This is a genomic window from Corallococcus sp. CA047B (assembly GCF_003612065.1).
Lineage (GTDB): Bacteria > Myxococcota > Myxococcia > Myxococcales > Myxococcaceae > Corallococcus > Corallococcus praedator.
In genome coordinates this window covers 1-57,671 of sequence record NZ_RAWD01000011.1, presented here as the reverse complement: position 1 = coordinate 57,671, position 57,671 = coordinate 1, and the positions used below count along the sequence as shown (strand labels likewise).

Below are 57,671 nucleotides of genomic sequence, written 5' to 3'. Positions count from 1 at the left end.
AGCGCTCGCGGACCGTCGCCAGCAGGACGACCCGGTAGCGCCCTGGACGTGAAGTGCCCCTCAGGTTTCTGTGCATCCCTCGGGTTTCCGAGCACGTGACACCGCACTCCAGAGCAACCCTTCCCTGTGACGGAGTGCTGGCATCGCTGTTGCTGTAGCGCCCGGCACCTCTTTCCAGAAAGGCCGCCCATGAACACCCTCCGACTGCGCCACCTCTTCTCACGGGTCCTGCGCACCTCCTCGCTCGCCATACCGCTGGTGCTGGCGGGCTGCGGATCCTCCGCGGACCTGGAGGGCTACTCACGGATCACCTGCGACAACGGTGTCCCCGTGCTCAGCGACCTGAAGATTTCGCCCCCACCGGACTACGTCGAGCTTCGCTCCATCTACAGCACCTCCGACCCCACGAACGCCCAAACCCGCACCACCTCCGGCCAGCCCTGCGCGACGGCCACCGACGTCCCCGCCTGCCAGAGCGCCCTGGCGAACGCGACGACCACCGAGAGCTTCGTCGATACCTGCCAGGGCTTCTGCCCCACTGTCATGACCTATACCTTCCTGGTCACCGCACGCGGCGATGAGGTGAAGACGCACCCGACGCCGGAGGCCCTCAAGTCCCTGCTGGGCACGGTGGACACCGAACAGGAAGCCGTGCTCCTCGCCCATGCCTCGGGCCACGCCATGAGCTGCTCGACGCTCGAGCAGGGCGCGGTGAAGAAGAACGCGAACGGCACCTTCAATGTCGTCACCTACGAGGGCTTCTCCTGCGGGAAGGACTCGCAGTTGGAGCAGGTCGTGCTGGAGGTGTCCGCCGCCGGGGAGCTCCGCGAGGTCGAGCGCCATGTCCTGGAGAAGGGCAGCGACAGCTGCAACATCGGCCGGCGCCCCGCGGGGCTCCAGGACGCGTCCCCCTGAGAGGGCACGGACGCGCTGGGGCACTACTTCGCGGAGGCCGCGCACCTGGAGGCCGCCTCCGTCCACGCCTTCCTGAGACTGCGCGATGAGCTGGCCCTACACGGCGCCGACGCAAGCCTCCAGGACGCGGCCCGCCGCAGCGCCGTGGATGAAGTGATGCACACCGACGTGACGGGCCGCATCGCCCGTCGCTTCGGTGCCACGCCCCAGCGTCCCGTCGTCACCGCGCTGCCCCTGCGCCCGCTCCTCGACGTGGCCCTGGACAATGCCGTGGAGGGTTGCGTGAGGGAGACGTACGGCGCGCTGGTGGCCCACTACCAGGCCCTGCACGCGCAGGACACCGAGGTGCGCGACGCCATGGTCCGCATCGCCGAGGACGAGACGCGCCACGCGGGCCTCTCCTGGGACATCGACCAATGGGCACGATCGCGCCTCTCCTCCCAGGAGCGGGACACGCTGCGCGAGGCCCAACGCCAGGCGGTGGCCCTGCTGCGCGCGGAGGTCGCCGTGCCACTCGACCTGGGCTCGTCACCGCCGCGGGCCTTCCCACGCCTGAAGTCGCCCTTGGCCTCCTGGACACGTTGGAGCAGGAGCACTGGGCCTGAACAAACCCTCCTTCCCTGGAGCACCTCCCATGAACGCACTCCGATGGCGCTGCGTCTTCTCACCGTTGCTGATGTCCCTGCCGCTGGCGCTGGCCGGCTGTGGCCCTGAATTCGCGGACGTGGAGGGTTACACGGAGATCGCGTGCACCAGGGACCGTCCCCACATCGATGACCTGCGGATCTCCCCGGTGCCGGACGCCTTCCTGCTGTACTCCATCGGCCTGAAGAAGAATTCAACGGAGCCGCCCTCCGTCTTTCTCTCCGCCACCAGGGGCGAACCCTGCGCGACCGCCACCGACGTCGCCACCTGTCAGGCCGCGGTGGAGGAGGCACGAGCCACCTCGGGGTTCCACCGGTCCTGCTACCACGGTGACTGTTCTGAATACTTCGCCCTCACCACGCGCGGGGACGAGGTGAAGCTCTACACGACGGTGGAGTCCCTCCGGGAGCTGCTGGGCACCGTCGACACCGAACAGGAGGCCGTGTTCCTGGCCTACGCGGCCGACTACGCCTTCCTCTGCGACAAGGTGGATCAAGGCGGCGTGAAGGCCAATCCGGACGGCTCGTTCAACGTCATCGGCTACAAGTACTCCGACTGCGGTGAAGGCCCGGCCATCGTGCAGTACGTGACCCAGGTGTCCGCCACTGGCGAGGTCCGCGAGTTGGAACACCACGTCATGCGGCACTACAAGTCCGACTGCTCCCTGGACATGTCCAATCCGTAGGCTCGCGCATGCTTCCCCATGCCCCTCCATGCCTCATGACCGCGAAGACGCAGAAGCGATTGAAGCCTCCGGGGTCGGCTCGAAGCCGCGCCCGTGCTTCCGCAAGGACCTGAAACCCGCGCGCAAGCGATGACGCAAGCCGACGCCGCACGTCGGGCCCGCACTCGTACGCCACCGGACTTTCCTGGTTTCCACCTTGTGAGCCCACACGTGCGTTTGCGAGAATCGCGGGTGTGAACGCCCGCGCTCGCGTCTTCTCCGCCGTCCTGTTGGCCTCGTTCGTCTGGGCCTGTGCCTCCTCGCCTTCGTCCCCGTCCCCGGACGCGCCGACGCCGGAAGCAGGCTCTCCCGCCCGCCTGTGGCAGCGCGGCGCGGCGACGGGCGACCTGGCGCGCTTCACCCGCGACGGCACCCGCGTCGCCGCGGACGGCGCGCTGGAGCTGGACGCCACCGCGAAGCAAGGCAGCGACCCGTTCCCCGCGGGCGGCTGGCTGGATGGCGGCAGCTTCTACAACGGCGGCACCTTCCGCTTCGGCACCGCCACCTCCGAAGTCCAGTCCGTCCCCGGCGGCTTCGACAGCGTGGTGCCGTCCTTCGACGCGCAGACGCCTCCGGGCACATGGGTGAAGCTCACCGTCGCCGCGCGCATCGAGGGCACCTGGACCAAGGACTATGAGCTGGGTGTCTGGGCCTTCGACGCGGACACCGTCGCGCGCCACAGCGTGGACGGTCAGGGGGACGCGGACGGCAACGTGCTCACCGACACGCTCAACCTGAAGCGCCGCGCGGACGCCCTGCGCGTCACCGTGTTCCTCTTCTCTGAACGCCCGGACGCAAGCCCGCGCCTGCGCTCGCTCGCCGCCGCCGTCACCGACACGCGCCGCAAGCCCGAGGACGCCACCGCGGACCGCACCGCGTGGGGCACCGTGCTGGACGTGCCGGGCTACTCGCAGATGATCTACCCCGACGGCGGCGAGGTCTGGTGCTCCCCCACGTCCACCACCATGCTGCTGGGCTACTGGAGCCGGAAGCTGGGCCGCGCGGACCTGGAGCACCCCGTGCCCACCGCCGCCGCCCACACCTATGACTGGGTCTACAAGGGCACCGGCAACTGGAGCTTCAACACCGCCTACGCCGCCGGCATGTCCCAGGGCGCGCTGCACGGACTCGTCGCCCGCTTCGACTCGTTCGCCCCCGTGGAGCGCCTCATCGCCGCCGGCATCCCCGTGAGCATCAGCATCGCGTACGAACCCGGGGAGCTTTCCGGAGGCGCCTCCCGCCGCACCGACGGCCACCTCATCGTCGTGAAGGGCTTCACCGCCGACGGTGACGTCGTCGTCAATGATCCTGCTTTCTCCTCCAACGAAACCACCAGCGCGACGTACCGGCGCGCCGAACTGTGGCGTGCCTGGCAGCACTCCCGGGGGGCCGCGTACGTGCTCTGGCCCGCCGGCACCGCCCTGCCCCCGCAGGGGATGGAACCGCTGCCCTAGCCTGCGTCCAGAGGCGGACAGGAGGACGACGCATCGCGGCGCGCACTGTCCACTGGCCGGGGCGACAAGCCTCCCGTCCCTTGACGTAGGGCCGTTCGTGGCAGTCCCGGCACAACCTTTAACCTTCAGTCCGCAGAATTTAGGCTTGATTTCAACGCGCGGAATGTAAATACCTGCGCGCGTGATTTTGATGTCCCTTCGCCGGGAAGCCGGCAGTGGGACGCAGCCTGGAGGCACGGACATGGAGCAGAAGCCGCTGCGGGACTTCCTTGAGATTCCCTACGACGAGCTGGAGGAGCTCAACCTCCGGGTGAAGGAACAGCGCATCCAGCGCGTGTCGCCGGAGAAGATGCGCGACGAGCGCATCAAGTACCTGACCGACGAGAAGCGCATCAAGGCCATCACCGTGTGCTTCACCGACCTGGAAGGTCGGCTGCACATGCTGGACTACGACAAGAAGTTCCTGCTCAAGAGCGCGGACAACCTCACCTTCGACGGCTCCTCCATCCGCGGCTTCTCCGCGCAGGCGGAGAGCGACCTGCGCCTGAACATCGACTGGGGCGCGTTCTACTGGCTGCCCTCGGACATCTTCGGGCCCGGCAAGGTGCTGGCGTTCAGCGAAGTGCTGGAGCGCGACGGCACGCCGTACCACTCGGACATGCGCGGGCAGCTCAAGCGCGCCACCGACGCGCTGTTCCAGAAGGACGGCACCGTGTTCCACGCGGCGCCGGAGATCGAAGGCTTCCTCTTCAAGAGCCGTGACGCCGAGCGCCACTACCACGAGGAAGGCAAGTTCGAGTTCATCTCCATCGGCGGCTACTACCACGCGCTGCCGGGCGACGCGCTGCGAACCTTCATCGACAAGGCCGCCGAAGCGCAGCGCGCCATGGGCTTCCAGAACGAGAAGGACCACCCGGAGGTCGCGCCCAGCCAGTTCGAGATGAACTTCTCGTACAGCGAGGCCATCATCGCCGCGGATCAGATCCAGCTCTACAAGCTGCTCTGCCGTCAGGTGGCCGCGCAGTTGGGCCTCACCGCCAGCTTCCTGCCCAAGCCCGTCACCGGCGTGAACGGCAACGGCATGCACATCAACATGTCGCTGTCGAAGAACAACAAGAACCTGTTCCACGACAAGGCGGGCCAGGACGGGCTGTCGCAGATGGGGTGGGAGTTCATCGACCGCATCCTCACCAACGCGAACGACATCTGCCTCGTGCTCAACTCCAGCGTGAATTCGTACCGCCGGTTGGATCCGCACTACGAGGCGCCCAACCAGATCAAGGCCTCCGCGAACAACCGCGGCGCCATGGTGCGCATCCCGTTCGGCAACGAGCGCAGCGCGCGCGTCGAGTGCCGTTCGGTGGCGCCGGATGCCAACCCGTACATGGTGCTCTACACGCTGATGAAGACCGGCCTGGAGGGCCCGCAGCCGCAGGAGGACGCGGAGACCAAGCGCAGCCGCACGCGCTTCCTGCCGGACAACATCTACGACGCGATCCGCTTCTTCAAGGGCAGCCAGTTCATCGCCCAGACGCTGGGTGAGCAGGTGCAGGGCAAGTACGCGGAGCTGAAGGTCGGCTCCGCGGACCGCTGCCCCAAGCAGCTGGGCACCCGCGTGAAGGAAGCGGAGATCCAGTTCCATCACGAGGTGACGAACCAGTACCTCTGGAACCTCTTCTAGAGGCTTCTAGAGTTCCCGGTAGCGCGCCTGGAGGAACAGGTAGGCGGCGTAGGCCACCAGGCCCGCCGCCACCACCCCCAGGAGCACGTCGCCCGCGGGTTGGCGGGCGACGACGGCCAGGGCCTCTCCCAGGCCCTTGGCCTCTCCCGGGTTCGCGTCCACGGCGGAGCGGACCAGGAAGATGCCGATGACGGAGAACACCACGCCGCGCGCGGCGATGCCGAAGCGCGACACCCGCTCCACCCAGTGACGCTGCTGGGCCGCGAGCCCGGTGAGTGTGAGCTTCTCCAGGAACCTCCCCTTCCACGCCTTGTGGAACTGCTTCACCGCGAAGCCGATGATGCCCAGGCCCACGAGCGCCACCAGGACGCGGCCGAAGGGCTGCTCCATCAGCGTCGCCGTCCAGCCCTGCGTCCCCCTGCTCCGGCCCTGTGAAGCGCCCACCACGGTCTTCAGCGCGAAGACGGCCAGCGACGCGTAGATGGCGCCGCTGAGGAAGTACATGGCGCGCGTGGCGATGCCCTTGGCGTCGGAGCCCTTGTCCTCGGTGTCCGCGAACGCCTGGGCGAAGCGCCAGACGACGAAGCCCAGCAGGCCCACCACCAGCACGGACAGCAGCACGATGCCGAAGGGCCCGTGCGCCACGGTGCTCACCGCGCCATGGCTGTCCGTGGTGCGGCCGCCCTCGCCCGCCGCGAGCTTCAGCGCGAGCACCCCGATGATGGCGTAGACGGCGCCCTTCGCCGCGTAGCCCATCCGCCCCAGCTTCTTCGCCCAGGGGTGGCTCGCGGCCTCCTTCGCCCCACGCGACAGCCGCTCCATCCCCGGCCCGCGCATCACGTCCATCGTCGCCATGCAAACGCTCCTCCCGTCCCTGCGTCGGGACCGAGGAGAGGGTGCGCATCCGAAGGCCCGTTCGGGCGGAAGGCCCGTGCGTCCCGTCCGGGCCCCAACCGGGCCACGGGGGGCACGGCTGGCTGCCTGCTGTCATGGGGGGGCGGGCGAAGGCGGGCCCCGAAGGCCGCGCCACCGCTCAACGCAGGGTTCGCACGGCCTGCACCACGCGCGGCCACTCCTTGGAGCGCGGGTCGATGAGCTCGAAGTGGCCCGCGCCCTTCAGCGGCACGAGGTGCACCGGGTCCTTCTGCTGGACGCCCCGGGCGTGGAAGCCCTCGCTGATCTCCAGGGGCACGGTGTCGTCCTCCGTGCCGTGCAGCAGCACCTGCGGCAGCTTCAGGGGCTGGAGGGCAGCGGGGGACGCGACGGCGTAGCGCTCGGGGATCTGCTCCGGCGCGCCGCCCATGAAGGTCTTCACGATGCCGTTGCCCAGGTTCAGCGCGGCCCCCTTCGCCAGGTCCAGCACGCCCGCCAGGGACACCACGCCCTTCAGCTTGAGGGGGGCGTCGCGGTAGAGCGGCTGACGCGCGGTGAGCCGGTGACGGGCGGCCAGCCACATCGCCAGATGACCGCCGGCCGAGTGGCCCATGGCCACCACGCGCGTCAGGTCCAGGCCCAGCGACGGCGCGGCGTCCACCAGATGATCCGCCGCGGAGGCGACGTCCTCCAGCGTGCCGGGGAAGCCTCCGCCGTCGTGGCCCACACGCCGGTACTCCACGCTCCACGTCGCGAAGCCGCGCTTCGCCAGGTCCGCGCAAAGGTGGCCCGCGTGCTCCAGGCCGTACTCCGCGCGCCAGAAGCCACCGTGGACGAAGAGCACCACCGGGTGGGGGCCCTTGCCCTTGGGTTTGCGCAGCTCGGTGAACTGCTGGGGTGCCTCGCCGTACGCGATGCGTGCGTCGGGCGGCGGCTGCGGCGTTTCGAGGACCCACATGGAACTCATGGGCCCATCTTGGGAACGGGCGGCCCGCCGCCGCAAGCCGTGGCGCGCCAGGAGTACGTCCCCGCGAAGGATGCGCCGCGACCGGCCCCTCCGGTACGCTGTGCGTTCCACGGGGGCATCTTCGCGTGCATGAGCCGAACGAAGCGGAGCTGAAACTCGCCCTGGCCGAGGGCCTGCTCTCACGCGAGGAAGTGGACGCCCTGCGCGAGGAGGCGGCGCGGCGCGGTGTCGCACCGCTCCAGGTCCTCGTGGAGCGCGGACGGCTCTCCGTCGATTCGCTCGTGTCACTGCGCCGGGAACTCGTCACGGATGCGGCCTCGGAAGAGGACGCATCGCCCTCCGGTGCCACGGCGACGAAGCACCCTGCCTCGACCGAGCCGCGCGGGGACAGGGCCGACAGCGACCGGGAACAGCCCCACCGGGTCGCGGGGTCTCCCGGCGACGCGGGCCCCCGCCCCGTGATGTCCGACGACACGCTTCCTCCGGGAGGGGCTCCGTCCAGGAGCGTGGACGGCCCCGCCTTCCCGGTGCCGTTCTGGGAGCGCTACCGTCCCGTGCGCTTCCTCGGGCAGGGCGGCATGGGGCGCGTGTTCCTGGCGCACGACGTGCGGCTGCACCGTGACGTGGCGCTGAAGTTCGTGCGCGACGAGGACCCGGAGCTGTCGCGCCGCTTCGTCGCCGAGGCACGCGCGCAGGCCCGCGTGGACCACGAACGCGTCTGCCGCGTGTACGAGGTCGGTGAGGTCCAGGGCCGCGCGTACATCGCCATGCAGTACGTCGCGGGTGAGCCGCTGCATGCCCTGTCCGGTCTGCTGTCCGTGGAGCAGAAGGCCCGGGTGCTGCGCGACGCCGCGCTGGGCGTGCACGCGGCCCATCAGGCGGGGCTCGTCCACCGGGACCTCAAGCCCTCCAACATCCTGGTGGAGCGCGCGGAGGACGGCGCCCTGCGCCCCTACGTCATGGACTTCGGCCTGGCACGCGACTGGAGCGGGAGCGAAGGCTTCACCGCCACCGGCACGGTGCTGGGCACGCCCCAATACATGGCGCCCGAGCAGGCCCGGGGCGAAGTCACCCGCCTGGACCGGCGCGCGGACCTCTACAGCCTGGGCGCCACGCTGTACCACCTGCTCACCGGCCAACCGCCTGTCCCCGGTGCCAATGGATTGGAGGTGTTCAGCCGCATCGCCACCCATGAACCCCGCCCGCCGCGCGAGCTGGCCCCCGAGGTTCCTGCGGACCTGGAGGCCATCGTCCTCAAGTGTCTGGAGAAGGACCGCGCCCGCCGCTACGACACCGCGCGAGCGCTGGCGGACGACCTGGAGCGGTTCCTCGACGGTGAACGGGTCCTCGCGCGCACCGGCCCCGCGTACCGCGTGCGCAAGTGGGTGGCCCGGCACCGGCGAGCGGTCGCTGTGGCCAGCCTCGTCGGACTCGCGGCGGCGGGCGCGGTGGGCCAGGGCGTGATGGCCCGTCGGGAAGTCTCGCGTCGCGAAGCCCTGACCCGGCGCTTCACCGAGGGCGTGGAGCGCATCGAGGCCCAGGCCCGCTACTCCGGGCAGGCGCCGCTGCACGACACGCGGCCGGACCGCGAGGCCATGCGCTCGCGCATGCGCGACATCGAAGCGTCCATGCGCGAAGCCGGCACCGTGGCGGAGGGGCCGGGCCACTACGCGCTGGGACGAGGGTTCCTCGCGTTGGGTGACGAAGCCGCCGCGCTCCAGCACCTGGAGTCAGCCTGGGCGGTGGGGAACCACGAGCCCCGCGTGGCGTATGCGCTCGCACGGGTGCTGGGGCATCGGTATCAACGCGAGCGGCTGGAGGCGGATCGGATCCCGGACGCGCCTCAACGCGAGGCGAAGCAGAAGGAAGCACAGTCCCGCTCACGCGACCCGGCGCTCGCGTTCCTGAAGCAGGGCCAGGGCGCGGAGGTGACCGCGCCCGAATACGCCGACGCGCTCCGGGCCTTCTACGAGGACCGCTTCGATGAAGCCCTGAGGTCACTGGACGCACTGGGTACGCGCCTGCCGTGGTTCCACGAAGCCGCGCTGCTCCGGGGCGACATCCTGCTCGCCCGCGCCGTGCGCCACGCCCTGGCGAGCGAACGCGACGCGGCCCGGAGCGACCTGGAGACCGGGCGCCAGGCCTACGCGAGCGCGGCCGACATCGGACGCAGCGTGTCCGCCGTGCACCGCGCGCGAGCGGAGCTGGAACAGGAGGCCCTGCTCCTCGAAATCTCCGGGAAGGGCGACGTGCAGCCCGCGTACACGCAAGGGATGGAGGCCGTATCGCGTGCCTTGGTGGCGGCGCCGGATGAAGCGGACACATGGGTGCTCGAAGCGCACCTCCACCGCCGGCTTGCGCAGGTGCGCGTCAGCAGCGGGGGCGAGGTGGAACCGCTGCTCATCCGCACGCTCGACGCGGCGAAGCAGGCGCTGAAGCTCGCGCCCGACAAGGTGGAAGCGCGCCATGCGCTGGCGATGGGCTGGTGGCAGTGGGCCCGCTACCGGCAGGGACGGGGCGAGGATCCGCGCGAACAGCTCCAGGCCGCGGTGGCCGCGTTCGACGCCATCCCCGAGTCCGCGCGCGATTACGACTTCCACCTGGACCTGGGCCTCGTCTTCAAGGTGTGGGCGGACTCCGAGGACGGACGCGGCGGAGACTCACTGCCCTTCCGGGGCAAAGCCATCGAGGCCTTCCGGGAAGCGCGCAAGCGGGACGCTCAACGATTGGAGGCGTGGATCAACCTGGGCACCGCGTACGTGAACCGCGCGAACCATCCCCGGGCCCTGGAGCCGGACAAAGACCTGGAGGAAGCCCGGGCGTCGCTGGAGCACGCGAGCCAACTGGACCCCGGCCACGTCGTGACGTGGTTCTATCTGGCGGACGTCCACCGCACGCTCGCGCTGCGCGTGCGCGACCACGGAGGCGACGCGGGCCCCGGACTCGCAAGGGCGCTGGAGTGCTACCGGAAGGGCGTCGCCATCAACCCGCGCCTGCCTCCGCTCCTCAACGGAGTGGGTACCGTGCTGCTCGACCAGGCGCGCGAGGCGTGGGACCGGGGCGACGCGCCGGAGCCCCTGTTGGACGAAGCGGAGCGGGCCTTCACGCAAGCCATCACCACGGCCCCCACCGTGGGCTTCGCGCACAACAACCTGGGCGAGGTCCGCGCCTGGCGTGCCACCTGGCAGTTGGCGCGAGGAGAAGACCCCACCGCGAGCGCGAAGGAAGCACAGGCCGCGCTCCAGCAGGCGACCGCCCTGCTGCCAGACATCGCGCAGCCGTGGGCCAACCTGGGGCAGGTGCACCAGACGCTGGCCGCGTTCGCGCTGAGGCGCGGCAGGGACCCACGGCCCGACACCGCACGTGCCACGGAGGCGCTGACGAAAGCGCTGGGGCTCAACGCGAAGCTCGCGCAGGCGTGGCGCTGGCAGGGAGAAGTCCAGGCCGTGGACGCGCGCTGGAAGGCCTTGAAGGGCCCTGCATCCGACGCGGACTTCAAGCTCGCGGCGGACTCCTTCCAGCAGGCCCTGCGGCTGGAGCCCGAGAACCTGGAGCAGCGCCTGGCCTTCGGTGCCTTCCTCGGTGAATGGGCCACGGCGCGGGAGGCGCATGAACAGGACGCGAAGGAGCAACTCCAGCGGGGCCTGTCGCTCACCGAAGCAGTGCTCACCGCGCGCCCCCATTGGAAGGACGCGAACACCCTGCGCGAGGACCTGCGCCGCGTCCTCGCGCGCCTTCCGCCCGATTAGTCCTCGCCGCGCCCCGTCACTTCCAGGGTGCCGTTGATGGTCTCGGTGATGCCCTGGGGCTCCGTGCACTTCGAGCAGTCGCTCATCGGGCACGACCACAGCTTGTGGTTCCCCTGTGGATCCTTGCCGCGCAGCGTCCACGAGGCGCTCTGGCAGGCAGGCACCAGCAACGGGTTCTGCGAGCCCTCCTTGAAGAGCGACTCGCCCGCCACGCCGATGCACCGGTCCTGCTGCACCTGGGACACGAAGGTCACGGTCTGCCCGGCCTGCACCTGCACCGTCGTGGTGCTGAAGTGGACCTTGCCCTCCGCGTTGGCCGTGATGAACACGTCCCCGGGGTTTCCCGGAGGGGGCGTCGGGCAGGGCTGCACCGGCGTGCTGTCACCCACCGCGGCCGAAGCAGCGTCGGTGGAACGGGGGGCTGTGGCACAGGCCAGCAGCCCGGTGACGCACAGGGGAAAGAGGACTCGGATTCGCATGGCGTGGTTCTCCAGGGCTTGCGCCGGCAGTGGTCCTCCGCGGGGAGGCAGGTCGGCATGATGCGCTACGAATCGAACGAGCGGCAGTCGCCCGCGCGGTGTGGGGCTGGTACCGCCCCTGTGCCAGAGTTCCTCCCATGGCCGACGAAGCCCGTGACTACCTGCTCCGCCAGTTCGAAACAGCCTGGGCGCTCACCCAGTACCATCTGGATGGACTGACGACCGAGGAGTGCCTGTGGCGCCCTGCCCGCAAGGGCTTGCACGTGCAGCCGCTTCCGGACGGAACGTGGCGCGCGGATTGGCCCGAGCACGAGGGCTATGACCTCGGGCCGTCCAGCCTCGCGTGGCTGACGTGGCACCTCGGCTTCTGGTGGTCCATGGTGCTCGACCACTCCTTCGGCGGCGGGACCCTCTCCCGAGAGAGCGTGATGTGGCCCGGCAATGCCGACGCCGTCCGCGAGTGGATTGGCCAGCTCAAGGGCCAATGGCAGGACGTCCTCGAACGGACCACGGACGAAGACCTGCGCTCGCCGCGACGAACACGCTGGCCCTTCCAGGACCGTCCGTTCGGTGACGTCGTCGCCTGGGCCAATGTCGAGCTCACCAAGAGCGCCGCCGAACTTGGCTACGCACGCTTTCTCTACGCCGTCAGCGACCGCTGATCTGGATCAGTGCCCCTCATCCGCGCCGCGGTGCCAGTAGGCCGCCGCCTTGAGCCAGTCACCCGGATGGCGGCGCTCCTCGACGAAGTGGGTCCGCACCTCGCGGACGAGCGAAGCCTCACCGGCGATCCACACGAAGCCATCCCCCGGTGGAGGCGAGAATCCGGCGAGTGCGCGAAGCAGGTGCTGTCCATCCTGAGCGCTCGGCTCCCCGCGCACGACCCATTCCCGCCGCCACGCGGCCCGGGTCTCGAAGTGCTGCACTTCATCCGCACGCGCCACGGCCACCAGGGTCGACACGGGCACGCCAGGGCGCAGCGTCTCCACCCGCCGACCGATGGCTGGCAGCGCGCTCTCATCACCGACCAGCAGGTACCAGTCGAAGTCGTCGGGCATGAGGGATGAGCCCTTCGGCCCCCCTATCTCCAGCGTCTGACCGACCTGCGCCGACGCGGCCCATTCCGTCGCGGGCCCGGCACCGTGCAGGGCGAAGTCGAGGGTCAGGGTCCCGGCCACGGGGTCGAAGGCGCGCGGCGTGAAGTCACGCATCACCGGCGGCCCCGCTTCATCACCCTGCCGAGAAAAGAACACCTTGATGTGGCCGTCTGGCGACGGGCTTTGGAAGCCCGCGAGTTCGGGCGACGTGAAACGGATCCGCCGCATCCGGGGGGTCAGGGCCTCCACGCCGCTGACGGTGAGCTTGCGCCGCCGCAGCTCGTGGCGCACGCGAACCATCTGATGCGGCGCGCCTCGCGCCTCCGCGTCCTGAAGGGTCGGGTGGTTCATGAGCGCAGCCTTTCAATCTTCTGCGCGGCCTCGTCGATGAGCGCGGCCACGTCGTGGAGGGTCTTCGTGTCCGTGCTGGCCGACAAGGTGTCGAACAGCACGGCCTTCAGGTTGTGCATGGCGCGCCGGACCGGGGCCGCGTCGGTCCGCTCGCGAACCTCCGCGGCGGCGCCGAGCCGCTGAAGCAAGCCGGCAACGGCGCTCGCGTTCTCCTGGAGCAGCGCCTGACCTTGCGCGGTGATGGAGAAGAGCTTGCGCTGACTGTCGGTGTCCGGCTCACCGACCAGGCCCATGTCCTTGAGCAGGGTGAGGGTCGGGTAGATGACCCCAGGACTGGGGACGTACGCGCCACGACTCAACCCTTCGATGGCGCGAATCAGGTCGTAACCGTGGCGGGGCTCCTGGGAGATGAGGTGGAGCAGGACGAGCCGCAGCTCGCCGCCCTCGAACATCCGGTGCCGACCGCCATGGCCATGAGGCCCCCGGTGGTCCTCCCGCTCTGAGTGCCAGTGCCCTCCCCCCTCTTCCCGCCCTCTTCCGGGTCTGCCTCGCATGGTGCGTCCTCTCTGCTCCTCAAGAGCCATCTTGGATAGGTCTTAGATATATCTTAGATACGTCGGGAGCAAGGCCTTCGCGGGGACCCGGTCGGTCGCCCCCCAGGGGTTCGCTTTCAGGTCATCCACCAGCGCCGTCGCTCGACATGCCCCCAAGGACGCCCTTGGCAGCGGCAGGGGGGCTGTCTCACCTTCCCCCGGCAGTGGCTGGCTTCGAGGCGCGGAGGAGGGTCGATGGGACAAGCGAGGCATGGGGCCTTGCGCGTGGCCATGGGCCTGGTGCTCGCACTGGGAGCGACCGCGCCAGCCTGCCTGCCCCAGAGTTCGTGGACGACCTCCGTTCCCGAGTGCACGGGGACCGCGGGCGCCTCAATCGAAGGAGCCCCCGCCGTCCAGGGTGAGGATCCGCGGAGCTACGTCGAAGAGGATGGGCTGCCGGTGCTCCACCTCTACGTGGCGGACTCGCTGCCAGATGACGACGGCTACCAGGCGGCGCGCATCTTCTATCGCGGGCGCTGCTACGTCGCCCGGGCCAGATATCGCGGGGCGACGTCCAAGGCCTTCCCCAAGCGCAGCTTCACGCTCGACTTCCGCGATGGAGAGACCTTTGACGAACCCTTGCTCGCGGGCGGCTTCTCGGGCCGGCGCAAGCTGGTGTTGATCAGCCCCTTCAATGACAATTCATACATCCGCACCCGGCTCGGCTTCACCCTGTGGAGCCGCATGTCTTCCGAACACCTCCAGGTGAAGACCTTCAGCGCGGTCGTCTATCTGGACGGGCGCTATCACGGACTCTTCACGGTGGCGGACCACGTCGACCGTCACTCGCTCGCGGCGCAGGGGATGGATGCCAGGGGAGAGCTCTTCAAGGCCGTGGGCCCAGGCGCCAACTTTTCCCGGCAGGATGCGTTCAACAGACCCAAGAGTCCGCTGCATCAGGGCCATGAGAAAAAGGAGGGCGAGCCCGAGATGGGAGACGGGGCCTACGCCAGCATCGAGCAGTTCACCGCCTTCGTGGCGGATACCCCTCCGGAGCGCTTCCGCGCGGAGCGAGGCGCCTGGATGCGAGTGGAGGACTACGAGGACTGGTGGATGCTGGCCCACCTGGCGGACCTGTCCGACTCCGTGAAGAAGAACGCCTACCACTTCCGTGCGCAAGGAGCGGCGGAGCGATGGCGGTACATCCCCTGGGACCTGGATGCCAGCTTCGGACAGAACTGGGACACCACGAGACGGGCCCCGTGGCCGATGGCCACCTTCCCGGAGCAGAACCTCATCTGGACCCGGATGATGGAGGATCCAGCCATCCGCCAGCCCCTCCGCGAGCGATTCCACACGCTGCTCCACACCTCGCTTCAGCGGGACGTCGTCCAAGGGCTCATCGACACCTATGCCGCCGAGGTCGGCCGCGCGGCCCTGAAGGATGAAGCCCACTGGGGCGAGGCCTATCGCCACTTCCCGCGCTGGAACCAGCGCACGGACATCAACAGCTTCGAGGACGAGGTGAAATACATCCACGACTGGGTGGATGCCCATTGGGATGCCCTGGAAGAGGAGCTCCGCTGACAGCGCGTCCAGTCGCCAGGGCGCCCCGGCAGGGAGCCTAGAACTTCTGGCCCGCCCGCGCGTTGAATGGGGCCATGACCTTCCACGTCCCGCGTGCCCTGCACGTGCTCCTGACCCTGGGGTTCGCCACCCCCCTCGTGCTGCTGTCGCCCCGCGTCCTCGCGGCCCGGGCCACCACACGCTCCCTGGGCGGCGCGGACCGGTACGTGACCCACGTCACCACCGACAAGCCGCTCTACCGCCCCGGGGAGCAGGTGCTGGCGCGGGGCCTGATGCTGGAGGCCCTGAGCCGCAAGCCGTACGCGGGCTCGCTCCAGGCGCAGTTGGAGGTGCGGGGCCCCCGGGGGGATGTCGTCACCACCACCACCCTGTCCACGGCGGACGCCGTCTGGGGCTACGCCTGGCCCATTCCCGCCGGACAGGCCGGCGGCGAGTACACCCTGCGCGTCACCTACCCGTGGACGGGCGCCGCCCCCGCGGAGCGGAAGTTCGACGTGCGCGCCTACCGGGCGCCCCGGCTCAAGTCACAGATTGAGTTCCTCCGGGACGGCTACGGGCCGGGTGACACCGTCACCGCCACGCTGGACGTGAAGCGCGCGGAGGGCGGCGTGCCCGAGGGCGCGAAGGTGATGGCCACCGCGCTCGTTGACGGCGCCACCGCGGCGCAGGTGCCGTGCACGGTGGACGGCAAGGGGCGCTGCACGGTGCGCTTCCCGCTGCCCGCGGCGATGGAGCGCGGCGAGGGCACGCTGGCCTTCACCATCGAGGACGGCGGCGTGGTGGAGTCGGCGGCGAAGACCATTCCCATCCTCCTCCAGACGCTGGACCTGTCGCTGTACCCGGAGGGAGGCGAGCTGGTGGCGGGGCTCACCTCGCGCGTCTACTTCGAGGCGCGCACGCCCGCGCGCAAGCCGGCGGACCTGATGGGCCGGGTGGTGGAGCTGGGCTCCGGCAAGGTGGTCGCCCGCGTGCGCTCGGAGCACGAGGGCCGTGGCCGCTTCGAGCTGACCCCGCAGGAGGGGGTGCGGTATGCGCTGCGCATCGACGCGCCGTCGGGCATCCAGAAGACCTTCCCGCTGCCGGAGGTGAAGCCGAGGGGCGCCGTCATCCGCGTGCGCGAGGACGTGGTGCCCGCCGGCAAGCTGGTGCAGCTCGCCGTGGGACTGACCGGCGTGGGCCGCGCGACGGTGACGCTGAGCCAGCGCGAGGTGCGCGTCGCCTCGGTGGTGCTTGGGGACTCGAAGGGCGGGCCGGTGACGCTGGATCCAGGCGAGGCGGATGGCGTGCTCGTCGCCACCGTGTGGGACCACGACGGGCGGCCCGTCGCGGAACGGCTGGTGTTCCGCCAGCCCTCCAAAGAGGTAAATGTGGAGCTGAAGGCGGACCGCACGCGCTACGTGCCCGGCGGCCCGGTGCAGCTCACGGCCCGGACGACGCGCGACGGCAAGCCTGTCTCCGCGCTGGTGATGCTCACCGTCACGGATGACGCGGTGCTGGAGCTCCAGGAGAAGCGCGACCAGGCGCCGCAGCTCCCGGTCATGGTGCTGCTGGAGCCCGAGGTGAAGGAGCTGGCCGATGCGCAGCTCTACCTCGACGCGAAGAATCCGAAGTCGAAGCTGGCGGTGGACCTGCTGCTGGGGACGCAGGGCTGGCGGCGCTTCGCGCTGACCGACACGCAGGGCTTCCTCGCCCGGCATGGTGACGCGGCGATGCGCGTGCTCGCGGTGCGCTGGCCGCAGGAGCCCGTCCAGAGGCCCCGGCCGTCCACCCGCGGGGGCGGTCAGGTCGCTACCGGCGCTGTCATGAAGGGCGCGCTCCCGCAGCCGAGGATGGAGCGGGAAGCCATGGACGAGGACGATGGAGTCGCCGGCGAGGGGGCCGCCCTGGGAGGTGCGATCCCCAGCGTGGCCCAGGCCGCCCCGGCTCCGGCGCCACCTCCTCAGGAGCCCATGGCCCCGGCGGCCATGGCCCCGGTGGTCGCGGCCCAGGACCGCTTGCTCGAGGTGGAGGAGGAGGCGCCGATGATGGACAAGGCCCGGCGCGCGAAGCGGGACATGAACTTCGTTGAGCGGCGTGTCCTCAGGGGACAGGCGGTCTACTTCCGCGAGTTCGCGCACACGGTGCGCCCGAACCGCAAGGCGGGAGACCGGGTCGACTTCGCGGAGACGCTCTACTGGAACGCCGGGGTGCGCACGGATGCCCGCACCGGCGAGGTGCGGGTGTCCTTCGCGATGAGCGACTCGGTCACGACGTTCAAGGCGTTCGCGGGAGCGGTGGGCGCGGACGGCGCGCTCGGCTCGGCGGTGGCGGAGCTGGAGTCGGTGCAGCCGTTCTACGCGGAGCCCAAGCTGCCCCTGGAGGTGACGTCGGGAGACGTGGTGCGGCTGCCGGTGGCGATGGTGAACGGGACGGAGGCGCGGCTTTCGGGCGCGGGGGTGAAGGTGGAGCTGAAGGGGGACGTGAAGGTGACGGGCAGCGGCACGCAGGACCTGGCCTCACAGGCGCGGGCCCGGCAGTTGTTCTCGCTGGAGATTGGCCAGGAGGCGAAGCCGGTGGACGTGAAGCTCACGGCGAGCGCTGGCGAGTACACGGACGTCGTCACCCGCACGCTGTCCATCAAGCCCCGGGGCTTCCCGGGCCGCGTGTCCTTCGGCGGGCTGCTGTCGGCGAAGGGGCCGGCGTCGCACCGGGTGGTGCTCCCCGAAAGCGTGGTGCCCGGCAGCGTGCGGACGTCCATCGCCGTGTACCCGGGCCCGTTGGCCAACATGACCGAGTCGCTGGCCCGCCTCATCCAGGAGCCCTCCGGCTGCTTCGAGCAGACCAGCTCCACGACGTACCCGATGACGATGGCGCAGCAGTACTTCCAGACGCACACCGGCGTGAACCCCGAGCTGGTGGCGAGCGCGAAGGAGAAGCTGGAGCGGGGCTACCAGCGGCTGGTGGGCTACGAGACGTCCGAGAAGGGCTACGAGTGGTTCGGGCAGAACCCGGGCCATGAGGCGCTGACCGCGTTCGGCCTGCTGCACTTCACGGACATGCGCCAGGTGCGCGAGGTGGACACCGCGATGCTGGAGCGCACGCGCGAGTGGCTCCTCCAGCAGCGGGACGGACAGGGCGGCTTCAATCGCAAGCGCCGCGCGCTGCACGTGTGGGTGGAGGACGCGGACACGTCGAACGCATACATCCTCTGGACGCTGCTGGAGAGCGCGGGACAGCCGGCCTCGCAGGCGAAGCAGTTGTCCAGCGAGGTCGCCTCGGTGAAGGCCGCGGCGGCGAAGAGCACCAACAGCTACGTGGTGGCGCTGGCGGCCAATGTGATGGCGCTCGCCGGTGACACCTCCGAGGCCCGGGCGCTGATGGGCCGGCTCGCGTCCCTGCAGGCCAAGGACGGCGTGGTGGGCGGCTCGACGCAGTCCATCGTGGGCAGCTCGGGGGAGACGCTGAACATCGAAACCACCGCGCTGGCGGCGCTGGCGTGGATGCGCGAGCCCTCCCACGTGGGGAACGTGGAGCGGGCGATGAAGTTCCTCGCGGAGTCCAGCGACGGTGGCCGCTACGGGGCGACGCAGAGCACGGTGCTCGCGCTGCGCGCCATCATCGCCTACGACAAGGCGAGAGCGTCGAAGCTCACCCCGGGCCTGGTGCGCGTCTACGTGGAGGGCCGCCCGGTGGGCGAGCCGGTGCGCTTCGACGGCTCCACCCAGGAGGCCCTCAAGCTGCCCGACGTGAGCGCGCTGCTCGGAGCGGGCGAGCGCCGCGTGGAGCTGCGGATGGAGGGCGGCGCGGAGCTGCCATACTCGGTGGAGGTCACCTACAGCGCGCTCATGCCGGACAGCTCCAAGGAGACGCAGGTGGCGCTGGAGGTCGCGCTGGCGAAGACGGACCTCACCGAGGGCGAACCCACCGAAGCGCGGGTGCGGATCGCCAACCGCACGGGCCAGCGGCTGCCCACGGCGGTCGCCATCTTCGGCGTGCCGGGCGGGCTGGAGGTGCGGCACGACCAGCTCAAGGAGCTGGTGAAGCGGCAGGTGGTGGATGCTTACGAGGTGCTCGGGCGCGACGTCGTCCTCTACTGGCGCGGCATGGAGCCGAACAAGCGCATCGACGTGCCGCTGTCCCTGGTGGCCGCGGTGCCCGGCACGTACACGGGCCCGGCCAGCCGCGCGTACCTGTACTACGCGGACGAGCACAAGACGTGGAGTGAGGGCGTGAAGGTCTCCATCGCTCCGAAGCCGTAACCACCAGGGACGAAGGGGGCCTGTTGGGGACGGACGGGGAGCCTGGGGGAGCAGGCGAAGCCGTGCCCATGGGTTCCCCGCTGTGGTAATCCGCTCTGGCCGCAAGGCGATGACCCACACCTCCAGCCCGGACGACTTCCATGGCAGGCAGCAGCCTGATTGCGCTCCTCGACGACATCGCCACCATCCTGGACGACGTCTCCATCCTGACGAAGGTGGCGGCGAAGAAGACGGCGGGCGTGCTCGGTGACGACCTGGCGCTCAACGCGCAGCAGGTGACGGGCGTGAAGGCGGACCGCGAGCTGCCGGTGGTGTGGGCGGTGGCGAAGGGTTCGCTGGTCAACAAGGCCATCCTGGTGCCGGCGGCGCTGGCCATCAGCGCGCTGGCGCCCTGGCTGGTGACCCCGCTGCTGATGGTGGGCGGCGCCTTCCTCTGCTTCGAGGGCTTCGAGAAGATCGCGCACAAGTTCCTGCACAGCGAGGAAGAGGACAGCGCGCACCGCACCGAGCTGCGCGAGGCGCTGGCGAATCCGAGCGTGGACCTGGTGGCGCTGGAGAAGGACAAGATCAAGGGCGCGGTGCGCACCGACTTCATCCTCTCCGCGGAGATCATCGCCATCACGCTGGGCACCGTGGCGACGGTGGACTTCGCCACCCGCGTCTCGGTGATGGTGGGCATCGCCCTCATCATGACCGTGGGCGTGTACGGGCTCGTGGCGGGCATCGTGAAGCTGGACGACGCGGGGCTGTATCTCAGCCGCCAGTCCGGGAGCTTCCAGCGCGGCCTGGGCGCGGGCATCCTCCGCGCGGCGCCCCTGCTGATGAAGTTCCTCTCCGTGGCGGGGACGGCGGCCATGTTCCTGGTGGGCGGCGGCATCCTCGTGCACGGCATCTCAGGCCTGCACCACGCGGAGGAGTCCCTCACCGCCTGGGCCAAGGGCGTGCCGGGCGTGGGCAGCATCCTGGGCGGGCTCGCCCCCATGCTGCTCAATGCCGCGGTGGGGCTGGGAGCCGGCGCCGTGCTGGTGCTGCTCTTCACCCTGGGCCAGAAGGTGCTGAAGGGTCGGGGCGCGAAGAAGTAGCGCGGGCGCGGCCTGGAACCGGGCCGCGGAAAAAAGGGTTCGGACCGGCAATCGGCAGGGCGTGGAGGCCGTATACCGCCAGTCCCACTCCCTTCCTCCGGTGAAACCATGCGTCGTCCCCTGTCCCGCCTCGCCCTCGTGGCCGTCCTGTTCGGCTCGGGGGGTGCTGCCCTCGCGGCGGAGGGGACGAAGAAGCCCGCCACGCAATGGATGGCCAGCGCTGCCCAGACAGCCCGCGCGGCGCGGGTGGAAGCGGGGTTGGCACCCATCGTCATCGAAGGTGAGAAACCCCAGAGCCTGACCCTCCCGCAGTGGATGGCGCTGTACCGGATCCCCGGGTTGAGCATCGCCGTCTTCGACAAGCACGCCATCGTCTGGGCCAGGAGCTATGGCGTGAAGGAAGCCGGCGGCTCGGAGCCCGTCACCCTGGAGACGCTGTTCCAGGCGGGCTCCATCAGCAAGCCGGTGACGGCCATGGCGGCGCTGCACTTCGTCGAGGCGGGCAAGTGGTCGCTCGACGAGAACATCAACGACCGGCTGCGCTCGTGGAAGCTCCCCGAGAACGACTTCACGAAGGAGCAGAAGGTCACCCTGCGCCGGCTGCTCAGCCACAGCGCGGGGACGACGGTGCATGGCTTCCCCGGGTACGCCGTCGGCGCCCCCGTGCCCACGCTGGTGCAGGTGCTGGAGGGCGTGAAGCCCGCGAACACCTCCCCGGTGCGCGTCGACCTCATTCCCGGCACGAAGACGCGCTACAGCGGCGGCGGCACGTCCATCGTCCAGTTGATGATGGTGGATCAGCTCCAGAAGCCGTTCCCACAAATCATGAGCGAGGCGGTGCTGAAGCCGCTCGGCATGACCCAGAGCTCCTACGAGCAGCCCCTGCCTCCGGACCGTGCCGCCAGGACGGCCACCGGGACGTACTCCGGCGGCAAGAGCGTCGCGGGCCGCTGGCACGTGTACCCGGAGATGGCCGCGGCCGGACTGTGGACCACGCCGTCCGACCTGGCGCGGGTCGCCCTGGAGGTGTCCAAGGCGAAGGCGGGGAAGTCCACGCGCGTGCTGTCCCAGGCGATGACGCAGCAGATGCTGACGAAGCAGTCGGAGACGTTCGGGCTGGGCTTCCAGGTCGGCCCCGGCACCAACGAGTTCCGTCACGGAGGCTCGGACGAAGGGTTCCAGGCGGCGCTGACGTCCTTCAGCGACACGGGCAGCGGCGTGGTCGTCATGGCCAACTCCGACAACGGCTTCCTGCTCTTCGACCGCCTCATCGCCAGCGTGGCGTCCGAGTATGGCTGGACCGCGTTCAAGCCCGAGCCGGAGTCGCCGTCCACCCAGGTGGATGTGCTCATGCGGCTCAAGGGCGTCGACACCGCACTCGCCTGGTACACCGCGAAGCACGCTGCGGGCATGAAGGGCCTGGAGTCGGGGCACCTGAACCAGCTCGGCTACCGGTTGCTGGGGGACGGCAAGGGCTCGGACGCGGTGCGGGTGTTCGAAACGAACGTGAAGCTCTTCCCGACGGATGCGAATGCCTACGACAGCCTGGGCGAGGCACAGCTCCAGCAGGGCCGGAAGGAAGAGGCCATCGCGAGCTACAAGAAGTCGCTCGCACTGGATGCGGGAAATGCCAATGCCGTGAAGGTCCTCGAGAAGCTCGGCGTGCCCACCGGGAAGTGAGCGCGGGGTCAGGGAGCGCTCAGCCTCTACCGCTTCCTGACGTGTTCCTAGAGCCGGTTGACGTGTCTTGACGTGTCAACCCGCCCGCTCCTCCACGGAACGTCGCACGGCTTCCCTCGAAGGTGCCTCGCACCCACGTGGCATGCGGTTTGCCATAGGCGGATCCACTTGAGACAGGAGACGTCGATGCGCTTGGGGCGTGGAGTTGTCGTCGCGGTGGGTCTGCTGGGCTGTGGTGGTGCGGAGCTGGACAGCGTCGATGCGATGGGCAGCGTCGGCCAGGAGATCGTGGGAGGCGTCGAGGCGCGTCCAGGCAGCCACCCGTGGATTGTCAGCCTGCAAAACAATGGAAGCCATTTCTGTGGTGGCTCCCTCGTCAGGATTGGCGCCAGGGAGGAGAGCAATATCGTTCTCACGGCGGCCCATTGTGTCGTGGATGGCCCTCCCGACACGGTGGTCGCGGGGGCGCATCAACTGACGCGGCCCGTGGCCGGGCAGGTCAGCGTCCGCGTCAAGCGCGTGGTCTCTCATCCGAACTACAACCCGGACACGACGATGAACGACATCGCCGTCCTCCAGCTCGCAAGCCCCATCAAGTTCAATTCATCCCTGGCGGGCGGATGCGGCCAATCCCCCCAGATGCGCCCCAATCTGACCTCTGAACTCGCATCTGGACTCGCGATAGGGCCTGTGTGTCTCCCGGCCGCGGGAGAGCAGGTCGCGGACAACACGATGGCAACGAGCGCGGGGTGGGGCCTGACCCGTGAGGGAGGCTACGATACGTCCGACCTCTTGATGCAGGTGGGAGTCCCCACGGTGAACGCTCAGCAACTGGCGAGGATGTACTCGTCACAAGGTATCCATATCGACTCGCAGGCCATGCTCGGGGCTGGGTACGCCCAAGGGGGCAAGGACTCGTGCCAGGGCGACAGTGGAGGGCCGCTGGTCATCAAGGGGGCTCGCGGCTACACGCTCCAGGGAGTCACGAGCTTTGGCGTTGGCTGTGCGAGGCCGGGCCTGCCAGGTGTCTACGCCCGGGTCTCCAATTACATCCCATGGATCCGCCAGCAGCTCAGCCTCTACGGCAGCTAGAGGGATGAGCCTGGGGTGTTCCGCCACGCGGACCCCACGGGTTTGGAGACAGCCCTCGCGAGGCTTCCGAGGAGATGGAGGTCCCCGTCGTGGAGTCCCGCGATGCGAGCGACCTCGTGACCTGGATCCGGCGGTTGGGCGGGCCCGTGGTGAAGCTCGTGGGCGAGCTGCCGGAGTCTCAACAGCGGGCGTGGGAGGCGGACCTCCTCGCCGAACTGGAGAGCCGTCGAACAGGAGACAAGGTCTCCCTGGGGGGAGTGACGCAGCTCACCCTGGGAACCGCACTCGCGGAGGGCCCCTCCGAAGTGCACCAACACCCTTCGGGTCATCGCACCCAACAAGGACATCAAGCTCTATCCGCTCGACTGTTGAGCTCGGGCCGGCGGGGGCGTTCGGCTGCCGGGGCCTTGCCTGCCTGCCCACACAGGTGGAACGCGCGTGACGATATTCAGTTCATGCCGCAGCTTGTCATGAGCTGGGTTTCCAACGGATTCGGAGCGAATCCGACACGCGAGGAGGAGCACCCGTGCTGGACACTGAAATCATTGGCGAGCCCCTTCATCACCTTGAAAGCCGCCGCCTGCTGGCCGAAGCCCGGAGGGCTGTCCCGGAAGCCTTCGACGACCAGGGGCGGCTGCTGTCACCCATCGCTGGAAGGTGGGCCCGTCCGCCCGCCTGGTTCAACGCCGTATCGCCCATCGACAGCAGCGTCATCGCCGAGCTGCCATTGCTTGGCGCCGCCCAGGTCGCCACCGGCGTCGAGCAGGCAGCGGCGGAGTCCACGCCCTGGGCCGCCCGTCCGCTCGAGGACCGCGCATTGGCTGTCGCGGAGGCGGTGGTGCAGCTTCAAATGCACCGCGACCTGCTCATCCGCATCCTGGCGTGGGACATCGGAAAGACGCTGCCCACGGCCTCCAACGACGTGGACCGGTGTATCGCGGGCATCGCATGGTACCTGGAGCAGGTGGGCCCGATGCTCGACGGCCGGAAGCCGCTCGGCCTGGTGTCGAACATCGCCTCCTGGAACTACCCCTTCTCCGTGCTGCTGCTCAACGTGCTCGTGCAGTCGCTCGCGGGCAACTCGGTCATCGCGAAGATTCCGACCCAGGGCGGCGGTGTCTCACTCACCCTCGCCTTCGCCCTGCTGCGCCGCGCGGGCCTTCCCGTGTCGCTCGTCGGCGGGCGCGGCAGGGACCTCTCCGAGGCGCTCGTCGGCCACCCTCGCATCGCGGGTGTCGCCTTCATCGGCGGTCGCGCCAATGGGGCCGAGGTCCACCGCCGCCTGCGCGAAACGGACAAGCGCTACGCGCTGGAGATGGAGGGTGTGAACGCCTACGCAATCACACACTTCACGGACTGGGACACGCTCAGCCAGCAGCTTCGGGCGGGTTTCGACTTCGGCAAGCAGCGCTGCACCGCCTACACCCGCTGGGTCGTCGAGAAGTCGCTCGTCCCCAGGTTCGTCCGGATGTATGTGGACACCGTCTCGACGTTGCGCGTCGGCAATCCGGTCCTGGGCGCGCACGTGGACTACGGGCCGCTCATCGCCTCCAGCAAGGCAGAGGAGCTGCGCGCACTCATCGCCGAAGCGCGGGAACAGGGCACGGCGGTGCTGTATCAGGGGGCGCTCGCGGAGGACGCCTTCACCGCGCGGCAGGAGCGGGGCGCGTATCTGCCGCCCACCCTGCTCTTCGGCCTCCCGCAGGACAGTGAGCTGTACCTGCGCGAGCCCTTCGGCCCCGTCGACGTCCTGGTGTCGGTGGACTCCGAGGAGGAGCTGGTGCGGGAGGCCAATGTCTCCAACGGCGCGCTCGTGGCCTCGGTGGCGACGGACGACCCGGAGCTCGCCCAGCGCATCGCCGCGAGGCTCCACGCCTTCAAGGTCGGCATCAACGCGCTGCGCTCGCGAGGCGACCGCGAGGAGTCCTTTGGCGGCAAGGGTGGCTCGTGGGCGGGCGCCTTCGTCGGCGGCACCCACCTGGTGCGTGCCTTCACCGACGGCCCGCATCCCATTGAAGGCAACTGGCCGGACTGAGCCCCTTCAACACGGCGGCGAGGGGCTGTGGCCCCCGCCCCTCGTCGTCCGGCGCGGCGTCCTGCATAGTGCCAGCCCATGGGACGTCGCAGATTCTGGCAGGGGTGGGCGGCCGCGCTCGCCTACTGGACGTTCGCGGGCCTAGTCTCCGCGAGCGAAGCACACTCCGTGGGTGGCGTGGGCTGGGGGCACGCGCTGCTCACGTCGATGACGGCCCATCTGCTCTGGGTCCCGCTCACCATCGCCATCCTCCAGCTCGGGCTGCGCTTCCCCATCGAGCGGCGGCGCTGGCCCTCGCGGGTCGCGCTTCATGTGGCCGGCGTGCTCGTCGTCGCGTCCTTCCGCGCGGCGATCATCTTCTCCCTGGACCCCTGGGTCGGCTGGTACGCGCAGCGTCCCCCCTTCCCGGAAGTGCTCACGCACGCGCTGTTCACCAACCCGTTCATCTACCTGACCGTGCTCGGCGTGGCGCACGCCGTCTACTACGCGGATCAGCTTCAGCTCCGGGACACCCAGCTTGCCCGGGCGCAGCTGCACGCGCTCAAGGCGCAGCTCCACCCCCACTTCCTCTTCAACACGCTGAACTCCATCGCCGCCCTCGTGCATCGCGACCCCCACGGGAGCGAGCGGATGATCGCGCAACTGAGCGACCTGCTCCGGAGCACGCTCGACGCCGCGGGCACGGAGGAGGTGTCTCTTCAGGAGGAGCTGCGCTCGCTGCAGCCCTACCTGGACATCCAGGGGGTGCGCTTCGCCGACCGGCTCACGGTGAAGCAGGACATCGCGCAGGAGGCCCTCACGGCCCGCGTCCCCCACCTGGTGCTCCAGCCCCTGGTGGAGAACGCCATCCAGCATGGCATCGCACCGGGCACCGAGCCCGGGACGGTGACGCTGGTCGCGCGGCGTGAGGGCACCGAGCTGCACCTGGAGGTCCGCGACGACGGCATCGGCCTCAAGGAGCATCCGGCGGATGTCTCCCGGGGCACGGGAGGCGGCCGGGGGCTGCGCATCACCCGGGAGCGACTCCTGCAACTCCATGGCGGTGCCCACCGGCTGGAGCTTCGGGACGCCGTGGGCGGCGGCACCACGGTGGCGCTGGCCATCCCCTTCCGCACGGAGCCCTCTCCGTGAGCGTCCCCATGCGCGTGCTCATCGTCGACGACGAGCCACTCGCCCGCCAGCGCCTGAAGGACCTGCTGGCCGAAGCCCCCGACATGGCCCTCGTGGGGGAGTGCCGCAACGGCCACGAAGCCATCGCGGCCATCGGCGCCGAGCGTCCGGACCTCGTGCTGCTGGACGTGCAGATGCCCGGACCGGACGGCTTCGGCGTGCTCCGGGCGCTCCCCGCCGAGCACACGCCCGCGGTCATCTTCGTGACGGCCCACCGCGACTTCGCGGTGCAGGCGTTCGAGGCCAACGCGCTCGACTACCTGCTCAAGCCGTTCGACCGTGAGCGCTTCCGCACGAGCCTCGCGCGTGCGCGCGACCGTCATCGGGCCGTGCCATCCACCCTGGACGCGGAGCTGCTCGCGCGGCTGGAGTCCCTGTCGCTGCGCCAGTCCCCCACGCCGTATGTGACGCGGCTCGTGGCCAAGGTGGGCTGGCGCATGCGCTTCCTCCAGGTGGAGGACATCGACTACCTGACGGCGGAGGGGAACTACGTCTCCGTGCACGTGGGCAAGCAGTCACACCTCACGCGCGAGACGATGTCCGCGCTGGAGGAGAAGCTCGACCCGAAGCAGTTCCTGCGCGCGCACCGCTCCTTCATCGTGCGGCTGGACCGCATCGAGGAAGTGGAGCCGCTTCCGCCCGGTGAGTACGCATTCATCCTGCGGGACGGCACCCGGCTGACCTCGGGGCGCAGCTATCGCGCGCAGGTGCAACGCGCGCTCGGGCTGCCCACGTAGGCGCCTCCACCGTTCGTCCCAGACCCTCCACGGTTCGTCACATCTCCTTGGACCCCATCGCCGCCGCCGGGCGACGGTGCTTTCAACAAAGGAGATGCACATGCAGCGTTTCGCCAAGCAGTGGTCGATGAACCTCCTCCTCGCCGTCTCCCTGGTGACGGTGTCGGGCTCCGCCGGGGCCCAGGAGTGCGAGCCGGGGGGCAGCCTCTTCGCGCCCGATGAGATCTCCCTGGAAGAGCGCTCCGAGTACCGGCTCGCGCTCTCCGCGGATGGGAGGACGGCGTACTACCACGTCGACTCGGACACGCCGCCGCTCCAGGCCATCTACGTCACGCACCTGCGCAACGGCCGCTTCGGCCCCGGTGAGGTGGTGTCGTTCTCCGGCACGTACAAGGACTCGGATCCGTTCATCTCACCGGATGGGCAGTCCCTGTTCTTCTCCTCCACCCGCCCCGTGAATGGCGGCGCCGAGCGCGAGGACACCGACCTCTGGGTCGTGCACCGCGTGAGGGATGGCTGGGGGGCGCCCGAGCACCTGGGCCCGCTCGTGAACACGCCGAAGCAGGAGCTCTACGTGAGCGTGACCCGCGACGGGACGCTCTACTTCGCGAGCGGCACGTTCGACACGGACTTCGACATGTATCGCGCCCGGCGCCAGGGCAACCGCTACGCCGCGCCCGAGAACCTGGGGCCCGCGGTGAACAGCGCTGACTCGTGGGAATACAACCCGTGGGTGTCGCCGGATGGTCAGGTCCTCGTCTTCGCCTCGCTGAACCGGCCCGGCGGGTATGGATTGGGAGACCTCTACGTGAGCTTCAACATCGCGGGGACGTGGACGCGGGCCGTGAACCTCGGGCCCTCGGTGAACACGGAGAAGGATGAGTTCCACCCCACACTGAGCCGCGACCTGCGCCACCTCTACTTCGTGCGGCAGACGTGGGATCCGTTCACGCCCTCGGACTTCTACCACCTGGACACGCGCTGCCTCTGGCGCTGACCCGCACCGTTCAGCCGCCTGGAGGCACACGCTCCAGGCGGCCCATCCCTCAGGAATCTTGGGTCTTTCTCACCGTTCTGTGAGCGATGAGTCAGTCTTCGCAGATCAATCCGTGCAGAAGCCCTGAGCTACAGAAGGCGGCTGACAGCTCGCCTGCGTGGAAACGTCGCTCCCGACGCAAGGGCCCGCTCGTCGCGCTGCCGTGGGCAGCCCTCCTGCTCGCGCTCCTGACCGGTTGCCCGCTCGCGGAGAACTACACCGACGCGAGCGGACCGAGGTACAGCGGAGACCATCGGACTCCGGGGGCCGTCTCCTCGGAGGATCCCTCCTCGGTCACCGTGGTGACGTTCAACCTCGCCTTCGCTGAGCAGGTCACCGAGGCGATAACAGCCCTCACGAGACCTCCGCTCGCGGATGCGGACATCATCGTGATGCAGGAGATGGACGCGCCCGCCGTGGAACGGATCGCCACGGAGCTGGGACTGACCTACGTCTACTATCCTGCCTCCGTGCAGGTGGATGGCGGTGACTTCGGGAACGCGGTGTTGAGCCGGTGGCCCATCACCGCGGATTGGAAGATCCCTCTTCCTCACGACGACCCGTACCGCAAGCAGCACCGCATCGCCGTCGCCGCGACGGTGGACATCCGGGGGACGCCCATCCAGGTGGTCTCCGTGCACAACGCGACCCCCATCGTCGGGCTCGGCGGGCGGCTTGACCAGGCGGAGACGATCATCAACGCGCTCGACGGAGCGGGGCCGTTGCAGATCATCGCTGGCGACTTCAACACCTCCGACCCGGGGAGCCTCAACCAGACCGTGAAGCTGTTCTCGGGGCGGGGATTCCAATGGGCGTCGGAAGGCGTGGGTGACACCGTGGACTCCGTGATTGGCGGATTGCCGCTCGACTCCGTCTTCACCCAGGGGCTCTCTGCGGTGGAGCGCGGCGTGGACAGGCGTCCCGCTGGAAGTGATCACCATCCGGTCTGGGTGCGCTTCGCGTGGCCGCCATGACGCTGCGGAAGGCCATGCGGTCATTGTGGTTGGGTGGACTTCTCCTCTTGGCTCCTGGCTGTCTGAGCGGAGCGAGGAACCTCGGCGCGGCGACGACCCCCGTCGGGACGACCGAGGTCGGCGTTTCCCTGAACGCGCTCGCCTTCGAGCACGGCCGGGAGCGGGCGTATCTGCCCAATCCCGAGCTCACCTTCCGCAAGGGCGCTGGTGAGAACTGGGATTGGGGCGGTCGCCTCACCTTGCTGGGCCTGGAGCTTGGGACCCGGCATCGGCTTGTCGAACGGTCACCCTGGACGCTGTCGCTCGCCCCGAGCGCGGGTGTCTGGTACGTGCCCGTCACGAACAACTCCACGGAGCCCGTCAACCTTCGCCTCGGGGGGCAGGCGCTGGTCGACTATCGGCTCAGTCCCGCGTGGACGCTCACCGGGGGCGCTTCGCTGATGGGGGCCTTCGCGGGACCGCTGACCGTCTTTCAAGGCAGGTTCAACGGCTCGCACCTGCTTGCCTTACCGGGCGGTTCGCTGGGCGTCGCGTACCGTCTGGGGAAGTCCCTTGAGATTCGAGCCGAGGCCGGCCTTGAGCTTCCACTCGACCTGAGAGAAGGCCGCCGTCAGGTGACCGGCCATGCCGGGCTCTCGCTCCGCTGGCGACGCGCGAACGCTCGATGACTGGCGGTCGGTCCGTCCCCAGAGCGTCGTGAGGAAGACACGCGTTCCTCCAGCTGGACGGGTTGTCGGCACGGAAGGCTTCCTTCACCGTTGCTCGTTTCCGAGGGAGGCCCACCTTGAAGCCTGCTCGAACGAGCCCCGTCCGTGTCATCGCCACACTCGCGCTCGCCGCCGTGGCCTTCGCAGGGTGCGACGATGACGATGACGATGATGACGGTGACGATGAGTTCGAGGCCGCCACTGAAGCCGTGAAGCAGATTGCCCAGAACGCCCCCACCAGCCTGCCGGCCAATGTGCCGGACGACGTCCTGCGGGTGACCCTGGGAGGCGTGGAGTACAACCTCCGCGAGCTGATCAGCCGCCCCTCCGAATCGCGGCCCTCCGCCCACATCGTGGCCGCCTACCAGACGGGCTCCACGCCCGCGGACCCACCGCCCTTTGGCACCAGTGACGTGGCCGTTCTCCCGGACTCCACGCGGGCGGCGCCAGCGGCCCAGGTCTACGAGTGCCGCCAGAACGGGACCAGCTTCGCCTGGACCTTCCTCCAACCTGAAGCAGGTCTCCAACCCATCACCCCCCAGCCCATCCCGGCGCTGGAGCTGCTGGTCCTCGACCATTTCCGCTACCCGGCTGGCATTGATTACGGGCCGCCCACCGGCGCGCCGCCTGTGGGCCCGGCCTGGCGCGTGTCGGCGCCAGTGCTTGACCAGGGCTCGACCACCTCCGGCCAGACCCTCTTCATCGGCAGTGTCGAGGCCACGGTCGCGAACGGGCCTGCCAACGTCCCCTTGCTGCGGCTCGCCAACGTCGCGCGCATCGACCGGGGACTCCCGTCCGAGGTGTTCTCGCGGACCACGTCCGACGGAGCCCAGAAGGGCTACGTGCTCCGGCTCAACACCGTAGGAGGAATCGCGCCAACGACGGGCTGCGCCGGCACCCCGGACGTGGGCAGCCGCCAGCGGGTGCCCTACGCAGCGGACTACTACTTCATCGATGTCCTCACGACTCCGTAGCAGTGAGCGTCGAGGTCGTCGTCGCATGAGCTGAGGCACCCTGCGCCGCGCAAGCTGGCGCGGCCGGCTTGCGGCAGGGCCACGGGGCAGCTACCTTCATGGAAGTCCCTGCAGTGATTGAAGTCCCTGCATCCACGCAGCCGGTCTCGCCAGCCGGTCCCAACTCGGCGTCTGGATTGTCCTCAGTCCCCAGTCTGGTGTGGTCGTCGCGCGAGAACATCCGCGCGCAACTGCTGTCCCTGCTCGAAACGGTTCCGCTGGAGAGCGTCGACCTTCGAGGTCGGGTCGTCCGCCTGCTCGGTGTTTTCGGAGGGCCGGAGCTGACGCCCCTCCTGCTCGAACGGTTCTTCGATGAACGGGAGGGGTTCTCCACTCGAGAGAGGGCGCTCCATGCGTTGGTGAAGCAAGGCGCACCGCTCTCTGGTCCGGACATCACCCGGATCATCGACGTCTCTCCGCTCATGTGCCCCTGCTGTTCCCCGTCCACCGAAGAGGTTCTCACGTTGGCGCGAACGGAGGACGCGTGGGAGGCCGCCGAGGCCGCACTGCTGAAGCACTCGCCCCAGATGCGCGCGCACGTGCTCACGTCCACGGAACACACCCGCTTGTCCCCACGGCTCGTCGAGTGGCTCTATTCGCGCTGGTTCCTGCACGACCGCCATCCGCTCGCGGAGGGAGATGACTGGGACCCACGGGCGAATCTCCAGGTGGCGGTGGCGCACCGTGAGCGCCCGGAAGCCAGGATGCTCCTCGATGCGTGGGCACGCGACGCGGCCGCGGAGGTGCTGGGCCAGCTCTCCCGTGCGGAGCCCCGGCTCCAACAGTCGGTCGACGCGCTGTTGCTGCTGCCACTGCCGGACCTGCTTGCATCCTTCGGACAGGAAGCGCTGCTGCGCCTCATCCATCGCATCGTGCGCGCTGAGAGCGTGGCCCAGAAGGTGGCCCATGGCATCCAGCCGAGTCCGCCTGGGAGCTTCCGGGCCCTGGAGCTGCTGGTGGAGTGGCGCGAGGCTCGCCCGCTCCTCCGTTCGCTCCTCTGCGACTTCGACATCGCGGACGGAGTGCGGCACTCGCTGCTCAACCACCTCCTCGACCACGACCGCGCCATGGCGGTCCGATGGGCGCTCGCAGCGATGCGGTATCCCGACAACGCGGCCCTCGTCCGTTTCGTTCTCCAGGGTGCGGCCCGGCAGCCCGCGCCCGGAGACCGGCCCTTGTTCCTGGCCGCGCTGCAAGGCGAGGACGCGGAGACCCAGGTCTTCGCGCTGGAGGGGTTGTTCGCGCTGGGCGAGTCGGGCGCTGGCTGGCGCGACCGGCTCACTTCGCTGGTGCATTCGAGCGACGAGCGCATGCGCCTCCGCGCGGCCGCATGCCTTGTCCGGGAGGGCCAGCGTGAATGGCTCCCGATGTTGAGACAGGCGGCCCTGGAACCACCAGAGCGGGGGCTGCGCGCGGAGGCGGTGCGCTGGCTCGGCCAGGTGGACGCGGAGGCCAGCCGGCCCGTGCTGGAGCAGGTGCTCGCCGGGGCGGCAACGTCTTCGCCCAGGAATCACGCCTCCGGCGCGGACGAAGCAGCCTGGGCCCTCTCCCGGCTGGGAACGGCCGAGGACCGCTCCGCCTTGCTCGACGCGGCACTGCAAGGCTTCTGCTCGCCGGGCATCCACCGGGAGCTGGAGTACCACCTGGCGCGCCAGGAAGGCCGTCCGGCGCAGGACGTCCTTCCGCCCTGGTCACGCTGACGCGCGTGAAACACGGTGGTCGAACAGGAGGCAGGCGAAGGCCTTGAACAGGGTGGCACCGGAACCGGCGGGAGTCCGGTAGAAGGTCCGCCATGAAGCCTCCTCGCATCGTCATCGTCGGTGGTGGACCCGCCGGAATGCTCCTCGCCTACCAGCTCGTGACGAACGGCGTTCCGGTCCGCGTCCTGGAGCGCCACCCGGACTTCAATCGCGAGTTCCGAGGCGAACTCCTGCAGGCGCCGGTCGTCGAAGCGCTCGAACGCGCGGGGCTCTTCTCCGCGCTGCTCGAACGGGGGCTGGCATTGCCAGACATCGAGCGCCGCATGTACGTGGGCAAGCGCCGCACGGTCCGCGTGCCAGGCCCCCAGGAGCGCGGGGCCGTGGTGTCGCAGCCGGGGATGCTCGCGCTGCTGCACGGGCTGTGCATGCGCCATCCCCACTACCGCCTCGACTTCGGCACCACCGTGCTCGACGCCCTCCAGGAAGACGGGCGCGTCGTCGCGATGAAGACCCGCCATGACGGCGTGGAGGACCGCGTGGACGGGGACCTCTTCATCGTCTGCAACGGGCGCAACAGCCACCTGCGCAAGTCCTGCGGCCTGGAGACCGAACAGTTCGCGACGACCGCCGACGCGCTCTGGCTGCGCTTCGACCTCTCCGACGCACCGGACGCGCTGCCCGAGTCGCTCCAGGTTCACATGTTCGGCAAGGGGCTCGTCGTCGTCTTCCAGCGCTCCACGGGCCACCGGCTGCACCTCGCCTACAGCGAGCCGGGCGACCTCAACCGGCTGCGCAAGGACCTCCCGGAGCTGCGACGGCGGCTGCTGCCCACGCTGCCGGAGGCGCTCCGGCCCCACGTGGAGCGCAAGCTCGACGAAAACACCGAGTGGCAGGTGTTGAAGATCCTCGTCGACCGCGTGCGCCAATGGCACGCACCGGGCGTCCTCTTCCTCGGGGATGCGGCGCACACCATGTCACCGTCGGGCGGACAGGGATTGAACCTGGCCCTCCGCGACACGTTCGTGGCCGCCAACCACCTGCTGGAGGCCCTCCAGGCGGAGCGCCCGCTGGATGCGGCGGTCTTCCAGCGGATCCAGGACGAGCGCCAGCCGGAGATCGACCGGGTCCAGGCAGGGCAGACGCGCGCGGGACAGATGGTGCTCAAGCCGCTCGGCGTGCTGCACATGATGTTCACCCTCCTGGGCGCGGTGATGTGGTTCGCGGGCAAGAAGATGCAGGGCGCGGGGGACGTGCCCCCCGTCGAACCGCGCTACCTCACACCGCTCACAAGCGCCCCTGGCCTCCAGGGCCACACCTCGCCTTGAGACGGAGGGGGCTTGATCACCGCTCGCAGCGCAGCGCGACCGCGTGAGGGTTGTCCAGGTAGTCCTGCCAGAACGCCCGGCCGTACCGGGCGATGCCCTCGGGAGAGCACTCGGGAGACATCCACGTGAGCTGGCGGAATCCCGCTTCGCGCAGCGCCTGCTCGTAGGTGGCCCGGCTCCAGTAGGAGAAGTGGATGGTGAAGGGAGTCTTCGTGTGCAGCTCCGCGGAGATCGCCTGCCCTTCCCGAGGGGACTCCGGAAAGTCCAACATCGTGATGCCATAGCGGGTGCTGTTGGGCCCCTTCGCGCTGAACCCGGGGTTGAAGGAATAGGTGACGAAGCGGCCCCCTGGCTTCACGTGCGCATGGATGTTCCGGCACATTCGCAGCAGGTGTTCGGGCGAGTTTGCGTAGTGCAGGAGATAGACGGCCGTCACGCAATCAAAGACACCCAGGGGGGCCATGTCGGCCACGTCCGACACGTGGTACTCGATGCCCAGCCTCTGGGCCTCTTCGTATCGCCGGGCGCCGCCAATCATCTCCTCCGAGATGTCCACGCCAACCACCCGGTTGGCGCCTCGCGCCTTGAGCTGCCGCGTGTACAGCCCGTCGCCACACGCCAGGTCCAGGACGTTCCGCTCCTCCACGGAGCCGAGCGCTTTGAAGAAGGTATGGCCCTCGATGTACTCCGAGCGCACCGGCAGGACATCCCAGTCCGCGACCTTCTCTCCAATCTGGTCATACTGCGCCGACATGTCTCACGACCTTTCCAGGCAGGCCCTGGCATCGTGTCACGGTCCTGGTGACTGCAAACACCAGCATGTGACCGAAGTCACCAGGGCGGGCTCCCGTGCGCGAAGGCGAAGTCACGCGCATCCAAACAAGATCAACGACTTGTGAGCGCCCTGCCGGGACCGGGGCCCTGGCACGCCCGCTGCTATGGGAGTCCTCGTCGCTGAACGCAGCACTCCCCTTCTGAAAGAGCTCCGCCATGAGCATCTCCTCCGTTCGCAGCAGCCCCGCCTCGGTCAGCCGTTCGCCCGCCATGGAGTCTCCCGCGCTCCGCGCTCCCAGCCTCCCGGGCGCCGTGGATGCCTCCGCCTCCGGGACGAAGGCGAGCGCCAAGGGTTCTCCCTTGATGGACGCCCTGAAGATGGATGGCTTCGACGCCGGTGGCGCGGGCAAGGCGGAGTCGCTGGGCAAGCTGCTGGAGAGCGCGCTCTCGGTGCTGAGCGGCATCACCCAGCTGCTGCAGACCGTCGCCGCGGGCGTGCAGGGCGCCACGGGGGCCCAGGGCGCGTCGGGCGGCTCGCCCTTCTCCGACAGCTTCCAGGGTGCGGAGGAGAAGGCGCCGGTGTCGCTCGACGCCACCTCGATGTCGAAGGAAGCCAACCCGCTGCAGGGAATGATGGCCGGCATGAGCCAGGTCCCGAGCCTGGAGTAGCCTGACGCCAGCCGAACACGGCGGCGAGGCGCGGCCCGCGCTGGAGTGAATCAGCGGGCCGTGCGTGCTCCCGGAAAGAGGCGGACGGCCAAGGCCGCCAGCGCGGAGGCGGTGGCCAGCAGCGTCACCGCCATCCATCCCCACCGCGCCAGCACGAGGCTGCCACTCACCGCGCCGACGGACATGCCGATGAACATGCAGACGAACAGCACCGCGTTGAGCCGGCTGCGCGCGGCGGGGTCGATGCCGAAGACAATCGTCTGATGGGCCACGAGCATGATCTGTGCGCCCAGGTCGAAGCCAATCGCGCTGGCGGCAATCAGCCACAGCCGGTGGTTCGGTTCGAGCCACGGCACCGCGAGCATCGCGGCGAAGGAGAGGGCGGCCAGCGCCGCGCCCAGGCGGGTGACCACCTCGGGGCCGAAGCGATCCGCGACGCGGCCCGCGATCGGCGCGCCCAGCGCCCCCGCCGCGCCCGCCAGACCGAAGGCACCGGCGGCCGCGCTCCCCAGGTGGAACGGCGCGCCGTGCAGCATCACGGCGAGCGTGGACCAGAACGCGCTGAAGCCAACCGACACCAACCCCTGCGCCAGCGCCGCCCGGCGCAGGGCGCCGTGCTTGTTCCAGAGGCTGGCGAGCGAACCCAGCAGGGCACCGTACGAGAGCGTGCTGGTCGGACGGAAGCGAGGCAGGCCGCGCCAGGCCGCCACGCCAACCAGGGCCACGCTGGCGGCGGCGACCAGGTACATGGCGCGCCACCCGAAGTGCTCGGCGACCACGCCGCTGATGACACGGGACAGCAGGATGCCGAGCAGCAGGCCAGTCATCACCGTGCCGACCACCTTGCCGCGCTCGTGTTCGGGGGCCAGGGTCGCTGCGGCCGGCACGATGTCCTGCGCCAGGGTCGCCGTCAGGCCGACGGCGAAGCTCATCGCTAGCAGCAGCCCGATGTTCGGGGCGATGCCACCCAGGAGCAGCGCCACGCTCAGCAGCGCGGCCTTGACCAGGATGATGCGGCGCCGGTCGAAGCGGTCACCCAGGGGCGCCAGCAGCAGGATGCCCAGCGCGTATCCCAACTGCGTGAGGGTGGGGACCAGGCCCACCGTGGTGTCGGAGGCGCCGATGCTGGCCCCCATCACCCCGAGCATCGGCTGGCTGTAATAGATCGACGCCACCGACAGTCCAGCTCCGGAGGCCAGCAACAGGCGCAGGCCGCTCGACAAGGGCTCACTGCCGCCGTGGCTGGCGGGCGCGGGCTGGGACGCGCGGGCCATGGCGACGGTGCCCCCCGCAGGCGATGTTCCGCTCCCGGCGGCTCCATGTACGGAACGAATGAAGGACATGTGGTTCTCCCTGGCGCTGCGAGTCGAAGCAAGAGTGCGCCAGAGGAGGAGGAGTCGGTAGTAGCGTGCTCCGCACAGCGGTTATACGTCCCACGTATCCATCAATCTGAAGTCGCTCCCATGCCCAACCCGTCAAAGCCGTCCCGGCCGCGTGTTTCCCGGAAGCGGCTTCCCCCACCTGGCGCGCCAGCCACCGCCGACCGGCTGGAGCTGATGCAGACCTTCATCCGCATCGTCGACGCGGGGAGCCTGTCCTCCGCCGCCGCGCAGCTGGGCACCACGCAGCCGACGGTGAGTCGCCGGCTCCAGGCGCTGGAGCGTTCACTGGGGCTGCGGCTGCTTCAGCGCTCCACCCATGCGATGAAGCTCACCGAGGACGGAGCGCGCTGCTACGGACGGGCGAAGGAGTTGCTGGCCAACTGGGACCTGCTCGAGTCCGACCTGCGGGGCGCGAGCGACGAACCGGAGGGCACGCTGCGCGTCGTGGTGCCCCATGCGTTCGGGCAGCAGATGCTGGTGGAGCCGCTGACGGAGTACCTGGGGCGCCACGCGCGGGTCTCGGTCGAATGGCTGTTGCACGACCGGGCAGCGGATTTCGTCGCGGACGGCATCGACTGCGCCATCCACCTTGGAGAGGTGCATGACCCCAGCGTGGTGGCGCTCCGCGTGGCGGAGGTGCCGCGCATCGTCGTGGCCGCGCCGTCGGTGCTGGCGGGCATCCCCGTGCCGACCCATCCCGACGAGCTCGCACGGCTGCCGTGGCTGTCATTGCGCTCGTTCTACCGCAATGAAATCTCACTGACCCACGTGGCCACCGGCGAGGTCCAGCCCATCGTCTTCCAGCCGCGCGTGAGCACCGACAGCCTCTACGCCATCCGCAGCGCGGCGGTGAAGGGGCTCGGCGTCTGCGTGGCATCGTCCTGGGTGCTCCAGGAGGACCTGGCGAAGGGCCGACTCGTGCACCTGGTGCCAGGCTGGCGGGCCGCGCCCCTGCCCCTGTACCTGCTCTATCCCCATGCGCGGTTCCATCCGGCGAGGCTGCGCAAGTTCGTGGAGTTGATGCGGGAGAAGATCCCCACGGCCCTGGCGGTGGCGACGCAGAGAGGATGAGCCCTGGCCCATGTCGAAGACGGGGCAGCCCCGGGGTACGCTGAGGGACCTGTCCGGACCGGGCGATGCTTCCGGGTCGCCGGCATGCTTGGAGGCATGGCGTGAGCGATATCCCACGGAAACCGATGGATGCCTCGGCGCGGATGGCTCGCGCCCTCGCCTCGCTGGACGGCGTTTCCGTCGGTGATGCCTTTGGCGAGCGCTTCTTCGGCCCGCACGAACTCGTGCAGCCCTGGGTGGCGGAGCGTGTCGTGCCCCACTCACCGTGGGCGTACACCGACGACACGGAGATGGCGCTGTCCGTCGTCCAGGTGCTGGAAGAGCACGGCCACGTCGACCAGGAAGAGCTCGCACGCCTCTTCGCGAAGCGCTACCGCCGCGACAAGAACCGAGGCTATGGCGGTACCGCGCACGACATCCTGTGGAAGCTGGGGCTCGGGCTGCCCTGGCGTGAGGTGTCCGCGGAGGTCTTCGAGGGCCAGGGCTCCATGGGCAACGGAGCGGCCATGCGCGTGGCGCCCCTGGGCGCGTACTTCGCGGGAGACCTCAACCGGGTGGTGTCCGAGGCGCGCGCGTCAGCGGAGGTGACGCACCTGCACCCGGAGGGACAGGCGGGAGCCATCGCCATCGCGGTCGCCGCCGCGTGGGCCTGCCAGTGGCCGGAAGCACGAGGCTCCGCCCTGGAGCTCTTCGACACGGTGCTGGACTGCACGCCCGCCGGCGCCACACGTCAGGGTTTGGAGAAGGCCCGGGCCTGGTCGCTGGAGGCCAGCCCTTCCTCGGCGGCGCGCACGCTGGGCAGCGGGCAGAAGGTCCTCTCCGAGGACACCGTGCCCTTCGCCGTGTGGTGCGCGGCAAGGCACCCCGGCTCCTTCGAGGAAGCCCTCTGGTGCACGGTGGCCGGCTTCGGAGACCGGGACACCACCTGCGCCATGGTGGGGGGAATCGTCGCCCTGAGCGCGGGCCACGCATCCATTCCCGCGCCATGGCTGGCCGCTCGGGAGCCCCTGCGCCGACGCTGACCTCTCGTACCGGCGACCACCCGGAATGTCAGCTAATCAAATTTTCCAGGCTTATCCGGATGTGGCTTCAAGGACTGCTCATCTATACGTGCGTGCGGTCGCGGCTGGAATCCCAGACAGCAGCGTCCACGCCCCGTCGTCCTTCGAAAAGGAAGCCCCATGCATAAGCTTTCAATGTCATTGCTGGTCGGTGCCATCCTCGTCGGCTGTGGTGGTGTCGATCCGGAGGCAGAGAGCCAGGAGATCGTCTCCAACCTGATCGAAGCCGGGTTCCCGGCCAATGACATCCTGGTCGCGGACGGTGCCGTGTACGTGGGCCGTGACGCTCACGTGACCCTCGAGGCGTCCCGCGAGATGCTCCAGGTCCCCGGGGGGAGCGCCGAACAGTACCGCACGACCAACCTCGTCGGTTCGAGCGTGACGAAGATCTGCGTCAACCCCACCTCCACGTTCGACAGCTACGCCAACCTGAGCCAGGGGCTCGACCTGGCCATCGCCAACTACAATGAACGGGGCTTGCGGATCACCTTCGCGCGCGGCCCGGCCGCTGACTGTACGGCGACCATCACCGCGCAGACCACGAGCGGCACCGGCGGCCAGGCGGGCTTTCCGTCCGGCGGCCTGCCCTACGGGAACTTCTTCATCGGTACCGGCCTGAACAGCTACAGCGTGGACGTGAACGAGCACGTCATCACCCACGAGCTGGGCCACACGATCGGCTTCCGCCACTCGGACTACTACAACCGCAGCATCAGCTGCGGTGCCGGCGGCGACGAGGGCGATGCTGGCGTGGGCGCCATCCACATCCCCGGGACGCCGACCACGGCGACCGTGGGCGGGTCGGTCATGAACTCCTGCTTCCGTTCGACGGAGACGGGCGAGTGGACCCCCTCCGACACCACCGCGCTGGATGACCTCTACCCCGGCAGTGCGGTCGCGAGCTGCTCCAGCTACAACTTCATGTCCTACCGGGGGCAGAACGGGACGCAGATCCGATGCAGCTGCGCGACGGGGAGCGGGGGGACGGTGTGGGGGACGGACCTCTACACCGACGACTCCAGTGTCTGCGCGGCCGCGGCGCATGCCGGCGCGATTCCCGCCTCCGGCGGAACGGTGGTCGTCACCATCCAGCCGGGCCAGAGCAGCTACACGGGCACCACCCGCAACGGCATCACCACGAACTCCTACGGCGCGTGGGGGGGCAGCTTCTCCATCAACGGTCAGACGCCCCCTCCGGCCAGTTGCTCGACCTACAGCTTCACGTCCTACCGGGGGCAGAACGGAACGCAGATCCGGTGCGGCTGCCCGGCGGTGGGCGGCGGCGCGGTGTGGGGGACGGACATCTACACCGATGACTCGAATGCCTGCGTGGCCGCGGTGCACGCCGGTGTGATTCCCGCCTCCGGCGGAACGGTGCTCGTCACCATCCAGCCGGGACAGGCCAGCTACACGGGCACCACCCGCAACGGCATCACCACGTCCTCCTACGGCGCCTGGGCGGGCAGCTTCACCCTCAGCCCGTAGTCGCCACGCCGGCATCCAGCGGACACAACGGTCATGGCCCTCCGGGAGCAGCAGCTCCCGGGGGGAGGTGATCCCACCCGTGGTGGAGGAAGACCTGCTGTGTCGCCAGGCCGGGGCGGCTCCGCGGCAGGCGGCTCAGGGACGACAGCCATCCGCCAACGCCGGGGTCCCTTGGCGGGCCAGTTCCAGGAGCGCGGAGGTGCCAGGCAGGGCCTGGTAGCGCGCATCGAGTCCCATGCCGGCCGTCCTGTCATTTCCGTGTGGAGCGGTTGCGGAAGGGGGCGCGCCTTGCCCCCGACAAGATGTGCTTCATCCATCACGTCTTCATCCGCACACGCCGCGCGGGCAAGGGGTCGCGTAAGGTGGCGGGTTCCATGATCTCCCTTCGATCTAGCGCTCTCCGCTGCATCCTCGTCCTCGGCTTCGTCGCTGCTTGCGGCGACAATTCCACCCCCCCCATCGATAAGCCTGACGCGTCCGTGCCACTGAAGTGCGACACCGTCGGCGAAACGCTGTGCGGTGACACCTGCGTAAGCACCGCGACCGACCCGCAGCACTGTGGGGGTTGCGACACGGCCTGCGCGACCGGCGATATCTGTGAGGGCGCCGTCTGTGTCGCGATCTGTCGGATTGGCGGCCAGGTGGTCTCTGACGGGGCGGTGAACACCGCGAATGCGTGCGAACAGTGCGTGCCGGCGCTGTCCTCGACCACGTGGACGCAACGCGCGGACGGGACGTCGTGCAACGCGGGGCAGGTCTGCTCGGCCGGCGCGTGCAGCCCGCAGTGCTTCATCGACGGGACGTTCTACGCCGCGGGTGCACCGAACCCGGCGAACGCCTGCGAGACGTGCGCACCGGCGACGTCAACGTCGACGTGGTCGCCGCGCGCGAGCGTTCCGCTGCTGGTCGGCGGCACCGACATCACGGCGCAGGGCTGGACGACGGTCACGCAGGCACCGAACACGCTCACGTACGGCACGGACCACGTTCGCCTTGAGACGTCGACGAACACCGGGGCGCGGACGAGCGGGCAGTTGCTCATCACGCGGGCGAACGCGTTCGACGCCACGAAGCCGGTCAAGCTCCGGGTGACGATGCAGGTCGAATTGGCGAACACCCACAACTCGCTCGACAGCGGCGCGGCCATCCTGGGGAGCTTCACGCCACCATTTGGCAACAGCACGGATCGTTCGCAGATGATCTACCTGGACAACGCGGCGATCGGCTGGGCGGACGACACCCAGTCCGCGGCGTTCCCGGTGACCGACGGCGCGTACCATGTCTACGAGCTCGCGTTGGATGCAGCGAAGGTCGCGACGGTGAGCATCGACGGCGTCGCGAAGCTCACGCGGAACAACTTCACGGCGACCGGCACCATCGCCATCGGGGACCAGACCAACGACCCGAACGTCGACGGAGCGGTGCGGATCAAGTCGGTCGAGCGGCTCTGCCCCTGAGGCTCCGGGCGGACGCGGTGGGGAGGGGCCATGCCCCTCGTCACCGCGTCCGCGCCCGCGGATTTAACTCGGCTTAATGCATCCCCGGCGGCGTTCCGCGCGACAACCCCCATGACTGCTGTCGCAGAGGGGGAAGTGCACATGACGACCGTGATTGGGGCCTTTCAGCAATTCATCCGGAACGCGAAGACGCAGGGCAGCGCCCCCGTCAGTGCCCCCCAGCAGGGGCCGGCGGCCCCTCCGTCGCAGACGGCCGGTACGGGCTCCGGTGGGAAAGCGCCCACCGACAGCTTCGCGGGGAGCACGCCGACCGCTCCCCGGCGCAACCCCCTGTTCCCGCCGGACTTCCCGGCGCCCTTCACCTTCACGGCGCCGCGCCAGCCGTCCGCCGCCGCCTCCAACGCGAACGCCCAGGCCCCCGCCCTGCCGCCCCTGGGCATCGCTGGCGGCGTGACCCCTGAAATCGAAGCGAAGGGCAAGCTGGGCATCTTCACGGTGTCCGTGACCGGGTATCTCCAGGTGGATGCCGCCTACGCCCGGGCCGCGGGCATGACGACCTTCACCGTGGAGGCGGAAGCCGGCGTGGAGGGGGGGATTGGCATCGACGTGGAGGCCGCCGATGTCACCGTCAACGGGACCGCCGGCGTGCGCGGCAGCTACGAGGTGACGCTGCCGACCACGGCCGCCGGGGGTGTCACCTCGGCCGAGCAGCTCAACCCCAGCCTCCCCCAGAACCTGCCGGTGGGCGCCACCGTGACGATGACGGGAGAGGGCTTCCTGTCGGCGGGCATGGAGGTGAACATCAAGAAGCTCTTCGGCCACTTCGACATCTCCGCGGGCTTCAGCGATGAGCGGTCGCAGGGCATGGCCCTCGCGGTCACCAAGCTGGACGACAAGACGGTCCGCGTGACGGTCGGCCCCACCGCCGCGGTGGCGCACACGCTCGAAGCCAACATCGGCGTGCGCAAGTTCAATGTGGGGGTGTCCGACACGGCGCGCGTGGAAGGCCAGTTGAGCTCGAAGCAGGTGGACTTCGACATCTCCACGCCCGAGGGCCAGGCCGCCTACAACCGCTTCCTTGCCACGGGGGAGCTGCCGAAGAACGACCCGGCGAGCGGCACGTCGAACGCGGCGACCGTGGAGATCGTCACCGGAGAGATGACCCGTGAGGTCACCTTCGGCCTCAACTTCGGGGAGTCCACCCTGGAGCACGACGAGTACATCCACACCCACTACGACGACGGGCGGGAGTCGTTCCAGTACACGGGCCAGAAGGGGCCCGCCTCCGTCGTCATCAGCGGTGACCCGACCGTCCCTTCCTCACAGACCTACGAGGCCACGCTGGTCTGGGTGCCCTCCGGGGAAGCGGAGACCATGAAGCAGAGCTTCCCGGGAGCCACGGGAACCGGAGACACGGCGATCTTCACCTTCACGCCCGAGGAGGCGAAGCAGCTCCAGCAGATCGCGAAGGACCGGATGCAGCTCTACCGGGAGCAGCGCCCGGGCTTCAAGGACGCGCCGGCCCCGTGGGTGCAGACGGTGGCCATGGCGAGGACGCCCGAGGAGGCCTTCCTCGTGCTGATGACGCCCACGGGGAACAACCAGTCCACGGATGTCACGGCGCGGATGGCGCAGCTCGGCGCGTGGCAGTCCGACTTCGGCACGGGCAGCGTGGTGCTGCCCGGTCAGTACTCCCTCATCCAGCAGTGAGCGGGGAGCCAGATGCTTGGGGTTCAACACCTGCTCAGGCGGGCCCACAAAGTTTGCTTGAGCTCAACCCGGAATACCGGGAAGGAGGGGGAAGGCAAAGGAGCCTTTCAATGAACGTTCGTCACCTGCCCGCCTTACTCTTCGCCGCCGTCGTTGCCTGTGGAGTGCAACCGGAGAACGGCCCCGAACCCCAAACGCAGACCGCCGCGGTGACCGCGGGCACCCGGCTCATCGGCGCGCAGTCCGGCCGCTGCCTCGACGTGGCCCAGAACAGCCAGACCGCGGGGCAGGTGCTCCACATCTACGACTGCCACGGGCAGGGAAACCAGCGGTTCCTGTTCACGCCCGAGGGCGAGCTGCGCGTGTTCGACGGCGCCTGGTGCGTCCAGCCCGCGACCGCCAGCGCCGGAGCCAGCGCGGTCATCGCCGCCTGCACCGGGGCAGCGAACCAGCGGTGGGTCCGCAACGCCAGCGGCGCGGTGGTCCACACGCCGTCCTCGCTGTGCCTCGACGTGTCTGGCCAGGCCACCGCCAACAGCTCGCCGGTGGTCGTCTGGAATTGCAATGGCCAGACGAACCAGCAGTGGTCGTTCCCGGCCGACACCCAGGTCCCCACCGTGCCCACGGGGCTTGCCCTGTCCAACGTGACGTGCAATTCGGCCACGCTCACGTGGTCGCCTTCCACGGACAACCAGGGCGTCGCCTTCTATGACGTCTACCACGACGGCCAGCTCATGAAGTCCGTCTCCGGCGCCACGGTGTCCACCGGGCTGACCGTGGTCCCCGGCGCGACCTGGGGCCTGTATGTGAATGCGCGGGACGCCGCGGGCAATGTCTCTCAAGGCAGCGCCACGCTCTCCATCACCCCGCCGCCGTGCCAGGTGGACACCCAGGCTCCCACCGTCCCGACCGGCGTCACCGCCACCGCCCTGGGCACCAGCGTGACCGTGAGCTGGACCGCGTCCACCGACAACCTGGGCGTGAGCGCCTACGCCGTGTTCCGGGGAGGCGTGCAGATCGCGACGGTGCCCGGCTCGCCGCCCGGGACGTCCTTCGTCGACAGCGGCCTCGCCGCGAACACGACCTACACCTACGCCGTGCTCGCCCGCGACGCCCAGGGCAACGCGTCCGCCCAGAGCGCGGCCGCGACGGTCACCACCGGCCAGGCCTGCACGAACGCCGTCTGCTCCGTCACCCAGGTCGCCACCGACACGGACATCCCGTGGGGACTGGTGAACCTGCCGGACGGCACCGTGCTCTACGGCCGCAGGGACGCGCAGAACATCGTGCGCCTGGACCCGGCGACGGGCGTGAAGACGTCGGTGGGGACCGTCCCCAACGTGCAGAGCACCGACGGCGAGGGCGGGCTGATGGGGCTGGCCCTCTCCCCCAACTTCGCCACCGACCGCTGGCTGTACGTGATGCACACCTCCCCCACCGACAACCGCATCGTGCGCCTGCGGTATGAGAACGGCGCGCTCAACACCGCTTCGCTCCAGGTGCTGCTCCAGGGCATCGGCCGCAACAAGTTCCACAACGGCGGGCGCCTGCGCTTCGGACCGGACGGGAAGCTCTACGCGTCGACCGGGGATGCCCAGAACGGCGCCTACGCGCAGGACATCAACAACCTGGCCGGCAAGGTGCTGCGCCTCAATGCCGACGGCACCCTCCCGTCCGACAACCCCTTCGGCAACTACGTGTGGAGCTACGGCCACCGCAACCCGCAGGGGCTGGCCTTCGACTCCCAGGGCCGCCTGTGGGAACAGGAGTTCGGCAACTCCGTGATGGACGAGACCAACCTCATCCAGAAGGGCGGCAACTACGGCTGGCCGAACTGTGAGGGCACGGTGTCCCAGGGCGGTTCGGGCTGCGCGACGGCCGGGTACATCGCCCCGAAGCAGACCTACTCCACGGCGGAAGGCTCCTGCTCCGGCATCGCGGTGGTCCGCGACGTCCTCTACGTGGCCTGCGCCCGCGGCTCCCGCCTCTACCGCGAAGTCATCAGCGGCTCCAGCCTGACCAACGTGCAGCAGTTCTTCGTCGGCACCTACGGCCGGCTGCGCACCGTCGAGCCGACCCCCGACGGCAACCTGTGGATGACCACCACCAACCAGGGCGACAAGGACAGCATCCCCGACAACAGCAACGAGAAGATCTTCCGCGTCGTGCTCGGGCAGTAGGCAGTATCCGAGGCCCTGGAGGCGCGAGTGTCCCTCGCGCCTTCGGGGCGGCGCGGTCCGCCGCTCAGAGCCGGTCGAGGATCTCCGCCTTCTTGCGCGCGTATTCCTCCGGGGTGACGAGCCCCTCATCCGCCATGCGCTGGAGGTCCGACAGGCTCTTCACCGGATCCCCCGGTGCTGGAGCGGCGTCCAGGCCGCTGAAGAGCCTGCTCAGGTCCTGCGGGACGACGGGCCCCAGGACGACGAGCTTCTGAAGGTCGTTCGGGTCGACCTTGACCTTCAGCCGCAGGCCCACGTCCATCACCCGCACGTTCCAGTCGTTCCACCGGCTCCTCAACCGGACTTGATACGGCGCGTGACCGGGCAGCCTCACTTCGAGCAGGAAGTCGAAGACCTGGCTGCGGTTGATGCGTATCGGGGTGCCCTGGAGTCGCAGCACCGTGGCCTCCGCCGGCAAACCATGCTGGCGAATCTGGCCGCGCTTCCACTGCCGATGAATCAGGTACCCGGAGAACCAGAGGGCCCCAAGAAAGAAGAGGCCCCAGCCTCCCACCAACACCCCATTGAGGACTTGTTCCTCGATCATCACACCCTGCCTCGCAAGGCACGCCGCCCGTGCATCCCCGCACCGGGCGCGGCCGGAGTGACCGCGCGGAAAGCCTACTCCGCCCCAGGGTCAGAGCAGTGATTCCGGTACGTCGACGTGGCGCGCGCGCAGCCACTCGCCGAGCGCCTTGCCCTGGGCATCGAAGCGGGTGGACGACGAGACGCCCTCCCCCAGCAGGCGCTCGATGACGAAGTTCAGGGCGCGCAGGTTCGGCAGCACGTGCCGGTGGATGACCAGCCCGCGCGTCTCCGGAAGCAGCGTGCGCAGGTGCTCCTCCGTGAGGGCATGCACCAGCCAGCGCCAGGCCTCGTCGGTGCGGACCCACACGCCGATGTTCGCGTCCCCGCCCTTGTCCCCGCTGCGGGCCAGGGCCACCCGGCCGAGCGGCATGCGCCGGACAGGCCCCGCCGGAAGGGGCGCGGGCAGCGGCGGCACGGCCACCGCTTCCAGCCCGCGGGAGTCCTCCGTGGGCGCCACGTCCAGGCGCTTGCCATCCGGGAGCACCGCGACGTGCGGCACCTTGCGCGCATCGACGAAGGCCGGCGTGTAGACGCCGAAGGGCGAGCCGTCACCGGGCAGCGCCGGCAGGCAGAAGCCGGGGTAGCTGGCCAGCGCGAGCTCCACGACGGCACCGCTGAAGGACCGGCCGACGACCTTCGCGTCGGCGTCCTTCACCGCGACCCGCAGCGTCGCGGAGGCCTGCTCCTCGCTCGGCGCGTCGGCGTGGTCGGTGCGCGCCAGCGTGTAGATGACCTCCGCCGGCCGGGGTTTGAGCGTCGCGTCGAGCTGCGCCCGGACGAGCGCGGCCTTCTCCTCGATGTCCAGGCCGACGAGGATGAAGCTGGCCTCGCTGCGGAAGCCGCCGAGCCGGTTCAGGCACACCTTCACGTCCGGCGGAGGCGGCTCACCGCGCACGCCGGACAGGCGCACGCGGTCGGTGCCCGCGGACTCGATGGCGATGGTGTCGAAGCGCGCCGTGGCGTCGGGGCCGGCGTAGCGCGCCCCGGCGATTTCATAGACGAGCTGGGCCTTCACGGTGTCGACGGTGACGGCGCCGCCCGTTCCCGGATGCTTCGTGATGATGCTCGAGCCGTCCGCGAACACCTCCGCGAGCGGGAAGCCGGGCCGGCGCGCATCCACCTCACCGAAGAACGCGAAGTTGCCCCCGGTGGCCTGGGCCCCGCATTCGAGCACGTGCCCCGCGACCATGGCGCCCGCGAGCCGGTCCCAGTCATCGCGCTTCCAGCCGAAGTGGGACGCGGCGGGACCGACGACGAGCGACGCGTCCGTCACCCGCCCCGTGACGACGATGTCCGCGCCCGCGTCGAGGCACGCCGCGATCCCCCAGGCGCCCAGGTACGCGTTCGCCGTGATGGGTTCGCCGAAGCCGAGCTCGTCCGCGCGTCCGACCAGATCATCGCCTTCGACGTGCGCGATGCGGACGGACAGGCCCAGCTTCGTCGCGAGCGCGCGCAGGTCGTTCGCGAGCCCCTCCGGGTTGAGGCCGCCCGCGTTCGCGACGATGCGGACCTTCTTCTCCATCGCGAGGCCCAGCGTCGCTTCCAACTGGCGCAGGAACGTCCGGGCGTACCCGCCCGCCGGGTTCTTCAGCCGGTCGCGTCCCAGGATGAGCATCGTCAGCTCCGCCAGGTAGTCGCCGGTGAGGAAGTCGAGCGGACCGCCCTCCAACATCTCCCGGAACGCGGAGAAGCGGTCGCCGTAGAAACCGGAAGCATTGCCGATGCGCAGCGTTCGAGCGTCCATGCTCACCTCTGGTGCCAGGGGAAGTCAGGTCGTATCTCCCCACCCCTTAAAAAAGCAATCATGATTGCTTTTTTCCGAGCGGCGCAACAGGGTGTGGGCATGGGCGGTCCGGCGGGTTCAACGACGCGACAGGAGCAGGAGCGCAGCCGGGTCACGCGGCAGAAGCTGATGGCGGCGGCCATCGAAGTGCTCGTGGAGCAGGGCTGGGCCGGGGCGACGACGGGCGCCATCGCCGAGCGGGCCGGGGTGTCCCGTGGCGCCTGCCAGCACCACTTCCCCACGCGCGCGGCCCTGGTCGCGGCCGCTGTCGAGCATGTCTTCCACCAACAGGTGGAGGAGATCATGCGGCGGGCGAAGGGCCTGCCGGAGAGCCGGCGGCGGGTCGAGCCCCTGTTGAACCTGCTGTCGGATGTGCATGCCGGCCCGCTCTTCATGGCCGCGACGCACCTATGGGTGGCGGCCGTGGCCGACGCGGAGCTGAAGGCGCTGCTGCTGCCGCTGCAGCAGCACGTGGGCCGGGAGATGCACCGGCTCACCCTCCAGTTGCTCGGCGTGGATGAACGAGACCGCGAGGTGCGCGAGGCCGTGCGCGCGACGCTCGACCTGCTCCGGGGCCTGGCGCTCGCGAACCTGCTTCACGATGACACCGCCCGGCGCCGCAAGGTGCTGGCGCATCAGGCGCGAACGCTGGAGGCGCTGCTCCAATCGAAGCGCGCGCCCCAGGGACCTGCGCCCCGCTCCTGACGCCCCCGGCCGGACGGCTCAGGGGCCCCGGTCGGCGCTCAGTCCTCGAGTTGTTCCGGCGTGAGGCATGCCGCCGCGAGGTCCAGGTCCTCCAGCGGGATGCGCTGGATGTGCTCCCGGGGCTCATCGACCTTGTCGCGGTACTTGTGTGAGCCGCTCTCGTACGTCACCCAGAGTTCGCCATCGATGACGTTCACGCCCTGGGCGTAGGGGTCGATGAGCCCGTTGCTGATGTCCACCCGGGTATCGATGTCCGCCTTGAAGGAGTCCTCGGTGGATTCGAACGGCTGGTAGACGAGCTTGTGGTCTCCCGTGGTGAACAGGATGCCGCCGTCGACCACCGTCATGCCCTGGGCGCGGTCCGGCGCCCGGATGGGCCCCTCGCGCGAGTCCTCGATGAGGGCACCGGTCTTCTCGTCGAGCTTGTACCGCCAGACGGCGCCCGCCTTGCCATCGCCGTCCGCGCTGTAGCCACCAATGTACGCGTAGCCGTCCTTCACGGTCATGTAGCTGCCAGCGGACACGAGGTCGAGGCCGGTGGCCGGATCCTTCACCCCGTCGCGCTCCGGGACATCCATCACCTGGAAGGCGCTGGCCTCGGTCCCGCTCTTCGCCGCCCGCTCCAGTTCCTCGCGCGTGTAGACGAAGATGTGGTCCGTGTCGGAGACGTAGACGAACTCGCCGTCGGTCGAGACCCCGCCACCGTGCGTGGGCGCGGGGCCCGTGCCGCTGGCCCCCCCGAGCTGGACCTGGAGCGTCTCGCCGCCCGAGTCCTTGTCCTGCACGGAGAGCAGCACGTCGTGGTCGTCGTTGTAATAGGTCGTGAGCACTTCGCCACGCGTGGCGTCGTAGCCCTGCCCCTGCGGCGTCCACCCGGCGTCCAGATGCAGCATCGGAGGGCCGTCGGTCTCACCGCGGGCCGCCTGGGTCGGCTCGGAGGTGACGCGCGAAGCCGCCGTGGGCGAAGGCGCGTTCCCGTAGCCGCTGAGGTTCACGGGGCTCTGCCGCGTCTTCTCCAGGGCATCCTGGAAGTAGGGCGCGGGGGGCGGCGTCGGCGTTGGAGGCGGAGCCGCCGGGGTCTTCGTGACCGCCGTCTGGACCGCGGTGACGACCTGCCGGATGAGCGAGCTGATCAAGGGCCTGCCTCCATCAAAAGACGCGTGGGTCCTGAGCACCGCGAACCCACATTGTCATCAATCCACCCAGCATACCCCAGAGGATGAATGGCGCGCATGGGACACGCGATGAGGGCCCGGCGCACCCTCCATGGGCAGACGCTCACCACGTCAGGCGGCGCGCGCCGCTCATGTCCCCTTCGCCGCCAGGCCCAGCTCCTTCAGACGCCGCCCCAGCGCGCGCTTCGACACCTCCAGCGTGCGCACCATCGCGTCCAGGTCGCCGCCGCACGCCTCGAAGCAGCGGGTGATTTCATCCGCGCCCAGGTCGCCCGCGGTGCGCAGGTTCGGGCTCTTGTCGATGAGGTCATAGACAGACGGCCGGGGAATCCCGAGCGCATCCGCCGCCGCCTTCAGGTCCCAGGCGCGCTCCCGCAGCGCGGCCAGCAGCTCCGCTTCCGTCACCTGCGAGGGCTTGCGCCGGGGCACGGCCGGCTCGCGGGCTTCCGGTGCCTTCACAGCCGCGACGACGGGGGCCACCGCATCCGGCACCCCCAATGCCTCATCAAGTTGTGAGTCCGCTTGCAGCCGCGCCTGTCCCCGGCTGCCGATGACCAACTGCCGCGTCAGGTTGCGAAGCTGCCGGATGTTCCCTGGCCACGCCGCCCGCACCAGCCGCGCCGCCAGCGACGCGGGCAACCACGGCTCCGCGTGCGGGTCCTCCGTGTCCAGCCTGCCCGCGTCCCCCAGGGCCGCCAGCTCCTCGCGCGCGAAGTGGAAGAACAGCCGTCCAATGTCCTCCCGCCGCTCGCGCAGGGGCGGCACGCGCAGGTCGTAGCCCGCCAGCCGGTGCAGCAGCGGCGCCTTGAAGCGCCCGTCGCGAATCTGTTCCTCCAGGTGCGCGTCCGTCGCGGCGATGAGGCGCACGTCCACCGTCACCGGGTTGCTGGCGCCCACCGGGTACAGCTCCCCCGTCTCCAGCACGCGCAGGAGCATCACCTGCACCTCGGGCGGGGCCTCGCCCACCTCGTCCAGGAACAGGGTGCCGCCGTGTGCGGCGCGGAAGAAGCCCTCTCGGTCGCGCGTCGCCCCCGAGTACGCCCCCTTGTGCGCACCGAACAGCTCCGCCGCCGCCAGCTCCTTGGGAATCGCCCCCAGGTTGACGCTGAGAAAGCGCCCGGCCCGGCGCGGCCCGCGCTGGTGGATGGCCTGCGCCACCAGTTCCTTGCCCGTGCCCGTCTCTCCCCGGATGAGCACCGACACGTCCAGGTCCGCAACGCGCTCGATGTGGCGGCGCAGCTTCCGCAGGCCCGTGCTCTCCCCCACCATGCCCAGCGTGTCCGCCGCGCCCTCCCCGTCCAGTTCCACCGTGTGCAGCAGCACCACCACGCGGCCCGCCAGCTCCAACGCCACGCCGTCCGCCAGCGCCCGAGCCCCGAAGTCGTGCTCCCCCTGGAGCGGCACACCCGCCAGCGCCACGTGCGTGCCGTCCTCCGGCACCACCAACCGCACGCCTCCATCCGGTGCGGGCTTCCACTCCAGGGGCTTGCGGCTGATGAATGGATCCGACAGCGGCAGTCCCAGCGAGTCCCCAGGCGCCACGAAGTCCGGCGCGTTGCGCGACAGCGCCACCGTGCGCCCCGCCGCCACCGCGTCCAGCAGCAACCGGGCGCCCACCCGCCGGGGCATCGGATGGGACACCACCGTCAGCGCGGGGATGACACGGGGCGCGCGCCCCGCGCCGCCGCGCTCCTGCATCGCGGCCGTGGAGACATCAGCGAGGGGGGCGTGCGGCATGACCCCGCAGCCTAGCGCACCCGCCCACGGGCCCCTGCGACCCGTCGACCCGGCTGCCGCACCGCGTTTTCAAACAATCCCCGGAAAGTTCTTGAATCCAGGGAACCTCACGGGTTGAGACAGCCCCGGGCTCACGGGTAGCGTGGCAAGACATGCCAGGGACCGAACGCCTTGTCTTCCAGCAGAGCTTCGAAGGGCTGATTCGCGCCCTGGGTGACCAGTTGGACGAGCCGTGCGCCCAGCAGCTGCGCGAGGCGGGCATCGACCCTCGCGGGAAGCTGTCGGTGGCCTACCCACTGGAGGTGTGGGTGGAGTCACTGAAGCTGGCCGCGTCGGTGCTGGCGCCGGCGGCCCCGCTGGATGACGGCGCGGAGGTGGTGGGCCGGCGCTTCCTGGAGGGTTACGGGGCCACGCTCATCGGCAGCGCGCTGCTCGCGGGCGTGCGCCTTCTGGGCCCGCACCGGATGCTGGAGCGGATGACGCGCAACCTGCGCACGGGCACCAACTACCTGGAGGCGCGGCTGGAGCAGACGGGCCCCACGCGCTACGTGCTCACCTGCCGGCCGGTGGTGGTGGCGGGCTTCTACCGGGGCCTGTTCGCGGCGGGCCTGGAGATGAGCGGCGCGAAGAGCCCGTCCGTCGTGCTGATGCGCAGCGCGGGCGACGCGGCCGTGTACGACCTGACCTGGCAGGGCGACAAGACCGCCGACAAGCGCCCCGAGCCCCGGAGCTGAGCGGGGCCTATATTGGCCCCATGCTCCGCATCCCGACACCCGCCGTGGCGGTGCTCGCGCTGGCCCTGGCGTCCGGGGCGCTGGCCGCGAGCGGCAGCCCCCAGTTGCAGACCTACTTCCAGGGCACGGTGGACAGCCCCACCTACCAACAGCAGACCTTCCAGCGCGTCGCGAAGCACTGGAAGCAGCCGGGCCCCAAGGGGACGCCGGCGCTGGGGAAGAAGACCATCGTCCAGGCCATCCTCGACAAGGACGGCAAGCTGCTCTCCACCGCCGTCCTCACGGAGTCCGGCTCCAAGGCGTGGGACGCCGCCGCGCTCGCCGCGGTGAAGAAGGCAGCGCCCTTCCCCCCGCTGCCGAAGACGACCGCGTCCGCCACGCTGGAGGCGCACTTCCACTTCGCGTGGGTCAGCCCACCTGGATGACGACCTTGCCGAAGTGCGCGCCGCTCTTGAGGTGTTCGAAGGCGGCGCGGGCTTCCGCGAAGGGGAACACGCGATCCACCACCGGGTGGACGTCGTGCAGCGCGAACGCGCGCGTGAGGGCCTCGAAGGACTGACGGTGGCCCACGAGCACGCCCTGCACGCGCAGGTTCTGCATCAGGATGGGGATGAGCGACACCGAGCCCGCGCCCCCGGCCAGCACGCCGATGAGGGACACGGTGCCGCCCACGCGCACCGCCTTGAGGGAACGCTCGAAGGTGCCCGCGCCGCCCACCTCCACCACGTGGTCCACACCCACGCCGCCAGTGAGCGTGCGCGCCGCCTTCTCCCAGTCCGGCGTGGTCGTGTAGTTGATGCCTTCGTGCGCGCCCATCTTCAGCGCCCGCTCCAGCTTGTCGTCGCGGCTGGAGGTGAGGATGACGTGCGCGCCATGCATCAGGGCGATTTGAAGCGCGAAGATGGACACGCCCCCGGTGCCCTGGAGCAGCACGGTGTCACCGGCCTGGAGGTTGCCCTGCGTGACGAGCGCGCTCCACGCCGTCACCGCCGCGCACGGCAGCGTGGCGGCCTCCACGTCCGACAGGTACGCGGGCGTGAGCACCACGCCGTCCTCGTGCAGGAGCATCGTGTCCGAAAGCGCGCCGTCCAGCGGCCCGCCCAGCGTCGTGGCCGTGATGGCCTTCGTGGGCCCGCCGGACTGCCACGCCTGCGCGAACAGCGTCATCACCCGGTCACCGGGCTTCACGCGCGTGACGCCCGGGCCCACCGCGTCCACCACGCCCGCGCCGTCGGAGTTGGGCACCAGCGGCAGCTTCTGGCGCGGGTTGTAGCGTCCCTCCACCATCATCAGGTCGCGCGAGTTGAGGCTCGTGGCCTTCACCCGCACGCGCACCTGGAAGGGGCCGGGCGTGGGGTCCGGCCGCTCCGCGCGCACCAGATGGTCCAGTCCGAAGGCACCGCGAATCTCATAGACGTTCATGGTGGGGGATTTCTAATCCAGCCCCGGGGGCCGCGCTCGCGGCGGTTCGACTCCCTTCGGGACGGGCGTTGAAAATGCTAGCTATCCGCCATGTCACCCCTCCAGGAACTGCTTGAACAGGCCTCGCTCCATGACGTGTGTGGGACGGCCGCGAAGCGAGCGCGACTCAAGGCCACGCTGACGCCCACCCCCACCACCCGGCAGGTGGACGGAGACCTGAAGCTCTCCGAGGCCCAGGACCTGCTCCTCGAAGAGGGCCGCGTCCACGTGAAGGGCCACCTCATCCTCGATGAGCAGTCCCGACTGCTCGTCGCGGGCGACCTGGTGGTGGAGGGCAACATCATCAATGAAGGCTTCGACTACGCCCTGCTCTTCGTCGGCGGCGCGCTCACGGCGAACAACCTGCTCTTCCACGGCGAACTGGTGTCATTGGAGCGCATCACCGTGAAGGGCGTGGCGTGGACCTACTACAACGACCACTCCACCTACGCGGACCTCCTGACGGCCCGGGTGGTGGTGGCCGATGACCGGGCGGAGGCCGTGGACGTGGTTCGCGCGGACACGCACCTCGTCGGGCACTCCCGTCAAATCTCCGAGGCGCTGGGCAAGGTGCTGCACGCGCAGGCCTGGGACGCGGAGCAGGGCGGAGCCTGTTCCTACCCAGACCTCGCGAAGCGCCTGTGTCAAGGCAAGGAACTGTTGCGCGAAGGTTGACGCTTTCCGTGAGCAAGCATTGGCCGTCCGCACCTGGAAGGTCCTTCTGCCTGGAATGCGAACCCGGCATCTTCCGCCGGGTATTCCACCCAGGAGGGCTTTCACACATGACTCGATTCTTCCGACGTCCCTCGATTCTCGCGGCCGCGCTCGCCCTGGGGCTCCAGGCCTGCGGCGGCACTGAGGTCGCCGCCGACGAGGTGCTTCCCGTCCCGTCCGAAACCGTGGCCCGCGCGCAGGAACTCCTCCAGGACGCGGTGCCGGGCGACATCCTCACGGCCCTGCAGGCCATCCCAGGCCTCACGGTGGTGCGTGAAGCCCCGCCGCCGGCCCCGGGCGTGCGGCACTTCGTGATGACCTATGACCAGCCCGCGGACCACTGGCACCCGGAGGGCACCCGGTTCCAGCAGCGGCTGACCCTGCGCTTCGTCAGCGCGGAGGCGCCCATGGTGCTGGGCAGCACCGGCTACGCCATCAGCACGCAGTCCTACCGGCTGGAGCCCACGTCGCTGCTCCAGGCCAACCAGCTGCTGGTGGAGCACCGCTTCTTCGAACCCTCCCGGCCCAACCCCGCGAACTGGAAGCTGCTCACCATCGAGCAGGCCGCGGCGGACCACCACCGCATCATCCAGGCGTTCAAGCCGCTCTTCGCCGGCAAGTGGATCAGCACCGGCGGCAGCAAGGGCGGCATGACGTCCATCTACCACCGGGCGTTCTACCCGAACGACGTGGACGCCACGGTGGCCTACGTCACGCCGAACAGCTACGGCACGCAGGACCCGCGCTATGTGCGGTTCCTGAGCAAGCTGGGCACGCCCGAGTGTCGTGAGCGGATCCGCGGCTTCCAGCGCGAGGTGCTGGAGCGGCGCGCGGAGGTGGAGCCCCTCTTCGTGGAGGCCGGCCAATCCCAGGGGCTGACGTACAACCTGCTCGGCGTGGACAAGGCGGTGGAGTTCACCCTCCTCGAGTTCGCCTTCGCCTTCTGGCAGTACGGCAATGCCTCGCTGTGCGACGCCTTTCCTCCCGCAGGTGGGCCCGCGCAGGGGCTGGTGGACCTGATGGATGATGTCGTCGGGCTCTCGTACATGAGCGACTCCGACATGGACTACTACGCGGCCTATGACTTCCAGGCGGCCACGCAGTTGGGCAGCTACGCGTCCGACGAGCGCCACCTGCGCGGCGTCCAGCGCTACCCCGGTCAGTACGAACCGAGGGCGCTCGTGCCCTTCGACATGAAGCCCTACAAGTTCAACCCCTTCGCGATGCCGCTCATCGAAGGCTGGGTGAAGGCGTTCGGGCAGCGCATCCTCTTCGTGTACGGGGAGAACGACCCCTGGTCGACGGGCGCGTTCGACGTGCGCTCGCGCAATGACTCGTACCGGTTCTACGTGCCGGGCGGCAACCACGGCTCCAGCATCCGGTTCCTGCCCGCAGCGGACCGGGCCGTGGCCCTGGAGCGGCTGAGCGCGTGGGCGGGCGTCCCCGCCACCCTTCCCCAGCTGGGCCTGAGGGGCGAGTCGGGCACGGAGGACATCAGCACGGGCGTCGTGGACCGCCGCCGCAGGGCGCCGCGCGACTGACGTCAGGGCCGTTCGGCTGTCACCTCGCGGGCCACGTCCAGGAAGGCGCGGAACGCGGGGGACACCTGCGCGCGGCTGGGGAAGTAGAGGAAGAGTCCGTCCACCGTCGCCGCGTAGGGCTCCAGGACACACCGCAGGGTGCCGCGCTTCAGGCTCGGCATCACCGTGGGTTCAAAGGCATACATCAAGGCGAGCCCCGCCTCCGCCATGACAATCAACGTCGCTTCGTTGATGCAGAGCAGCGGCCCCCGGACGGGGATGCGCCAGGTCTTCTTGCCGCGCTCCAGTTCCCACGCGTACCTCACGCCCGAGGAGGGCATGAGGATGTTCACGCAGTCGTGGTCCAGCAGGTCCTCCGGGCGCTGGGGGATGCCCTTGCGCTTGAGGTACGCGGGCGAGCCCACCACGATGAAGCGGTAGCGCTTGGACAGGCGCACCTGCACCATGTCCCGCTCCAGGGCCTCGACCGGGCGGATGCCGGCGTCCAGCCCCTCCGCCACGATGTCCACGAAGCGGTCCTCCATGCGCAGCTCCACCTCCACGCGCGGGTAGCGCGCGGCGAAGCGCAGCAGGATGGGCGTGACGACGGTGGACAGGGCGATGGTGGGCACGGACAGGCGCACCCTTCCTGTCACCTCGCCCGCGCTGGCCGTGGCCGTCCGCAGCGCCTCCAGGGCGTTCTCCACGGAAGGGCCCGCGCGCTCCAGCAGGCGCTGGCCCGCGTCCGTCAGCGACACGCTCCGCGTCGTCCGGGTGAGCAGCGGAACACCCAGCCGCGCCTCCAACTGACGCACCGACTGGCTGAGCGCGGACGGGGAGATGCCCAGCTCGTTGGCGGCGACGGCGAAGCTGCGCCGGCGGCCCACCACCAGGAAGGCGTTCAAGGCATTGAGGGGCGTGAAGGCCATTCGGAAGCTTTCCTACATTCCGCGTGTCGATTCCATCCGTTTCGCGAAGCATGGGCCTTCTCCATCATTCCTGGCGTCACGCAGTCCCCAGGAGCCCATGCCCATGATTCCCGTTCGAGGTTACGCAGCACAGGACGCCCGCTCTCCCCTCACCCCATTCCAGTTCGAGCGCCGGGAGCCCGGTCCGCGCGACGTGCAGCTCGACATCCTCTACTGCGGCGTCTGCCATGGCGACCTGACCATGGCCCGCGATGAACTCGGCTTCTCCCGCTTCCCCCTGGTGCCGGGACACGAGATTGTCGGCCGCGTGGTTCGCGTGGGCCGCGACGTGAAGAAGTTCAAGACAGGGGATCTGGCCGGAGTCGGCTGTCTGGTGGATTCCTGCCGCACCTGCGACAGCTGCCAGGAGGGGTTGGAGCAGTACTGCACCACGGGCAACGTCCAGACCTACAACGCGCTGGAGAAGGACGGGAAGACGCGCACCCTGGGCGGCTACTCGGAAGCCATCGTGGTGGACGAGGACTTCGCCCTGAGGATTCCCGCGAACCTGGACCCGGCGGCCGTCGCGCCGCTGCTCTGCGCGGGCATCACCACGTACTCGCCCCTGCGCCGCCAGCAGGTGGGGCCTGGGAAGCGGGTGGGCGTGGTGGGAC

At 69.6% G+C, this 57,671-nt stretch carries 47 protein-coding genes; 34 read left to right on the top strand and 13 right to left on the bottom strand.

Annotated features, from left to right (window positions below; translation table 11 throughout):
* Positions 1-189 precede the first annotated feature (189 nt).
* The 5 genes from D7X74_RS43950 (at position 190) to D7X74_RS03840 (ending at position 5,419) form a co-directional block, all read left to right on the top strand.
* A complete protein-coding gene (locus D7X74_RS43950; RefSeq protein WP_233595238.1) occupies positions 190-915 on the top strand; it encodes a hypothetical protein in 726 nt (241 codons plus the stop codon).
* Between the two features lie 156 nt (positions 916-1,071).
* Positions 1,072-1,629, top strand: coding sequence for a hypothetical protein (locus D7X74_RS43945; RefSeq protein WP_233601953.1), 558 nt, complete (start codon positions 1,072-1,074; stop codon positions 1,627-1,629).
* Positions 1,550-2,245 carry a hypothetical protein gene (locus D7X74_RS03850; RefSeq protein WP_120531543.1) on the top strand — a complete coding sequence of 232 codons (696 nt, stop codon included), beginning with the start codon at positions 1,550-1,552 and terminating at the stop codon, positions 2,243-2,245. Before D7X74_RS43945 ends, D7X74_RS03850 begins: the two co-directional genes overlap by 80 nt.
* A gap of 233 nt (positions 2,246-2,478) precedes the next feature.
* Positions 2,479-3,738 carry a C39 family peptidase gene (locus tag D7X74_RS03845; protein ID WP_120531542.1) on the top strand — a complete coding sequence of 420 codons (1,260 nt, stop codon included), beginning with the start codon at positions 2,479-2,481 and terminating at the stop codon, positions 3,736-3,738.
* Between the two features lie 241 nt (positions 3,739-3,979).
* Positions 3,980-5,419 carry a glutamine synthetase family protein gene (locus D7X74_RS03840; RefSeq protein ID WP_120531541.1) on the top strand — a complete coding sequence of 480 codons (1,440 nt, stop codon included), beginning with the start codon at positions 3,980-3,982 and terminating at the stop codon, positions 5,417-5,419.
* Positions 5,420-5,425: 6 nt separating this feature from the next.
* Here the strand turns inward: D7X74_RS03840 and D7X74_RS03835 are convergent, their stop codons facing one another.
* Positions 5,426-6,274 carry a DUF1206 domain-containing protein gene (locus D7X74_RS03835; protein WP_120531540.1) on the bottom strand — a complete coding sequence of 283 codons (849 nt, stop codon included), beginning with the start codon at positions 6,272-6,274 and terminating at the stop codon, positions 5,426-5,428.
* 178 nt (positions 6,275-6,452) lie between these two features.
* Positions 6,453-7,259, bottom strand: a complete 807-nt coding sequence (locus D7X74_RS03830) for a S9 family peptidase (RefSeq protein ID WP_120531539.1) — start codon at positions 7,257-7,259, stop codon at positions 6,453-6,455.
* A gap of 125 nt (positions 7,260-7,384) precedes the next feature.
* Here D7X74_RS03830 and D7X74_RS03825 point away from each other — a divergent pair, with 125 nt between their 5' ends.
* Complete coding sequence (locus tag D7X74_RS03825) at positions 7,385-11,008, top strand: protein kinase (RefSeq protein WP_233601952.1); 3,624 nt, start codon at positions 7,385-7,387, stop codon at positions 11,006-11,008.
* On the opposite strand, the gene D7X74_RS03820 is transcribed toward D7X74_RS03825, so the two are convergent.
* The gene (locus tag D7X74_RS03820) at positions 11,005-11,487 is read right to left on the bottom strand and encodes a hypothetical protein (RefSeq protein ID WP_147444136.1); all 483 of its coding nucleotides are present in this window, start codon (positions 11,485-11,487) and stop codon (positions 11,005-11,007) included. The genes D7X74_RS03825 and D7X74_RS03820 overlap by 4 nt on opposite strands.
* A gap of 137 nt (positions 11,488-11,624) precedes the next feature.
* On the opposite strand from D7X74_RS03820, the gene D7X74_RS03815 reads away from it, so the two are divergent.
* On the top strand, positions 11,625-12,149 hold the full coding sequence (locus D7X74_RS03815) for a DinB family protein (protein WP_120531537.1): 525 nt from the start codon (positions 11,625-11,627) through the stop codon (positions 12,147-12,149).
* A 6-nt stretch (positions 12,150-12,155) separates the two neighbouring features.
* Here D7X74_RS03815 and D7X74_RS03810 read toward each other — a convergent pair whose 3' ends face one another.
* Both D7X74_RS03810 and D7X74_RS03805 read right to left on the bottom strand, forming a co-directional pair.
* Positions 12,156-12,935, bottom strand: coding sequence for a siderophore-interacting protein (locus tag D7X74_RS03810; RefSeq protein WP_199741754.1), 780 nt, complete (start codon positions 12,933-12,935; stop codon positions 12,156-12,158).
* A complete protein-coding gene (locus D7X74_RS03805; RefSeq protein WP_120531536.1) occupies positions 12,932-13,387 on the bottom strand; it encodes a PadR family transcriptional regulator in 456 nt (151 codons plus the stop codon). The genes D7X74_RS03810 and D7X74_RS03805 overlap by 4 nt, the downstream gene beginning before the upstream one ends.
* Positions 13,388-13,723: 336 nt before the next feature.
* Here D7X74_RS03805 and D7X74_RS03800 point away from each other — a divergent pair, with 336 nt between their 5' ends.
* The 14 genes from D7X74_RS03800 (at position 13,724) to D7X74_RS03730 (ending at position 33,844) form a co-directional block, all read left to right on the top strand.
* Positions 13,724-15,055 carry a CotH kinase family protein gene (locus tag D7X74_RS03800; protein ID WP_120531535.1) on the top strand — a complete coding sequence of 444 codons (1,332 nt, stop codon included), beginning with the start codon at positions 13,724-13,726 and terminating at the stop codon, positions 15,053-15,055.
* Positions 15,056-15,129: 74 nt separating this feature from the next.
* On the top strand, positions 15,130-19,293 hold the full coding sequence (locus tag D7X74_RS03795; RefSeq protein ID WP_120531534.1) for an MG2 domain-containing protein: 4,164 nt from the start codon (positions 15,130-15,132) through the stop codon (positions 19,291-19,293).
* Positions 19,294-19,433: 140 nt separating this feature from the next.
* Positions 19,434-20,375 (top strand): DUF808 domain-containing protein, encoded by a 942-nt coding sequence (locus tag D7X74_RS03790; protein WP_120531533.1) that lies wholly within the window; start codon positions 19,434-19,436, stop codon positions 20,373-20,375.
* A 108-nt stretch (positions 20,376-20,483) separates the two neighbouring features.
* The gene (locus tag D7X74_RS03785; RefSeq protein WP_120531532.1) at positions 20,484-22,055 is read left to right on the top strand and encodes a serine hydrolase domain-containing protein; all 1,572 of its coding nucleotides are present in this window, start codon (positions 20,484-20,486) and stop codon (positions 22,053-22,055) included.
* 186 nt (positions 22,056-22,241) lie between these two features.
* Positions 22,242-23,147 carry a serine protease gene (locus D7X74_RS03780; RefSeq protein WP_199741753.1) on the top strand — a complete coding sequence of 302 codons (906 nt, stop codon included), beginning with the start codon at positions 22,242-22,244 and terminating at the stop codon, positions 23,145-23,147.
* A 526-nt stretch (positions 23,148-23,673) separates the two neighbouring features.
* On the top strand, positions 23,674-25,182 hold the full coding sequence (locus tag D7X74_RS03770) for an aldehyde dehydrogenase family protein (protein WP_120531529.1): 1,509 nt from the start codon (positions 23,674-23,676) through the stop codon (positions 25,180-25,182).
* Positions 25,183-25,260: 78 nt separating this feature from the next.
* On the top strand, positions 25,261-26,313 hold the full coding sequence (locus tag D7X74_RS03765) for a sensor histidine kinase (RefSeq protein ID WP_120531528.1): 1,053 nt from the start codon (positions 25,261-25,263) through the stop codon (positions 26,311-26,313).
* On the top strand, positions 26,310-27,089 hold the full coding sequence (locus D7X74_RS03760) for a LytTR family DNA-binding domain-containing protein (RefSeq protein ID WP_120531527.1): 780 nt from the start codon (positions 26,310-26,312) through the stop codon (positions 27,087-27,089). The genes D7X74_RS03765 and D7X74_RS03760 overlap by 4 nt, the downstream gene beginning before the upstream one ends.
* A 100-nt stretch (positions 27,090-27,189) precedes the next feature.
* Positions 27,190-28,086, top strand: a complete 897-nt coding sequence (locus D7X74_RS03755; RefSeq protein ID WP_120531526.1) for a PD40 domain-containing protein — start codon at positions 27,190-27,192, stop codon at positions 28,084-28,086.
* Between the two features lie 338 nt (positions 28,087-28,424).
* On the top strand, positions 28,425-29,099 hold the full coding sequence (locus D7X74_RS03750) for an endonuclease/exonuclease/phosphatase family protein (RefSeq protein WP_233595242.1): 675 nt from the start codon (positions 28,425-28,427) through the stop codon (positions 29,097-29,099).
* Positions 29,096-29,767: a hypothetical protein gene (locus D7X74_RS03745; protein ID WP_120531552.1), complete on the top strand. Its 672-nt coding sequence runs from the start codon at positions 29,096-29,098 to the stop codon at positions 29,765-29,767. Before D7X74_RS03750 ends, D7X74_RS03745 begins: the two co-directional genes overlap by 4 nt.
* 116 nt (positions 29,768-29,883) lie before the next feature.
* On the top strand, positions 29,884-30,780 hold the full coding sequence (locus D7X74_RS03740) for a DUF3455 domain-containing protein (protein WP_158622173.1): 897 nt from the start codon (positions 29,884-29,886) through the stop codon (positions 30,778-30,780).
* A gap of 176 nt (positions 30,781-30,956) precedes the next feature.
* Entirely contained in the window at positions 30,957-32,519 is a 1,563-nt protein-coding gene (locus tag D7X74_RS03735) for a HEAT repeat domain-containing protein (protein ID WP_147446460.1), read from the top strand.
* Between the two features lie 92 nt (positions 32,520-32,611).
* On the top strand, positions 32,612-33,844 hold the full coding sequence (locus D7X74_RS03730) for an FAD-dependent monooxygenase (RefSeq protein ID WP_120531522.1): 1,233 nt from the start codon (positions 32,612-32,614) through the stop codon (positions 33,842-33,844).
* A 16-nt stretch (positions 33,845-33,860) separates the two neighbouring features.
* Here the strand turns inward: D7X74_RS03730 and D7X74_RS03725 are convergent, their stop codons facing one another.
* Positions 33,861-34,598: a class I SAM-dependent methyltransferase gene (locus D7X74_RS03725; RefSeq protein WP_120531521.1), complete on the bottom strand. Its 738-nt coding sequence runs from the start codon at positions 34,596-34,598 to the stop codon at positions 33,861-33,863.
* Positions 34,599-34,834: 236 nt separating this feature from the next.
* Here D7X74_RS03725 and D7X74_RS03720 point away from each other — a divergent pair, with 236 nt between their 5' ends.
* Positions 34,835-35,287 (top strand): hypothetical protein, encoded by a 453-nt coding sequence (locus tag D7X74_RS03720; RefSeq protein ID WP_120531520.1) that lies wholly within the window; start codon positions 34,835-34,837, stop codon positions 35,285-35,287.
* Between the two features lie 50 nt (positions 35,288-35,337).
* Here D7X74_RS03720 and D7X74_RS03715 read toward each other — a convergent pair whose 3' ends face one another.
* Positions 35,338-36,561 (bottom strand): MFS transporter, encoded by a 1,224-nt coding sequence (locus D7X74_RS03715; RefSeq protein ID WP_279637058.1) that lies wholly within the window; start codon positions 36,559-36,561, stop codon positions 35,338-35,340.
* Between the two features lie 189 nt (positions 36,562-36,750).
* Here D7X74_RS03715 and D7X74_RS03710 point away from each other — a divergent pair, with 189 nt between their 5' ends.
* The 6 genes from D7X74_RS03710 (at position 36,751) to D7X74_RS03685 (ending at position 45,633) form a co-directional block, all read left to right on the top strand.
* Positions 36,751-37,740 carry a LysR family transcriptional regulator gene (locus D7X74_RS03710; RefSeq protein WP_120531518.1) on the top strand — a complete coding sequence of 330 codons (990 nt, stop codon included), beginning with the start codon at positions 36,751-36,753 and terminating at the stop codon, positions 37,738-37,740.
* Between the two features lie 143 nt (positions 37,741-37,883).
* Positions 37,884-38,762 (top strand): ADP-ribosylglycohydrolase family protein, encoded by an 879-nt coding sequence (locus tag D7X74_RS03705; RefSeq protein WP_199732647.1) that lies wholly within the window; start codon positions 37,884-37,886, stop codon positions 38,760-38,762.
* 159 nt (positions 38,763-38,921) lie between these two features.
* Positions 38,922-40,286, top strand: a complete 1,365-nt coding sequence (locus D7X74_RS44955; protein WP_120531516.1) for a M57 family metalloprotease — start codon at positions 38,922-38,924, stop codon at positions 40,284-40,286.
* 374 nt (positions 40,287-40,660) lie between these two features.
* The gene (locus D7X74_RS03695) at positions 40,661-41,743 is read left to right on the top strand and encodes a hypothetical protein (RefSeq protein ID WP_120531551.1); all 1,083 of its coding nucleotides are present in this window, start codon (positions 40,661-40,663) and stop codon (positions 41,741-41,743) included.
* A gap of 141 nt (positions 41,744-41,884) precedes the next feature.
* Positions 41,885-43,453, top strand: a complete 1,569-nt coding sequence (locus D7X74_RS03690; protein WP_120531515.1) for a hypothetical protein — start codon at positions 41,885-41,887, stop codon at positions 43,451-43,453.
* Between the two features lie 110 nt (positions 43,454-43,563).
* Entirely contained in the window at positions 43,564-45,633 is a 2,070-nt protein-coding gene (locus D7X74_RS03685; protein WP_120531514.1) for a PQQ-dependent sugar dehydrogenase, read from the top strand.
* 64 nt (positions 45,634-45,697) lie between these two features.
* Here D7X74_RS03685 and D7X74_RS03680 read toward each other — a convergent pair whose 3' ends face one another.
* Complete coding sequence (locus D7X74_RS03680; protein WP_120531513.1) at positions 45,698-46,219, bottom strand: SHOCT domain-containing protein; 522 nt, start codon at positions 46,217-46,219, stop codon at positions 45,698-45,700.
* A gap of 90 nt (positions 46,220-46,309) precedes the next feature.
* Entirely contained in the window at positions 46,310-48,004 is a 1,695-nt protein-coding gene (locus tag D7X74_RS03675; protein WP_120531550.1) for an acyclic terpene utilization AtuA family protein, read from the bottom strand.
* A gap of 60 nt (positions 48,005-48,064) precedes the next feature.
* Here D7X74_RS03675 and D7X74_RS03670 point away from each other — a divergent pair, with 60 nt between their 5' ends.
* A complete protein-coding gene (locus D7X74_RS03670; protein ID WP_233601951.1) occupies positions 48,065-48,748 on the top strand; it encodes a TetR/AcrR family transcriptional regulator in 684 nt (227 codons plus the stop codon).
* Between the two features lie 38 nt (positions 48,749-48,786).
* On the opposite strand, the gene D7X74_RS03665 is transcribed toward D7X74_RS03670, so the two are convergent.
* Both D7X74_RS03665 and D7X74_RS03660 read right to left on the bottom strand, forming a co-directional pair.
* Positions 48,787-49,884 carry a hypothetical protein gene (locus D7X74_RS03665; RefSeq protein WP_120531511.1) on the bottom strand — a complete coding sequence of 366 codons (1,098 nt, stop codon included), beginning with the start codon at positions 49,882-49,884 and terminating at the stop codon, positions 48,787-48,789.
* A 168-nt stretch (positions 49,885-50,052) separates the two neighbouring features.
* Positions 50,053-51,660: a sigma 54-interacting transcriptional regulator gene (locus D7X74_RS03660; protein WP_120531510.1), complete on the bottom strand. Its 1,608-nt coding sequence runs from the start codon at positions 51,658-51,660 to the stop codon at positions 50,053-50,055.
* Between the two features lie 152 nt (positions 51,661-51,812).
* Here D7X74_RS03660 and D7X74_RS03655 point away from each other — a divergent pair, with 152 nt between their 5' ends.
* Positions 51,813-52,394 carry a DUF2378 family protein gene (locus D7X74_RS03655; RefSeq protein ID WP_120531509.1) on the top strand — a complete coding sequence of 194 codons (582 nt, stop codon included), beginning with the start codon at positions 51,813-51,815 and terminating at the stop codon, positions 52,392-52,394.
* Positions 52,395-52,414: 20 nt separating this feature from the next.
* On the top strand, positions 52,415-52,819 hold the full coding sequence (locus tag D7X74_RS03650) for a TonB family protein (protein ID WP_120531508.1): 405 nt from the start codon (positions 52,415-52,417) through the stop codon (positions 52,817-52,819).
* On the opposite strand, the gene D7X74_RS03645 is transcribed toward D7X74_RS03650, so the two are convergent.
* Positions 52,803-53,816, bottom strand: coding sequence for an NAD(P)-dependent alcohol dehydrogenase (locus D7X74_RS03645; protein WP_120531507.1), 1,014 nt, complete (start codon positions 53,814-53,816; stop codon positions 52,803-52,805). The genes D7X74_RS03650 and D7X74_RS03645 overlap by 17 nt on opposite strands.
* Positions 53,817-53,906: 90 nt before the next feature.
* On the opposite strand from D7X74_RS03645, the gene D7X74_RS03640 reads away from it, so the two are divergent.
* Entirely contained in the window at positions 53,907-54,530 is a 624-nt protein-coding gene (locus D7X74_RS03640) for a hypothetical protein (protein ID WP_120531506.1), read from the top strand.
* Positions 54,531-54,637: 107 nt separating this feature from the next.
* Complete coding sequence (locus D7X74_RS03635; protein ID WP_120531505.1) at positions 54,638-56,110, top strand: S28 family serine protease; 1,473 nt, start codon at positions 54,638-54,640, stop codon at positions 56,108-56,110.
* 2 nt (positions 56,111-56,112) lie between these two features.
* Here D7X74_RS03635 and D7X74_RS03630 read toward each other — a convergent pair whose 3' ends face one another.
* Complete coding sequence (locus D7X74_RS03630) at positions 56,113-57,018, bottom strand: LysR family transcriptional regulator (RefSeq protein WP_120531504.1); 906 nt, start codon at positions 57,016-57,018, stop codon at positions 56,113-56,115.
* Between the two features lie 103 nt (positions 57,019-57,121).
* On the opposite strand from D7X74_RS03630, the gene D7X74_RS03625 reads away from it, so the two are divergent.
* On the top strand, positions 57,122-57,671 hold a 550-nt coding region (locus D7X74_RS03625), incomplete at its 3' end, for an alcohol dehydrogenase catalytic domain-containing protein (protein WP_158622172.1).

What these genes read in the sequence shown, in the direction of transcription:
- D7X74_RS43950 (WP_233595238.1), top strand. Translation starts at nt 190, where the DNA reads ATGAACACCCTCCGACTGCGCCACCTCTTCTCACGGGTCCTGCGCACC.
- D7X74_RS43945 (WP_233601953.1), top strand. Translation starts at nt 1,072, where the DNA reads ATGCACACCGACGTGACGGGCCGCATCGCCCGTCGCTTCGGTGCCACG.
- D7X74_RS03850 (WP_120531543.1), top strand. Translation starts at nt 1,550, where the DNA reads ATGAACGCACTCCGATGGCGCTGCGTCTTCTCACCGTTGCTGATGTCC.
- D7X74_RS03840 (WP_120531541.1), top strand. Translation starts at nt 3,980, where the DNA reads ATGGAGCAGAAGCCGCTGCGGGACTTCCTTGAGATTCCCTACGACGAG.
- D7X74_RS03835 (WP_120531540.1), bottom strand. Translation starts at nt 6,274, where the DNA reads ATGGCGACGATGGACGTGATGCGCGGGCCGGGGATGGAGCGGCTGTCG.
- D7X74_RS03830 (WP_120531539.1), bottom strand. Translation starts at nt 7,259, where the DNA reads ATGAGTTCCATGTGGGTCCTCGAAACGCCGCAGCCGCCGCCCGACGCA.
- D7X74_RS03820 (WP_147444136.1), bottom strand. Translation starts at nt 11,487, where the DNA reads ATGCGAATCCGAGTCCTCTTTCCCCTGTGCGTCACCGGGCTGCTGGCC.
- D7X74_RS03815 (WP_120531537.1), top strand. Translation starts at nt 11,625, where the DNA reads ATGGCCGACGAAGCCCGTGACTACCTGCTCCGCCAGTTCGAAACAGCC.
- D7X74_RS03810 (WP_199741754.1), bottom strand. Translation starts at nt 12,935, where the DNA reads ATGAACCACCCGACCCTTCAGGACGCGGAGGCGCGAGGCGCGCCGCAT.
- D7X74_RS03805 (WP_120531536.1), bottom strand. Translation starts at nt 13,387, where the DNA reads ATGTTCGAGGGCGGCGAGCTGCGGCTCGTCCTGCTCCACCTCATCTCC.
- D7X74_RS03800 (WP_120531535.1), top strand. Translation starts at nt 13,724, where the DNA reads ATGGGACAAGCGAGGCATGGGGCCTTGCGCGTGGCCATGGGCCTGGTG.
- D7X74_RS03795 (WP_120531534.1), top strand. Translation starts at nt 15,130, where the DNA reads ATGACCTTCCACGTCCCGCGTGCCCTGCACGTGCTCCTGACCCTGGGG.
- D7X74_RS03790 (WP_120531533.1), top strand. Translation starts at nt 19,434, where the DNA reads ATGGCAGGCAGCAGCCTGATTGCGCTCCTCGACGACATCGCCACCATC.
- D7X74_RS03785 (WP_120531532.1), top strand. Translation starts at nt 20,484, where the DNA reads ATGCGTCGTCCCCTGTCCCGCCTCGCCCTCGTGGCCGTCCTGTTCGGC.
- D7X74_RS03780 (WP_199741753.1), top strand. Translation starts at nt 22,242, where the DNA reads ATGCGCTTGGGGCGTGGAGTTGTCGTCGCGGTGGGTCTGCTGGGCTGT.
- D7X74_RS03765 (WP_120531528.1), top strand. Translation starts at nt 25,261, where the DNA reads ATGGGACGTCGCAGATTCTGGCAGGGGTGGGCGGCCGCGCTCGCCTAC.
- D7X74_RS03755 (WP_120531526.1), top strand. Translation starts at nt 27,190, where the DNA reads ATGCAGCGTTTCGCCAAGCAGTGGTCGATGAACCTCCTCCTCGCCGTC.
- D7X74_RS03745 (WP_120531552.1), top strand. Translation starts at nt 29,096, where the DNA reads ATGACGCTGCGGAAGGCCATGCGGTCATTGTGGTTGGGTGGACTTCTC.
- D7X74_RS03730 (WP_120531522.1), top strand. Translation starts at nt 32,612, where the DNA reads ATGAAGCCTCCTCGCATCGTCATCGTCGGTGGTGGACCCGCCGGAATG.
- D7X74_RS03725 (WP_120531521.1), bottom strand. Translation starts at nt 34,598, where the DNA reads ATGTCGGCGCAGTATGACCAGATTGGAGAGAAGGTCGCGGACTGGGAT.
- D7X74_RS03720 (WP_120531520.1), top strand. Translation starts at nt 34,835, where the DNA reads ATGAGCATCTCCTCCGTTCGCAGCAGCCCCGCCTCGGTCAGCCGTTCG.
- D7X74_RS03715 (WP_279637058.1), bottom strand. Translation starts at nt 36,561, where the DNA reads ATGGCCCGCGCGTCCCAGCCCGCGCCCGCCAGCCACGGCGGCAGTGAG.
- D7X74_RS03710 (WP_120531518.1), top strand. Translation starts at nt 36,751, where the DNA reads ATGCCCAACCCGTCAAAGCCGTCCCGGCCGCGTGTTTCCCGGAAGCGG.
- D7X74_RS03705 (WP_199732647.1), top strand. Translation starts at nt 37,884, where the DNA reads ATGGCTCGCGCCCTCGCCTCGCTGGACGGCGTTTCCGTCGGTGATGCC.
- D7X74_RS44955 (WP_120531516.1), top strand. Translation starts at nt 38,922, where the DNA reads ATGCATAAGCTTTCAATGTCATTGCTGGTCGGTGCCATCCTCGTCGGC.
- D7X74_RS03695 (WP_120531551.1), top strand. Translation starts at nt 40,661, where the DNA reads ATGATCTCCCTTCGATCTAGCGCTCTCCGCTGCATCCTCGTCCTCGGC.
- D7X74_RS03690 (WP_120531515.1), top strand. Translation starts at nt 41,885, where the DNA reads ATGACGACCGTGATTGGGGCCTTTCAGCAATTCATCCGGAACGCGAAG.
- D7X74_RS03685 (WP_120531514.1), top strand. Translation starts at nt 43,564, where the DNA reads ATGAACGTTCGTCACCTGCCCGCCTTACTCTTCGCCGCCGTCGTTGCC.
- D7X74_RS03680 (WP_120531513.1), bottom strand. Translation starts at nt 46,219, where the DNA reads ATGATCGAGGAACAAGTCCTCAATGGGGTGTTGGTGGGAGGCTGGGGC.
- D7X74_RS03675 (WP_120531550.1), bottom strand. Translation starts at nt 48,004, where the DNA reads ATGGACGCTCGAACGCTGCGCATCGGCAATGCTTCCGGTTTCTACGGC.
- D7X74_RS03670 (WP_233601951.1), top strand. Translation starts at nt 48,065, where the DNA reads ATGATTGCTTTTTTCCGAGCGGCGCAACAGGGTGTGGGCATGGGCGGT.
- D7X74_RS03660 (WP_120531510.1), bottom strand. Translation starts at nt 51,660, where the DNA reads ATGCCGCACGCCCCCCTCGCTGATGTCTCCACGGCCGCGATGCAGGAG.
- D7X74_RS03655 (WP_120531509.1), top strand. Translation starts at nt 51,813, where the DNA reads ATGCCAGGGACCGAACGCCTTGTCTTCCAGCAGAGCTTCGAAGGGCTG.
- D7X74_RS03650 (WP_120531508.1), top strand. Translation starts at nt 52,415, where the DNA reads ATGCTCCGCATCCCGACACCCGCCGTGGCGGTGCTCGCGCTGGCCCTG.
- D7X74_RS03645 (WP_120531507.1), bottom strand. Translation starts at nt 53,816, where the DNA reads ATGAACGTCTATGAGATTCGCGGTGCCTTCGGACTGGACCATCTGGTG.
- D7X74_RS03640 (WP_120531506.1), top strand. Translation starts at nt 53,907, where the DNA reads ATGTCACCCCTCCAGGAACTGCTTGAACAGGCCTCGCTCCATGACGTG.
- D7X74_RS03635 (WP_120531505.1), top strand. Translation starts at nt 54,638, where the DNA reads ATGACTCGATTCTTCCGACGTCCCTCGATTCTCGCGGCCGCGCTCGCC.
- D7X74_RS03630 (WP_120531504.1), bottom strand. Translation starts at nt 57,018, where the DNA reads ATGGCCTTCACGCCCCTCAATGCCTTGAACGCCTTCCTGGTGGTGGGC.